Annotated in this window: 47 protein-coding genes and 4 pseudogenes (1 of these 51 only partly in view); 27 read left to right on the top strand and 24 right to left on the bottom strand. The window is 69.4% G+C overall.

The genetic code is table 11. The features are described from left to right. Positions 1-88: 88 nt before the first annotated feature. From DSC45_RS21140 to DSC45_RS21130, 3 genes are all read right to left on the bottom strand, one after another. Positions 89-340: a winged helix-turn-helix transcriptional regulator gene (locus tag DSC45_RS21140; RefSeq protein WP_240434762.1), complete on the bottom strand. Its 252-nt coding sequence runs from the start codon at positions 338-340 to the stop codon at positions 89-91. 912 nt (positions 341-1,252) lie between these two features. Further along, positions 1,253-1,735: a hypothetical protein gene (locus tag DSC45_RS21135; protein WP_119293255.1), complete on the bottom strand. Its 483-nt coding sequence runs from the start codon at positions 1,733-1,735 to the stop codon at positions 1,253-1,255. Positions 1,736-1,944: 209 nt separating this feature from the next. Further along, positions 1,945-3,411: a hypothetical protein gene (locus tag DSC45_RS21130; protein WP_162929289.1), complete on the bottom strand. Its 1,467-nt coding sequence runs from the start codon at positions 3,409-3,411 to the stop codon at positions 1,945-1,947. Between the two features lie 695 nt (positions 3,412-4,106). On the opposite strand from DSC45_RS21130, the pseudogene DSC45_RS21125 reads away from it, so the two are divergent. The 3 genes and pseudogenes from DSC45_RS21125 to DSC45_RS21115 form a co-directional block, all read left to right on the top strand. Further along, positions 4,107-4,358 (top strand): annotated as a pseudogene (locus DSC45_RS21125) (cytochrome P450); the annotation flags it as partial. Positions 4,359-5,628: 1,270 nt separating this feature from the next. Beyond that, positions 5,629-6,123, top strand: a complete 495-nt coding sequence (locus DSC45_RS21120) for a transglycosylase SLT domain-containing protein (protein WP_119293251.1) — start codon at positions 5,629-5,631, stop codon at positions 6,121-6,123. 26 nt (positions 6,124-6,149) lie between these two features. Beyond that, entirely contained in the window at positions 6,150-7,280 is a 1,131-nt protein-coding gene (locus DSC45_RS21115; RefSeq protein WP_119293249.1) for an LCP family protein, read from the top strand. Positions 7,281-8,101: 821 nt separating this feature from the next. On the opposite strand, the gene DSC45_RS21110 is transcribed toward DSC45_RS21115, so the two are convergent. Both DSC45_RS21110 and DSC45_RS21105 read right to left on the bottom strand, forming a co-directional pair. Continuing rightward, positions 8,102-8,641 carry a hypothetical protein gene (locus tag DSC45_RS21110; protein ID WP_119293247.1) on the bottom strand — a complete coding sequence of 180 codons (540 nt, stop codon included), beginning with the start codon at positions 8,639-8,641 and terminating at the stop codon, positions 8,102-8,104. A gap of 54 nt (positions 8,642-8,695) precedes the next feature. Continuing rightward, positions 8,696-9,524, bottom strand: a pseudogene (locus DSC45_RS21105) (IS5 family transposase). Between the two features lie 129 nt (positions 9,525-9,653). On the opposite strand from DSC45_RS21105, the gene DSC45_RS21100 reads away from it, so the two are divergent. Further along, positions 9,654-10,529, top strand: coding sequence for a glycosyltransferase family 2 protein (locus DSC45_RS21100; RefSeq protein ID WP_119293245.1), 876 nt, complete (start codon positions 9,654-9,656; stop codon positions 10,527-10,529). A 401-nt stretch (positions 10,530-10,930) separates the two neighbouring features. Then, positions 10,931-11,386 (top strand): SRPBCC family protein, encoded by a 456-nt coding sequence (locus DSC45_RS21095; protein ID WP_119293243.1) that lies wholly within the window; start codon positions 10,931-10,933, stop codon positions 11,384-11,386. A 243-nt stretch (positions 11,387-11,629) separates the two neighbouring features. On the opposite strand, the gene DSC45_RS21090 is transcribed toward DSC45_RS21095, so the two are convergent. Together DSC45_RS21090 and DSC45_RS21085 are read right to left on the bottom strand one after the other, a co-directional pair. Then, positions 11,630-12,643, bottom strand: a complete 1,014-nt coding sequence (locus tag DSC45_RS21090; protein WP_119293241.1) for a ketopantoate reductase family protein — start codon at positions 12,641-12,643, stop codon at positions 11,630-11,632. A 316-nt stretch (positions 12,644-12,959) separates the two neighbouring features. Next, complete coding sequence (locus DSC45_RS21085) at positions 12,960-13,724, bottom strand: HAD family hydrolase (RefSeq protein ID WP_240434761.1); 765 nt, start codon at positions 13,722-13,724, stop codon at positions 12,960-12,962. Between the two features lie 681 nt (positions 13,725-14,405). Here DSC45_RS21085 and DSC45_RS36120 point away from each other — a divergent pair. Continuing rightward, complete coding sequence (locus tag DSC45_RS36120; protein ID WP_205571384.1) at positions 14,406-14,603, top strand: phosphoglycerate mutase family protein; 198 nt, start codon at positions 14,406-14,408, stop codon at positions 14,601-14,603. 366 nt (positions 14,604-14,969) lie between these two features. On the opposite strand, the gene DSC45_RS21075 is transcribed toward DSC45_RS36120, so the two are convergent. Together DSC45_RS21075 and DSC45_RS21070 are read right to left on the bottom strand one after the other, a co-directional pair. Further along, positions 14,970-15,347, bottom strand: a complete 378-nt coding sequence (locus DSC45_RS21075; protein ID WP_119293240.1) for a VOC family protein — start codon at positions 15,345-15,347, stop codon at positions 14,970-14,972. 131 nt (positions 15,348-15,478) lie between these two features. Next, positions 15,479-15,685, bottom strand: a pseudogene (locus tag DSC45_RS21070) (hypothetical protein); the annotation flags it as partial. 908 nt (positions 15,686-16,593) lie between these two features. Here DSC45_RS21070 and DSC45_RS21060 point away from each other — a divergent pair. After that, on the top strand, positions 16,594-17,268 hold the full coding sequence (locus DSC45_RS21060; RefSeq protein ID WP_162929288.1) for a TetR/AcrR family transcriptional regulator: 675 nt from the start codon (positions 16,594-16,596) through the stop codon (positions 17,266-17,268). A gap of 15 nt (positions 17,269-17,283) precedes the next feature. Here DSC45_RS21060 and DSC45_RS21055 read toward each other — a convergent pair whose 3' ends face one another. Beyond that, positions 17,284-18,684: an aminopeptidase P family protein gene (locus tag DSC45_RS21055; protein ID WP_119293232.1), complete on the bottom strand. Its 1,401-nt coding sequence runs from the start codon at positions 18,682-18,684 to the stop codon at positions 17,284-17,286. A gap of 115 nt (positions 18,685-18,799) precedes the next feature. On the opposite strand from DSC45_RS21055, the gene DSC45_RS21050 reads away from it, so the two are divergent. The 3 genes from DSC45_RS21050 (at position 18,800) to DSC45_RS21040 (ending at position 22,901) form a co-directional block, all read left to right on the top strand. Then, positions 18,800-19,939, top strand: coding sequence for a serine hydrolase domain-containing protein (locus DSC45_RS21050; protein ID WP_119293231.1), 1,140 nt, complete (start codon positions 18,800-18,802; stop codon positions 19,937-19,939). 173 nt (positions 19,940-20,112) lie between these two features. Beyond that, the gene (locus tag DSC45_RS21045; protein WP_240434760.1) at positions 20,113-22,110 is read left to right on the top strand and encodes a S9 family peptidase; all 1,998 of its coding nucleotides are present in this window, start codon (positions 20,113-20,115) and stop codon (positions 22,108-22,110) included. Positions 22,111-22,241: 131 nt separating this feature from the next. Then, the gene (locus tag DSC45_RS21040) at positions 22,242-22,901 is read left to right on the top strand and encodes a DUF7691 family protein (protein ID WP_119293229.1); all 660 of its coding nucleotides are present in this window, start codon (positions 22,242-22,244) and stop codon (positions 22,899-22,901) included. A gap of 88 nt (positions 22,902-22,989) precedes the next feature. Here the strand turns inward: DSC45_RS21040 and DSC45_RS21035 are convergent, their stop codons facing one another. Further along, complete coding sequence (locus DSC45_RS21035) at positions 22,990-24,480, bottom strand: UDP-N-acetylmuramoyl-L-alanyl-D-glutamate--2,6-diaminopimelate ligase (protein ID WP_119293227.1); 1,491 nt, start codon at positions 24,478-24,480, stop codon at positions 22,990-22,992. A gap of 756 nt (positions 24,481-25,236) precedes the next feature. Continuing rightward, entirely contained in the window at positions 25,237-26,454 is a 1,218-nt protein-coding gene (locus DSC45_RS21030; RefSeq protein WP_119293225.1) for an ROK family transcriptional regulator, read from the bottom strand. Positions 26,455-26,731: 277 nt separating this feature from the next. Here DSC45_RS21030 and DSC45_RS21025 point away from each other — a divergent pair, with 277 nt between their 5' ends. The 7 genes from DSC45_RS21025 to DSC45_RS20995 all read left to right on the top strand — a co-directional run bounded on the left by DSC45_RS21025 (position 26,732) and on the right by DSC45_RS20995 (position 37,708). Then, the gene (locus DSC45_RS21025; protein ID WP_119293223.1) at positions 26,732-28,072 is read left to right on the top strand and encodes an ABC transporter substrate-binding protein; all 1,341 of its coding nucleotides are present in this window, start codon (positions 26,732-26,734) and stop codon (positions 28,070-28,072) included. Then, positions 28,069-28,980 carry a carbohydrate ABC transporter permease gene (locus tag DSC45_RS21020; RefSeq protein WP_119293221.1) on the top strand — a complete coding sequence of 304 codons (912 nt, stop codon included), beginning with the start codon at positions 28,069-28,071 and terminating at the stop codon, positions 28,978-28,980. Before DSC45_RS21025 ends, DSC45_RS21020 begins: the two co-directional genes overlap by 4 nt. Further along, positions 28,980-29,861: a carbohydrate ABC transporter permease gene (locus DSC45_RS21015; RefSeq protein WP_119293219.1), complete on the top strand. Its 882-nt coding sequence runs from the start codon at positions 28,980-28,982 to the stop codon at positions 29,859-29,861. Before DSC45_RS21020 ends, DSC45_RS21015 begins: the two co-directional genes overlap by 1 nt. Positions 29,862-30,001: 140 nt before the next feature. Next, entirely contained in the window at positions 30,002-32,974 is a 2,973-nt protein-coding gene (locus DSC45_RS21010) for an alpha-mannosidase (protein ID WP_162929290.1), read from the top strand. Positions 32,975-33,044: 70 nt separating this feature from the next. Beyond that, positions 33,045-34,895, top strand: coding sequence for a glycoside hydrolase family 2 protein (locus DSC45_RS21005; protein ID WP_119293215.1), 1,851 nt, complete (start codon positions 33,045-33,047; stop codon positions 34,893-34,895). Further along, positions 34,892-36,697, top strand: coding sequence for a sulfatase (locus tag DSC45_RS21000; RefSeq protein WP_119293213.1), 1,806 nt, complete (start codon positions 34,892-34,894; stop codon positions 36,695-36,697). The genes DSC45_RS21005 and DSC45_RS21000 overlap by 4 nt, the downstream gene beginning before the upstream one ends. A 174-nt stretch (positions 36,698-36,871) precedes the next feature. Then, positions 36,872-37,708 carry a hypothetical protein gene (locus DSC45_RS20995; protein WP_162929287.1) on the top strand — a complete coding sequence of 279 codons (837 nt, stop codon included), beginning with the start codon at positions 36,872-36,874 and terminating at the stop codon, positions 37,706-37,708. Positions 37,709-37,778: 70 nt separating this feature from the next. On the opposite strand, the gene DSC45_RS20990 is transcribed toward DSC45_RS20995, so the two are convergent. Beyond that, positions 37,779-38,114, bottom strand: coding sequence for a hypothetical protein (locus tag DSC45_RS20990; protein ID WP_119293209.1), 336 nt, complete (start codon positions 38,112-38,114; stop codon positions 37,779-37,781). A gap of 72 nt (positions 38,115-38,186) precedes the next feature. Further along, a complete protein-coding gene (locus DSC45_RS20985) occupies positions 38,187-39,167 on the bottom strand; it encodes a helix-turn-helix transcriptional regulator (RefSeq protein WP_119293208.1) in 981 nt (326 codons plus the stop codon). Between the two features lie 118 nt (positions 39,168-39,285). On the opposite strand from DSC45_RS20985, the gene DSC45_RS20980 reads away from it, so the two are divergent. From DSC45_RS20980 to DSC45_RS20970, 3 genes are all read left to right on the top strand, one after another. Then, a complete protein-coding gene (locus DSC45_RS20980) occupies positions 39,286-40,338 on the top strand; it encodes an NAD(P)-dependent alcohol dehydrogenase (RefSeq protein ID WP_119293311.1) in 1,053 nt (350 codons plus the stop codon). A 118-nt stretch (positions 40,339-40,456) separates the two neighbouring features. Further along, positions 40,457-41,299, top strand: coding sequence for a class I SAM-dependent methyltransferase (locus DSC45_RS20975; protein WP_119293206.1), 843 nt, complete (start codon positions 40,457-40,459; stop codon positions 41,297-41,299). A 164-nt stretch (positions 41,300-41,463) separates the two neighbouring features. Continuing rightward, positions 41,464-42,189, top strand: a complete 726-nt coding sequence (locus DSC45_RS20970; protein WP_119293204.1) for a DUF2625 family protein — start codon at positions 41,464-41,466, stop codon at positions 42,187-42,189. 65 nt (positions 42,190-42,254) lie between these two features. On the opposite strand, the gene DSC45_RS20965 is transcribed toward DSC45_RS20970, so the two are convergent. Both DSC45_RS20965 and DSC45_RS20960 read right to left on the bottom strand, forming a co-directional pair. Continuing rightward, a complete protein-coding gene (locus DSC45_RS20965; protein WP_119293202.1) occupies positions 42,255-42,857 on the bottom strand; it encodes a TetR/AcrR family transcriptional regulator in 603 nt (200 codons plus the stop codon). 114 nt (positions 42,858-42,971) lie between these two features. Then, positions 42,972-43,433 carry a nuclear transport factor 2 family protein gene (locus DSC45_RS20960; RefSeq protein WP_119293200.1) on the bottom strand — a complete coding sequence of 154 codons (462 nt, stop codon included), beginning with the start codon at positions 43,431-43,433 and terminating at the stop codon, positions 42,972-42,974. Between the two features lie 257 nt (positions 43,434-43,690). On the opposite strand from DSC45_RS20960, the gene DSC45_RS20955 reads away from it, so the two are divergent. After that, positions 43,691-44,083: a hypothetical protein gene (locus tag DSC45_RS20955; RefSeq protein ID WP_240434759.1), complete on the top strand. Its 393-nt coding sequence runs from the start codon at positions 43,691-43,693 to the stop codon at positions 44,081-44,083. Positions 44,084-44,096: 13 nt separating this feature from the next. Here DSC45_RS20955 and DSC45_RS20950 read toward each other — a convergent pair whose 3' ends face one another. After that, positions 44,097-44,588, bottom strand: a complete 492-nt coding sequence (locus tag DSC45_RS20950; RefSeq protein WP_119293198.1) for a carboxymuconolactone decarboxylase family protein — start codon at positions 44,586-44,588, stop codon at positions 44,097-44,099. Then, complete coding sequence (locus DSC45_RS20945; RefSeq protein ID WP_119293196.1) at positions 44,585-45,664, bottom strand: NAD(P)H-dependent amine dehydrogenase family protein; 1,080 nt, start codon at positions 45,662-45,664, stop codon at positions 44,585-44,587. Before DSC45_RS20945 ends, DSC45_RS20950 begins: the two co-directional genes overlap by 4 nt. Between DSC45_RS20945 and DSC45_RS36935 the strand changes: the two are divergent. Then, positions 45,596-46,978, top strand: a pseudogene (locus tag DSC45_RS36935) (DUF418 domain-containing protein); the annotation flags it as partial. The gene DSC45_RS20945 and the pseudogene DSC45_RS36935 sit on opposite strands and share 69 nt — an antisense overlap. 60 nt (positions 46,979-47,038) lie before the next feature. Here the strand turns inward: DSC45_RS36935 and DSC45_RS20935 are convergent. Continuing rightward, positions 47,039-47,521 carry a hypothetical protein gene (locus DSC45_RS20935; RefSeq protein ID WP_119293194.1) on the bottom strand — a complete coding sequence of 161 codons (483 nt, stop codon included), beginning with the start codon at positions 47,519-47,521 and terminating at the stop codon, positions 47,039-47,041. A 150-nt stretch (positions 47,522-47,671) separates the two neighbouring features. Between DSC45_RS20935 and DSC45_RS20930 the strand changes: the two genes are divergently transcribed. Both DSC45_RS20930 and DSC45_RS20925 read left to right on the top strand, forming a co-directional pair. Further along, positions 47,672-48,013, top strand: a complete 342-nt coding sequence (locus DSC45_RS20930) for a PadR family transcriptional regulator (protein WP_119293192.1) — start codon at positions 47,672-47,674, stop codon at positions 48,011-48,013. Further along, positions 48,010-48,702 (top strand): permease prefix domain 1-containing protein, encoded by a 693-nt coding sequence (locus DSC45_RS20925; protein ID WP_240434758.1) that lies wholly within the window; start codon positions 48,010-48,012, stop codon positions 48,700-48,702. Before DSC45_RS20930 ends, DSC45_RS20925 begins: the two co-directional genes overlap by 4 nt. A 121-nt stretch (positions 48,703-48,823) precedes the next feature. Here the strand turns inward: DSC45_RS20925 and DSC45_RS20920 are convergent, their stop codons facing one another. From DSC45_RS20920 to DSC45_RS20910, 3 genes are all read right to left on the bottom strand, one after another. Then, complete coding sequence (locus DSC45_RS20920; RefSeq protein ID WP_119293190.1) at positions 48,824-50,368, bottom strand: MDR family MFS transporter; 1,545 nt, start codon at positions 50,366-50,368, stop codon at positions 48,824-48,826. 107 nt (positions 50,369-50,475) lie between these two features. Next, on the bottom strand, positions 50,476-51,108 hold the full coding sequence (locus DSC45_RS20915) for a TetR/AcrR family transcriptional regulator (RefSeq protein ID WP_119293188.1): 633 nt from the start codon (positions 51,106-51,108) through the stop codon (positions 50,476-50,478). Positions 51,109-51,275: 167 nt separating this feature from the next. Then, positions 51,276-52,610: a hypothetical protein gene (locus DSC45_RS20910; RefSeq protein WP_346426668.1), complete on the bottom strand. Its 1,335-nt coding sequence runs from the start codon at positions 52,608-52,610 to the stop codon at positions 51,276-51,278. A gap of 182 nt (positions 52,611-52,792) precedes the next feature. On the opposite strand from DSC45_RS20910, the gene DSC45_RS20905 reads away from it, so the two are divergent. Next, on the top strand, positions 52,793-53,443 hold the full coding sequence (locus DSC45_RS20905) for a hypothetical protein (protein ID WP_119293186.1): 651 nt from the start codon (positions 52,793-52,795) through the stop codon (positions 53,441-53,443). Between the two features lie 27 nt (positions 53,444-53,470). On the opposite strand, the gene DSC45_RS20900 is transcribed toward DSC45_RS20905, so the two are convergent. Beyond that, positions 53,471-53,836 carry a cupin domain-containing protein gene (locus tag DSC45_RS20900; RefSeq protein WP_119293184.1) on the bottom strand — a complete coding sequence of 122 codons (366 nt, stop codon included), beginning with the start codon at positions 53,834-53,836 and terminating at the stop codon, positions 53,471-53,473. A gap of 95 nt (positions 53,837-53,931) precedes the next feature. After that, entirely contained in the window at positions 53,932-54,933 is a 1,002-nt protein-coding gene (locus tag DSC45_RS20895) for a Ppx/GppA family phosphatase (protein ID WP_119293182.1), read from the bottom strand. Between the two features lie 273 nt (positions 54,934-55,206). Between DSC45_RS20895 and DSC45_RS20890 the strand changes: the two genes are divergently transcribed. Beyond that, entirely contained in the window at positions 55,207-56,283 is a 1,077-nt protein-coding gene (locus DSC45_RS20890) for an aminopeptidase P family protein (RefSeq protein WP_119293180.1), read from the top strand. Between the two features lie 177 nt (positions 56,284-56,460). Further along, on the top strand, positions 56,461-57,317 hold the 5' portion of the coding sequence (locus DSC45_RS20885; RefSeq protein ID WP_119293178.1) for a hypothetical protein. It continues 19 nt past the right edge of the window; 857 of the gene's 876 nt are visible here — the first part of the coding sequence; the start codon lies at positions 56,461-56,463; the stop codon falls past the right edge of the window.

Genomic DNA, 57,317 nt, shown 5'->3' with positions numbered 1-57,317 from the left:
CCCCTATCGGGTGCTGCGGACCGCTACTTCCTCGGTGTGCACCTCGCGCTCACACTCGCCGCGGCGCAGCTGCGCATGGACCAGCCCCTCACAGCCGATGTACTGCACCAGGCGCGGCGGGCCGTCCCCGTAGGACAGATTCCGGTCCCCCCCATTGCATAAGGGCGATGACGGCACGCGCGAGATCGCGCCCCTTGGGAGTGAGGAGGTACTCGAAGCGCACCGGCTTCTCCTGATACGGGACCTTCTCCATCGGTCCGTTCTCAACCAACCGGGCAAGCCTCGGGGTGAGGAGGACGGAGGAGGACCCCGGAGACTCGTGGACTACCGGGCTTCCCACGAGGTGCGTAGGCGATCGCCGTGCGATGTACGGCCTTGGGGTGGCCCAGGCGCTGCGGTCTTGCCCGGCAGTGCGGGTTCGGCGGCGAGGAGGTCGGCGATGCGCCCGCCTCGTGGTCGAGACAGGGTGCAGGTGGCGGTGACGTAGGAGAGGCCGAACTCTGCCATGACGGTCTTCCAGGTGACCTCAGCGTCCTCGTCGAGCAAACGCCGATCTCGTAGGGAGAATGCATCGCGCGCCACCACGTCACCGCTGTCGGGCAGACGCCCCGGCCTGCCCGACAGCGGTGGCACCAGCCTGCCGTATCGATCTGAATCGGATCACGATGTGGCGCGGCCAGCGATGAAGACGCGGCACTCACAGGCGACTGCCCCAGGAGCTGGACGAGCTGTAGCGCTCGAAGGGGCGATGAGGACCACGAAGGCGGTCAGCGGGTTCGTCCTGGGTTGCCGATTGCGCGCCCCTCGAAGGAACAATGACGACCCGTGGTCGGCCGGCCCGAGCGCGTCATAGGCACCACGTTGCTCACCTTCCGCCCGGCTGAGTTGCAACCCCCCGCAAGGACGATGAGGACTCACGCGCCTGTATTCGGTCCCCACCACGTCCGCACCATAGCGGCCATCACTGACATTCCTGTCGCTCCGAAAGCGCCGGCTGGACTGTCCAAGGTCGTTCCAAACTCCCGTCAGCGGCCAGCAGTTCCCCCCCCTGCTGGCGGTCGTCGAGAAGTCCCCGCTGGCAGCCAGATACTGCCCCACTCGCATGCCGGCCTTGATCAGCTGAGGGGGTTCACTACTCTGAGGAGTCGGGGCAGCCTTGCCTCGTTGTGGCCCTCGACGGGGCGATCAGGATGCGCACGTCCAGGAGGTCCGGCCGCGGCGCACCTGGCCCATCCGGCGGCGGCCCGCTCATCTAGGCAGGCGGATCCGCGAGGAGCACGACTCGATCAGCCTCGACGTCGAAGCCGAGCACCGGATGGCCACGGTCGCCCTCCGGATCCATCAGCACCCGCTTGCCCACCCGGCGCCCGATCTCCCCAAGGAAGTCGCAGGACACATCGAGTCGATCCTGGCCCTGCAACTCCCGCAGATCGACATCGAAGTCGAGTTCATCGACGGCATGGAAACGGAAGATCGCCAACACATCCGCAGCCGGCCAGACCCGCAGGGCCGGGCACTCTGTATCCGCTGGGCGGGACAGCACGGCCTCCGCCCGAGGCACGGCGAGCACCCTCTCCCCTTCGGAGTACCGGCACTTCCAGCCCTTCTCCACGACAAGATCGAGGACCGCCTGCCAGTCCTCCACCGAGGCACCCGGGACACGCACGTCCGGCAACGACCCCAACAAGTCCGGGTCGAAGAAGCACTTCACGTCACTCCACAGAAGATCAGCCACCCCGCCATGCTCCTCGGCTCACCGACCCCAATGCACCCCGTATCCCTAGGCCAACGACACAGAGACACCCCCGCCCGACTGACTCACCGACTCACTGGCTCACTGACTCACTGACTCACTGACTCACTGACTGCGAAGGCGTGAGATCCCCACGCTCATTCCCTGCCGGCGGGCCCGGACTCGCCCGGTGAGCCCGACGACGATCCCCGCTACCGGCGCGCCACGCGCTTGAGCGGTTTCAACCAGTGGCGTCGTGTCAGTGCCAGCGCGCCGGCAATCACGACCACCCCCAAGGTGGCGGACAGCGCCGTATGGAGCGGCCCCGCAGGGGTGGCCACTGCTGCCGTGTCATTGGCCGGCCTGGGGTCCCGTCGGGGGAACCGTTCGGAGTCCGTGATCTCGACCTTGGTCTGCCCCCACCAGCCGGGGCGCACAACGAAGTCGAAAGTATTCGTCTCTCCGCTGCGAGGGGACACTTCGCACCGATACTCGGTGCCGCTGACCTTCTGGCACAACTCCGCGTCCTCCTCAAGGCTCTCGTCACGCGGGGTCTTCACGACGGTGCTGCCCATCGGGAACGTCACCTTCGCGTAGTACAGCCCTCCGAGACCGGGGACACTGCTGGGCCCGTTGTTCCTTACGCCCACACGGGCCCGGACGCGACGGTCCGACTCTTTCGACAGGTGCAGGCCGGTCACCTCGTAGTCGGCGCGAGTGGGCCGCTGCAAGTACATGAGGGTTTCCCCTCCCGGCTCGTCAGGTTCGCGCAGTGCGCCCCTCGCCGGTGACGCATCAACGAGCCGCAGAGGGCTTCCCGAACCCAGTTCGCCGTATCCGGGATCACCGGACGGTTCCAGGGGGCGGACGGAGAAGGAGACCGACTCGTACATCGCAGGCTCTGCATTGAGCACCCGCGGTGTGGGGCTCAGGGTCATCGTCTGTCCCGGACGGACGACGGCGTCGGGGAAATCGCACGTCATGGACGCCTCGATATAGCGGCAGTTACGGTGCTTCATGCCGAGAGTCCGCCCCGGGCTGATGTCCGCGGTGATGCCGTGCACAGGGATCTCGCCCACGTTCTTGAATGTGACCGGCACCCGCACCGATTCGGTGCGCTTGACGCCCTTACGCATCGGGGGCTGGACGACTGCCAACCGCGGCCGGCCGATCACCACCTTCGTGGACGCTGTGAGTGTCTTGCCCTTGTGCGGTGTGAACGTGTAGCGCAGCACCCCGGACTCGCCGTTCCGGCCGGACTCGAGTGCGCGCAGATACGTCGTGAACACGGGCCGGTCACTGTCGACAGGGCAGTGGATCTTCGTGGTCCCGTAGCCCTTGCACTCGCCCGAGCCATCCTGGCCGAACGCCACCTTCCCCGAGAGACCGCTCACGTCCAGCGTGATCCGGCCGAACGGCCGGCCCCCAGGCTCGTTGGCGAGGTTGTCGATCTCGACGTCCAGGTCCATCTGGCGGCGGCGCGGATCACCGCTCTTTCCCCGCTCATCGGCGGGGACGAGGAAGTACGTCAACGGCACCCGCAAACGCGGTTCACGTCCCTTGGCTTCCGTGGCCTGCTCGGCCGCACCCACCGTATGTGCGGTGCTACCAGCCCGATAACCGGCAGGACCGCCCCCGGCACCGGCCACCATCCCCCACACCAACAGCAACACGGTCATGAACGCGGCAACGACTCCCGCGCTACGCCCGACCGATCCTGGCCGACGAGGAAGAAGCCTGAGTACCTCCCTGCGCCGCATACTGCCTCTCCCACCCACAAGTCCCGAAAGTCTCCAACAGTCCTGACGCCCGGCCGATACGGCCCGGCCACCGCTGCCCGGGTGAAGACCGCCGTCGCCCACCCTGCCCGACTCCGCACCTCAGGCATCATCGCCCGGTCAACCCGATGAGCAAACGAAACCACCCGGTTGCCCCGACGTGACGAAACCTGCGCGTTCAAGCGCCCTGGGCCCGCCAGTCGCCCGCCTCGGCTCGGCTCGGCTCGGCTCGGCTCGGCTACATCGAACGGAGAAGCCGGCACGGCGGTCGGGCCGTCGGCAAGTTCCCGGGGCTGGGCAGGGTGCAGGTTCGCGGGGTCGGGGGCTTCGTGTGCCTGCGTGCCCGCATCTGCGGCGGTGTCGGCTGCCTTGTCGACGTGGGTCGATGCCGAACCAGCCGCATCACGGGCCGAACGTGCGGCGGCCACAGCGGAGTTGGCCAGGGTCTGCGCAGGTCGGGCGGCGTCGGCGTACAGGCTGGCGTGCCCCGCGCCGGACCTGATACATCGGGCGTACACCGAGGCGCTGAATGGCACGGAAACGCCCGTACCCGCAGCCAGGCGACCTGGGCCCGCAAACTTCCCCCGGACGGGCACCACGGGCCGAACGCCGATGCCTTCGACATCACCCGGCAGACCCCGATCCGCCACATGACCTTCGGTCACGGACCACACATCTGTCCTGGGGCGGCCCTGTCCAGACTCGAGGCGTCGATCGCTCTGCCGGCGCTCTTCGCTCGCTTCCCCGGGCTTCACCTCGGCGTGCCCGCCGAAGAGATCCACAATCTGCCGGTACTGACCCAGAACGAGCTGGAGTCCTTCCCCGTACTGCTCGAACGACCCGATTGATCGTTCCTCGCACGGCATCAACGGTGTTGGGCATACGCCCGGGACGCCCTGGTCCAGCCTCCCTCCGTGAACGGGACTGTCCAACACATACCCGCACTCGCTGCATACCTGGCTCCCGCAGCCCTCACGACACTCGGCTGGGCGGCCGCCCGTGTCGCCGAGACAGACCGGCCACCCCGGTCTACGCAGCAGGCCACGGTCACCGCCGTGACGGCCGAGGCCAGGGCCCCGGAATGCCCAGGCAGCAGGCAGCAGGCAGCAGGCAGCAGGCAGCAGGCAGTCGACAAGTACCAGTCGCTGAAAGGTACTTCGGGCCCCTGGAGCCTCAAGAAGCGGCGGCCGCGAAGCGTGGCAACTAGATATCCAGCACCGCCAAGAACTCTCGTGTCGTCCGCCCTTCTAGAGCGGGAGACAGAGGACAAGCGGACTCGACGGACACCGCGGCCACAGCCGTGACGGCAGCAGGCGCGCCGTCCGCCGACACCTCAGCGACCCAGCGGTGTCTACAGCCGCTTCAAGGGCCCGGTGGCGCTGTCGACGATGCGCGCCAGCACGTGTCGACCTCGGCGGGAGGCACTCGCCGCGGGGCGCTGTCGTGGTCGGCGAAGGCGCAGTGACCGACGGGCACGCCCTCGGCCGCCGGCGGTCGCCGACGGCCGGGCTCCCACCGTGATCTGCCGGCAGCGGCCGGCGTTCTTGCCCCCGCGCCCTGAACGGCCGGTGGGCAGCGCCGCTGACGCGACTGCGAGCGGCCGTCCGCAGTCGTCAACGGTCGACACGGGGGCAGCCTCGCGAACTGTCCGAGACGCGCCGCTGCGCGTCGTCGGCTGAGCAAGGCCGAGTCCGACGCCACGGAGAGAGGTGGCTGTTCACCACTGCCGGTCGGTTGTGGACGCGACTGTCGCCGCGACCCGCTGCTCACGCCCCGAATCCGCTCGGGACGGGTGTTGTGTGTCGCACGCAGGCTGCGGCGTGTGTCGCCGTCCGACGTGCTCCGCTGTGACCCCGCCCATGCGAGTCACGTCACATACGAAGGGGCTTAGTAGGTCCGCTCGCCCTGTCGAGGCCCCACGATTGAGCGGCGGGGGAGGTTTTGACCGTTTCTGCGTAGTGGCTTAGTACGTGGGGGTTTTGCGCCTGGATCGACGCATCGCCAAGCATGGCGGCACTCCGGAAGCGGGGCTCCCGCCTCACTGCCTTCGGCGGTGGACGGCGCCCCGTCCCCTTCCGGCTCGATCCGCTCCACTCCCCAAGAACGAGGTACTTCCCCATGACTGCGACCAGCCAGGCCCGCCCCGCCCGAATCCGTAAGTTCTCCATAGCCGGTGTCGCCGGCATCGGTGCCATAGCCGCAGCGCTGACGGTCGCCCCCTCCCCCGCTCACGCCGCCGAGCCGACGTCCGCCGCTGCTTCCGCCGCCCAGGCGCCTGCGGCTGCTTCCGGGAACGACCAGCTCGACGGCTGGATCAAGGAGGCTTTGTCGGTCATGAAGGACAAGGGCATCCCCGGCACGTACGAGGGTCTGCACCGCAACATCATGCGCGAGTCCGCCGGTGACCCGAACGCCCAGAACGGCTGGGACGTCAACGCGCAGAACGGCACACCTTCCAAGGGCCTGCTCCAGGTCATCCAGCCGACGTTCGACGCGTACCACGTCGCCGGAACTCCCAACGACCTGACCGACCCCGTCGCGAACATCTCGGCCGCGGCCAACTACGCAGCCGACCGGTACGGCTCCATCGACAACGTCGACTCCGCTTACTGATCCCTCGTCGACGAAGGAGGCTGCCCATGTCCCATGAGCGCGACAACGAGGAACCCGAACCTGCTGCGTACGGCCCTCCGGCCCGTGGCGTCGGCCGTGGTCGGGGACAGCGGGTCCGCTCCCACCGCCGTGCGCTGAAAATCGGCGGCTGGGTGACACTCGGCGTCGTCGCCCTCGGAGGCGCGGGGCTCGCCGCGCTCTGGTCACAACTCGACGGCAACATCCAGGGCACGGACATCAACACCGCCCTGGGGCAGGACCGACCCGACAAGCGGGACAACGGCGCAATGAACATTCTGCTGCTCGGTTCCGATTCACGCGCCGGCACGCACGGCAAGTACGGAAGCGGCGTCAGCGGCGCCCGTTCAGACACCGCGATGGTCCTGCACATTGACAAGTCACATCGGAAGGCGGACGTGGTCAGTGTCCCGCGGGACACTCTGGTGAACCGGCCCGCGTGCCCGAAGCCCGGAGGTGGCTCGGCACCGGCCGCTCAGAAGTCGATGTTCAACGCGTCGTACCAGGCGGGCGGCCCGGCCTGCACGGTGAAGACCGTCGAGAAGATGTCCGGTGTCCGTATGGACCACTATCTGGAAGTCGACTTCAAGGGATTCCGCACCCTGATCGACGAGCTCGGCGGTGTGGACATCCAGACCGAACGGGCCATCGCCGACAAGGACAGTCAACTGTCCCTGAGCGCCGGCCACCACACGTTGCGGGGGGAGCAGGCCTTGGAGCTCGTACGTACCCGGCACGGCGTCGGTGACGGCAGCGACCTCGGGCGGATCCAACTCCAGCAGTCCTTCATCAAGGCGCTGATGCACCGCGTCAGGTCTCTCGGACTCACCGACAACCCGGCAAAGCTCTACGACCTCGCCGACACCGCCACCCGGTCCGTCAGCACCGACTCAGAACTCGCCTCTGCTCGTGAACTCCTGGACCTCGCCGATGAGTTGCAGGGCATCAAACCCGGCAACATGAATATGACGACCCTGCCGGTCACCTACGACCCCCAGCACAAGCAGCGAGTCATCCCCCTCACCAAGGACGCCCAGCAGGTGTGGGAGGCGCTGCGGCAGGACCGTGCGATTCCGAAGTCCGCGACCAGCAAGTCTGCGGGAGACCAGTCCGACTCCCCCGTGAGCAGCGGCGCCTGAGTCATCCGGCGGCCTCCCACCCGTCGCGACGACGCGGGGAGGCCGCCGCCACCGGCAGGGGGGCACGTCGGCCGAGCACGGTGCCGGTCACGTCGGGCATGCGGAGCGCCGCGACACTGCCATGTGCCCGCGGCGGACCTGTGCAGGTAGATGTCCGGCCTGCCCCACAGGGACGCCCAGCGGACCGAGCGGTTGCAGCCAAACATGGCCGCAGTCGGTCCCGCCCTGGCCATACGCGCCTGGGCTCGACTGGCAGCCATTCCCCTGCAGGCGGCGTGCGGACGTGGACACGCGGATAGGGCTCGCCACCGCGTCGCCGGTGATCTGACACTGCATCCGGGCCGTCGTCGACGAGGGCGTGGTGTCGTGACACGCGCCTGGTCCCGCAGCCGGGCGCTTGGGGGCTACACCTCGTCCGGGTCTCGCTATGCAGGCCCTCGGTCAGGTGCGCAGACCACCACCTCGCGTACAAATCCGGGGCGGGAGTCGAGGACGTGCCGCGCGCGCCCGAGTGGCGCGGGAGATGCAGAATCGGCAATCCGTGCTCGGCCGGCCGCATCGCTGGCAGGCGTACGGAAGCGGACTGCCTGGCTGGCCGCAGACGCCTCGGGCCCGGAGCAGCAGCTCCACCGTGCAGTTTCAGCCGTGGCCGGGGCCACCAGGCAGCGTCGCTCTCCTCGTGCGTGAAGTAGAAATCCGCCGGCCCGGTGCCTGTCGACGCCGGCACCTCCCCTGCCTAAGAGGTCGTCTCATTTGGTAGATCTGCAATAGCAGGTGAGGGTGCAGGTTCTGCAAACGAAGGCCAGGGAGGGGCGAGAGCGCTACGCTCCCTCGCGCCCCGGGCGAGTCTGCCACCGGCCCGAGTGCCCCGCTGGGAGGCTGACATCCCGACGGGCCGCAGCGTAGAACCCCTCACGTCCGACGCGTTGCTTCTCGACCAGCGCCTTCCATCCCTCCCGATCGTGCGCCTCAGTCCGCATCGCCTGCTCCATCTCGGCGACAGCCACGGCCCATTCTCTGGCCGCTTCCACAACCTCCGCTGCCCCGAACAGCAACACTGACTCCCACGCGAGATCACGAGCTTCGGCCGCCTCCCCCAGCCGCGCAGCCGCCTCTTCCAGGGGGAGCGGATGAGGATGCGGATCACTGCCAAGCTGGGCAGCAGCTCTGAACATCACGCTGACGGACGCCCTCAGGGACCTGGCGAACTCTGAGTAGGCAGCCAGTCGACGATCCTCCCGCCGCGACGCTTGCTCACGACGGAATCGCGCATCGTCACCCAGCATGACCACCATGTACGAGCCGAGAGCGCCGATCACTACGCCGAGCAGTGCCGGGAGTTGTTGTATTAAAGCGGACATCGAAGCACCGTATGCCACTCGATGAACGTCCACCACAAGGCCATCGAGGCGTTCTCAACTGGCGCGTCGGCAGTAGCAGTTGAGGGTGTAGGCGATGCTGGTGAAGGCGAGGAAGTGGTCGGCTTTGCGCTCGTAATGTCGGTGGAGTCTGCGGCAGCCAGCGAGCCAGGACATCGTCCGTTCTACGGTCCAGCGGTGACGGCCAAGGCGCCTGAATGTCTCGATGTTCTTGCGGGCGATGCAGTGAGTGATGCTGCGGCGGCGTATCCATCGTCGTCGGTGGTCGTAGTCGTATCCCTGGTCTGCGTGCAGCTTGGCTGGTCGGCGCCGTCGTGGTCCGCGCCGGGCGCGGATGGGCGGAATGCCCGCACGCGCAGCTCGAGTGCCTGGCTGTCATGCAGGTTCGCCCCCGAGATGCCGACAGGCGGGGGCGAACCAGTCCGCTCGGTGACCATGTGGATCTTTGAGCCCTTCTTGCCCCGGTCCACAGGATTCGGACCTGTCAGATCCGCCCTTTCAGAGCCCGCATGTTCACCGAGTCGATCGCACACCGAGACCAGTCCAGCTCCTCACGAGAGCCCAGCTCGTCCAGCTCCTCACGAGAGCCCAGCTCGTCCAGGACCGGCCGGTGGAGCTCGGACCACACCAGAACCGTGCTCCATTCGGTGAACCGCCGGTGAGTGGTCGGGCCAGACGGGCCGAAGGACGGGGCCAGTTGCCGCCAGGTGCGGCCCGACGTGGCGACGAACACGATCGCTGCCAGGACCTCACGGTCTCCGTATCTCCGTCGGCCTCCGCCCTGCGGTCGCGTCGGAGATGGCGGAACCGCCCGCTGAAACAGCTCCCACAGCCCGTCCGGGGCCAGACGCGCCACGAACCCCACCGCACCGGTTTATCGAACTGCCCGGATGAGACGACGTCTCAGGCGTGCCCGCCGCCGGGGAATGCGGTCGGACGACCACGCTGAGCGGCGCTAGCATCGTCACCGCGCCGACCACAGGAGTTTGCTTCCATGCCGATGCCGCGTATCGGAGTTGTCATCGTGACCATGGGCACGCGCCCGCGGGAACTGGAGGCTCTGCTCGCTTCGGTGGCGAAGCAGGACTTCCCTGCAGCGCGGGTGGTGCTGGTCGGTAATGCCACGCCCCTCACCGAGGTCACGACAGACGCGACGAAGGTCCCGCTCGAGGAGAACCGAGGCTGCCCCGGAGGCCGCAACGTCGGACTGAGCATGTTGCGAGACGCGGGCGATATCGATGTCGCCTTCGAACTGGACGACGACGGCCTACTCATCGCGGATGATGTGTTCCGCAGAGTCCAGCAACTGTTCGCGGCAGACTCGAAGTTGGGGGTCATCGGGTTCAGAGTCGCTGACGAGCACGGGCATACCGAGCGGAGGTGGATTCCCCGGCTGCGGGCTGACGACCCGATGCGCCGCGGCCTGGTGACCGCCTTCCTCGGCGGTGGTCACGCCTTCTCGATGCCCATGCTCCGCCAGACCGGCCTGTGGCCCGCAGAGTTCTTCTTCGGACACGAAGAATCCGACCTGGCGTGGCGTGCCCTCAATGCGGGCTGGAAGATCCTTTACGAACCCGAGATCGTCCTCCAGCACCCGAGGACGTCCCCCGCCCGGCACGCCGTCCACTACCGTTACACCGCACGCAACCGCGTCTGGCTGGCCCGTCGCCGCCTGCCGGCGCCTTTGATCCCTGCCTATCTCGCCGTGTGGATCCTGCTCACCATGGTGCGGATGCGGTCCCTGACAGGGTTGAAAGCTTGGTGGGGCGGCTTCATCGACGGCATGCGGTCCCCCTGCGGTTCGCGTGAGCCGATGAAATGGCGGACGGTACGGCTCATGACCCGACTGGGGCGTCCGCCGATCCTGTGATCGACCTGGGCCAGGCATCACCGTGTTCCGCACTTCCTCACGCACCCACGGCGGCTGGATGTGGCCCACTCCGGCGCGCCTCGGCATGCCGGCCTTCGGAACCGATCCGGAGCGGGCGTGTGGCGCGGTGGCTGCGAGATGGTCGTCCATCAGCCCCGCGCTTCCTGTCAACTCGCCCGCGCTCACTCCGGGTTGCTCCTCGCGCCGCATATCCGGGCGCACACGATCAGTTCACACCACGCACGCACGTCGTTCGTGCGCCCCCGACCTTGCCGCAACTAGGCGGGTCAGCCCGGGTACAAGGCTCGCGGCAGGCGCATCACCGGCCGGGAGCGTGATCCCGGACATCCGGTACTGCACGCCGGCCGCGTTCCCCGCGCGACCGAAGAGGAGGCCATCGCGTGGAAACCATGACCGCGGAGAAGGTTGTATCCGCCCCCATCGGGGACGTGTTCGACTGGCTCACCACGACCACCAACTACACGAGATCGCCGCTCGTGATGCGATGCCGCCTTGCCCACAAGGGCGCACACGCGCCGTACGGAGTCGGCGCGGTGCGCATTCACCTCTGGCTGATCGGTTGGTTCAGGGAGCGCATCACCCACTACGACCCGCCGTACTCCACCGAGTACGTCGTCGAGCGCAGCCTGCCGCCGGCCAGACACGAACTCGGGCGGATGACGTTCACCGAAGTCGACGGTGGCACGCATGTGCGCTGGACCACCCGCGCCGAGATCCCTGTCCCCCTGCTCGGCCCTCTACTCACCCGGCGTCTCGCCCGACCGGTCATCACCTACACCTTCGGCAAGATCCTCGACGCCGCCGACACCGCATTGGTCGACCGGACAGCGAACTGACCGGACGGCGGCCTCGGATCTGCCGGCGCGTCGAGCCGGCAGGGCAAGGACGGCACAACAGGGCGCCGCTCGCCGCCGGTTCGTAGGACGCCGGGTGGCTGCGGCGATCCCCGCCACCCGCGCGTGCCGCGACTGGTGCGCTGCTCGCTTGCCGCCTCATCGGGATTCCCGCAGCACGCGGTCCGCTACGGGCCGTGGAACGCCGCATGGCAGCGCAGTTCTGCCGGGTGCCGGGGCGCGGGCCTATTCCTGAGGGGTCATCTGGTCTGCCAGTGCGGTCAGTTCGCTCACGGGCATCGATCCCGGCCGCCGCTGTTCTCTCGCGAACGCGTTGGCGGCGTGCTGCAGGGCCTCGTTCACCGGCGTCCGCACGCCGTGCATGCGGCCGAGGAGCACGATCTCGCCGTTCAGGTAGTCGGCTTCGATTCTGCCGGTCCCGCGGGCCAGGCTCTGCCACGACGAACTGCCGCCCTGCGGGGCACCCTCGACCGGCTCGAGACGCATGAGGTCACCGCGGGCCTCCTGTTGTTCCTGACTGCCGACGGCCGCGATCCCGGCCGCCGCGAGTACGGCCTCGCCCTCGGCCCTGGCCCGCTGAACCAGTGCGGCGCCCGCGCTGCCGGTGGCCTGGCCGCCGACCGCCTCTACGGCATTGGCCAGGTTCGCGAGGAGCTTGCCGTACTTCCAGCGCATCACGTCCGGCACCACCGGCGCGCGCAACTTCGCCGTCTCCAGTCCCGCCGCGATCCGATGGGCTGTGCCGTCGACGCCCTGCGGATAACGGCCGAGGTGCAGAATCCCCGTGTACGGGGCGCCCGCCGCGGACACAACTCCCGGCTCGACAAACGTCGCAGGCAACCAGACGCACATCCCGTAGACCTGGCGAAATCGGCGCAGAGCGATACGTTCACTCTCCACACCGTTCTGCGCACATACCAAGGGGAGCCGCTCGGCAGCCGTCCCACCGCCCACCACCCGGCACGAACCCCAGGCTTCGACGGCAGCCTCACTGTCCTGCGTCTTCACCGCGAGGAACAGCACATCGTCCGCCCTCAACTCCCCCAGTTCATCCGGATGCTGAACAACGGGGAGCCGATGGGTGCGAACCCCGTCCGGAGTCGACAGGCGCAAACCCTGTGCGCGCAGCGCCTCATAGTGCGCACCACGAGCAACCAGCACCACCTCCTGCCCTGCCTCGGCAAGCCGACCGCCCACGGCGGCACCCACCGCGCCCGCTCCGATCATGACGTAACGCATCAAGTCAAACCCTTCCCGCACCGCCCCGTGAGGCGGCGAAAGCCCGGACAACAGCACCCAAGGTCAAGTCGATACGGATCCGATCATCTCAAATCCCCTGCTGGGCTTGCGGGCAGTGGGCGTGACAACTCCCCTGCAGACGATATGAGTTCGGCACCGAGGCGTCAGGTAGCAGGAGTGACCCGGACCCGCCACCGCGCGTACCGCGACGAGCAGGCCGACGCCCACCGTGCCCCCACCAGAGCCGGGCCTGTGGTCGACGGCCGCCATCTCGACCGAAGCCCGTGCCCGACGCGTCGACCGGTCGGTGAGCCGTTCAGTCCTGCCTTCGGACCGCGCCTGGGGCCGCACTCGCTGCATTCGCCGTACTCGCCGTACTGATGACGTAGTCGATCGCGGTAGCGACGTCGGCGGCGACATGGGTGGGTCGGCAGGAGGCGGCCCCGGTCCACGGCTTCCCGTTCGACACCCACACGCTGCCGAGGCCCAGTGACTGCGCACCGGCGATGTCGGCATGAGGGGAATCGCCGACGACCCAGGCCCCGTCGAGCGGCATTCCGACCTCGCCTGCCGCAGCTTGGAAGATGGTCGGCGCGGGCTTCTTGCAGCCGACTGCCTCAGAGATCACCCAGCCCTGGACCAGCAGGTCAAGGCCTGCGCGGCGGATCTTGGTCTCCTGCTGGGCGACGCGGCCATTGGTGACGATCACGCATGCCCAACCACAAGCCACAGCTCTACGAAGAGCCCCGCGTGACAGCTCTGCCGGCACCACATGATCGGCGCCGCCCTTGTCCAGCAGAGCATGTACGGCTCCGGCCGACACCAACCCCCGGTACCGGTCCGCCATCGCAGCGGCCACATCGTCACGCGAGGCGTAGCCACCGGCGTCGAGAGTCATCACCCACGCGAGATCGGCGCCGGGCAGATCATGCCCGGCCAGGAACGCGGTGACCGCCTCGGCGAAGGCGGCATCGCGGTCGACCAGAGTGTTATCGAGATCCACCATCAGCAACGGCACAACCGGCAGTACACCACGCGCGAGCAGCTCTGCGGGCCGGCCGGCATCCAGGACCGTACGCACCACCGCCGCCCCTCGCCGTGCGTCGGACCGTCAGCGGGGAAGACCTCGCACAGACCCCACTGATCAGCATCATCGGACAGCAGCCTCGCACCTTGACTACCCCGCTCGGCGCGCGCCGCGCATCACTACCCCCGCCCCGACATCGCCCGCATCCCCTTCCACGGCGCCGCGTCTGCGGGTTACGGGCCCTTGTGGTGGCCGCGTGCCTGACCCGCCGCGCGGGATTGTCATTGCAACTCCACGTACACGGGGGGCCGTCGGCCGTCGCCCTGAGTCTGCGTGTGGATCAGCGCTACGTTGCGGTGGGTCAGCGCGCAGTGGTGGCCAGGCTTCGGGTTACGAATCGCGGGCTGTGCGTGCTCCGTGCGGAAGGAGGGTTCACGACGGTTCGAGCGCGGCGCCGCATCCCCCCGTCCGCCCGCCGGAGGCTGCGCCCCCGGGGTGTCAACGTCGCCTCAGAGAGTGCTATTTCGGATCTCCGCGATGCGAAGAAGAATGGTCGCGCAGCGAAGCAGGCGTATGAGTGCGCAGGCCGGTCCGTTGCGCGGGCCCATGTGTGCGAGGGGGCTGCCCGCGGTGCCCGTCGCGCCTTCTATTGATGTGTTCGAGCGGAGTGCCCTTCCCTCCCCCAACGCGTTGGGCTCGCTCTGAGCAACGCGTCACGGGCAGAGCACCGCCAACGTGGCGTTCAGCGCAGCCGAGGCGGCGGGCCCGCTCGCCGGGCCGGTGCCGGGCCGCGACAGAGACGTGCCGCTGTCCGCTCTGGGGGTGGCACAAGCTTCGGCCTTGGGCGCCTGGTTGGCCGGACTGCCTCTCGGTACGTGTCCGGACGTCGTGGTCAGTTCTCCGTTCCGACGTACCGGCAGACCTGGGACGTGATGTCGGAGAGGGCTGCCGGGCGGGACTCAGGCCGCCGGCTCGAGGTGTTGGTCGACGAACGGCTGCGGGACCGGGAGATGGGCGTCTTCGAGGTTCATCCTCCGGCTGCGGCCCTACGATCTGTTGAGGTCAGCGCGCTGAACTCCCCTGCATCCAAAGGGCGTTGAGGCGGCGCGACGCCAGGAAGATCTCCACCCCGGACGGCGGGCCTCGGATTCGCGCATGTCTCGGGTCACTCGCAGTCAAGATTGGCTATGGAGGTCCGAACGGGAGTCGTTTCGAGGCGTGCGGGGGGCACTGGCCCTGCCCGGTCCGCTCGCAGTTCGGCGGCCCGGCCAGAGGTGGGGACTCGGCCTCGCCTCGCAACTACCGCGCAGTGTCGGTGCTGTCCGGGGGATCGAATACGCAGAACTCGTTGCCCTCCGGGTCGGCTACGACGATCCAGCGAAAGCCGTGTTCGCTGAGTTCTGCAGAGAGTCTCGTAGCGCCCAGCTGTTCGAGGCGATTGACCTCGGGCATCAGGTCTGCGGTGCCAAAGTCGAGATCAAGGTGCATGCGGTTCTTGCCCTGTTTGGCTTCTGGGACGTGTTGCAGGAGAAGAGTCGGTGCAGGAGCGGGCCCGACCAGGCTCAGGTAGGGAGGTCCGTGGAAGCCTCGCTGATAGTCCAGCGGAGCGAGCGCGGCAATCCAGAAATCGGCTTGCGCCTCGGTGTCGACACAGTCCAGCGTCACGACGATCTGCATGGCGGAACCGTAGAAGGCTCATCCCTCCCTGACGATCCATTTTCGGCAGCCCTGAGGGGGCTGTCACTCTTCAGGCTCGGGCGTCGTCCTGTGCGAGCCCCGTCGTCTGTGAGTCCCTTTTCAACCAGTCCTCAAGCGCTTACTCCGTTGGCCTCGGCCTGCTCGGCCTGGGCTTTGGTGTGGACGAGGCGGTATGAGTCGTCTGCCTCGGTCTGGATGATGGCGCCGTTGGAGGGGAGCTGGTCGACGATGGCCGGGCAGAGCCGGGGGGGGAGAGATCTGGTCAGTTGCTTCTCGTCGGCGGCCTCAACCAGTTCGTTGACGAGCTCGGCGGCCAGCACGCAGTGGGCCCGGAGGCCCCGTCGGCGCGATCACCGAACTGCTGGCGGAGGTAGTTGAGCCCCTTTCGTCTTCGCCATCCCGCGCGGTGCTCTCGCGGCCTTCATGTTCACGTGCATGCTCGCGCATGATCAGGGGTGCGACCGTCGTCGGCGGGGACCGCATCGTTGTGCGTGACGTGGTCCGGAGTCTGCCTGGCGCGATGTCATCGCCCTCCAGGGGAAGACGGTGGAACCGTCGGCGGAAGCGAGCCCGTGGAACTCGTCGTGGTCTGCGCCCGCGCCCGCGATGGACGCAGCCTCGCTCCCGCCCATGCCCCCTCCCCCCCCCCAACACCCCTATGTTGTCCATGTATTGGGAGTCCGGGCCATCCATGAGGTGTGGGAGCGGCAGCGCGGTGCGGACGGCACGCCCGCAGTCGACGACCGTCCAGAGCACGGCGGCGAGGCACGCGGCACGAGAGCGGGGCGGCGAGACGATCCTGGGTGCGACGCGTTCGAGATGTTCGGCGATACGGCTGCTGACGTGCACCGTCCCCGTCGTCACGGCGATCGCGCTGCGCACGGGCACGGGCACGGGCACAGGCACAGGCACAGGCACAGGCACAGGCACAGGCACAGCAGGCAGCGTGCCTGGTGTCCCCGGGTGGGTCGTCGCCGTCGTGTTCGTGGGCGTCCGCCGCCTGGCCCCGCTCGTCTTCGTTGTACCGGCCGCGCCCACCGGCGAGCGAAGAAGCCGCCGCGACGGGTGAGCCCCCGCCCGATGGGTGAACCAGCGTGACAACAGGCGTCGGCCGACGGATTGGCGACAGGTGCCTGCCACCCCGTCCGACCAGAGGCTGCGGAGTCGTCAGCCAGGCGCATAAACTCGGGGCGGGATCCGCACCAGGCGGCTAAGAAGGAGCACTGTGAACGCGTCGGCACGCCGTTCGAGGGGCGAGCAAGCAGGGCTCACGCGCGAGGCCGTGGTAGCCGCCGCCGAGGCCGTCGCCGAACGGACCGGATTGGCCGGTCTGTCACTGCGGGCGGTGGCCACCGAGCTCGGAGTCAGTGCGACGGCGATCTACCATCACGTCCGGGACAGGGACGAACTGCTCGATGCCGTCGCGGACGCTTTCGTGGCCCGGGAGGTACTGCAGCAACTCCCGGACGGGGACGGCCCATTGGAGCGGATCCGCCTGATCGGGCACCGGCTGTTCTCCGCCGGAGTCGAGCACCCCGGTCTCCTCACCTCGATCATCGGCTACCTGCCCGAGCAGTCGCCTTCCGCGCAGTTGGACTGCGCCCAGATCATGCTCGCCGACCTGCAGGAGGCCGGCGCGACGCCCGAGCGTGCCGTCGTCCTCTATCGCGCGATCCTGACGCTGTGCGTCGGTGAGGCCATCGCCTACGCGAACCACCACCGCCCGCGTGCCACCTCCGTCACCGAGCGATTCGAGCGGCACGCGAGCGTCGAGAAGTACGCGCTCCTCGGCACTTACCTGCGCAATGCCGTGGCGCCCGACTGGGACCGCAGTTTCGGGCAGCAACTCGACCTTGTCCTGCGCGAGTTGGAACCCGATACTGCGAAGCCCGGCCGGTAGTTGGCGCAGGCGGCCTCACGACAGGGTCCCCAGCCAGTCCTCGAATCCGGTCGCCGAGGTCGGCAGGCCCGCCGAGAGCACCTCGTAGCCGTTCGCGGTGACGGCGACGTCGTCCTCGATACGCACCCCGAGGCCGCGCAGGTGACCCGGGACGAGGTCGTCGTGCGGTGAGAAGTAGAGGCCCGGCTCGATGGTGAGGACGTGGCCCTCGACCAGTGGTCGGTTCATGTACTCGGTGACGACGGGATTGCAGTCGTGCACGTCGATGCCGAGCATGTGACCGATGCCGTGCAGGGTCCAGCGGCGTGCGAGGAGGTCGTCGTCGAAGACTTCGAGGGTCCGGTTCGGCAGCACGCCGAGTGACTTGAGGCCATCGAGGAGCACGTGCGCCGCCGTTGCGCCCAGTTCCTGGAATGTCGTGCCCGGCCGCACCATGTCGAGTGCGGCGCGGTGCGCTGCGGACACGATGTCGTGCACGTCGCGCTGCACGGCGGAGAATCGGCCGGAGACAGGGAACACCCGGGCGACGTCCGAGCTGTAGAGCTCGGCGCCCTCGACACCGGCGTCGATGAGCAGGATGTCGCCGCGTCCGATCGGGGCGTGGTTTCCGAACCAGTGCGGGATGGTCGACCGAGGCCCGCCGCCGCACACGGGGGTGAACGACACACCGCGGCCGTGTGTCCGGGCAACCTGCGTGAACAGGCCCTCGACGAACGGCTCGCCGCGTTCGATCACTTCGGGCAGAGCCCGGCCGACGGCCCGGAAGCCCTCCACGGCCGCGCCCGCCGCCGCACGCAGTCGGCCGATTTCGTGATCGTCCTTGATCAGGCGCCGTCGAGCGAGCTGCTTCTCGAGTTCGCTCCCGTCCTCGGGAACGAGGGAGTCGACGACCGGGTCGAGGCCGCGGACGGTGCGGGTGTTGTCCGCACGCCGAAGGGCGTTCTCCAGATCGGCGATCGGACGTACGGCGAGGCCCAGGCGGGACCGTAGCGCGGACAGCGACTCGGGCCGGCCGTTCCAGACCGCTCCGCGGGCGGCGTCGAGGAAGGCGAGCGGGTGGCCGAGCGGCGGGTTCTCGTCCACGTACAGGGTCGGTTCTCCGTCACCGTCGATCACGAGCACCGAGCCCGGGTCGGCCTCCCCCACGAGCCACATGAAGTCCGTCGCAGGACGGAACGGATAGGTCAGATCGCTGGTGCGCCACGGGGCTCGCCCGTTGGGGATCACCAGCCAGTCACCGGGGAAGTCGCCGGTGACGGCGGCCCTGCGGAACCGGCGTGGGGGCACGCCACTCCATTCGTCCGTCTCTGCGGCCGGCACCTGCCAGCCGGCGGTCATCATCCGCACCTGTTCCAACGGGGCGCGACGGCCGGCCTTCGTCACCAAGTTCTGCAGTTCTTCATCGGTCCACGTCATACCCTTGCCCTCCAAATTAACACTGTTAATATGGCCAAGGGTTGCCCCGGCCGGGCCGTACGTCAAGCCCCGGACCGTCGGCACCCGTTCTCCGATCGCCACCCGAGGAGCCCAGATGACGTTCGACGTCGAGAAGGTCCGGGACACCGCCGCCGCGCAGCTGGCCGGCGACCCGGAAGCCGGGGCCGCACTCTGTGTCTTCGTCGACGGCACCGAGGTACTCAACGGGACCTGGGGGTTCGCCGACGCCCGGACCGGGGCGCCGTACACCGCGGACACACTCCAGATCGTCCAGAGCATGGGCAAGGGAGTCGTCGGAGCGGTCGCGGCGCTCCTCATCGACCGCGGCCAACTCGATCCGGATGCACGGGTGGCGTCCTACTGGCCCGAGTTCGGGACGGCCGACAAGCGCGACATCACCGTGGCCCAACTGCTGTCGCACCGCACGGGCTTGGTCCACCTGGACGACACGATGCCGCTCGCCCTCACCACCGACCGCGAGAAGCTGGCTGCCGCGCTGGTGGCACAGGCCCCGGCATGGGAGCCGGGAACGAGGACGGGCTACAGCCCGCAGACCTTCGGGAACTACGCCGACTTCCTCTTCGAGCGCGCCTCGGGGCTCGGCTTCGCCGAACTGCTCCAGCAGATCAACGACGCCATCGGGACCGAGATGTACGTCGGTCTGCCCGCCGGGCAGCGCCACCGTGCCGCCCGCGTCCTCGCCGCAAGGGCCGGCTCCCCCACGTCGTCGCCCGAGATGACGGCCGCCCTCGCCGACCCGGACAGCCTGGCGTCGCGCGTCATGCGCAACATCCCCGAGGCGGTGGCCGATCCGATCGCCTGTGTCAACGGCCCGGCGGGACAGAGCGCCTTCATGCCCGCCGCGAACATGTTCGCGGGCGCACGGGACTTCGCGCGCCTCTACGGCGAGTTGAACCGTGTCCTGCGAGGAGGCGTCTCCCCGCTCTGGACCCGGGACACCCTCCACTGCGTGACGACCGAGTACACACGCGGCACCGACGCGGTGATGGGCGGGGAGGCCGCATTCGCGCTGGCCTTCCAGAAGCCCAGCAGCACTTTCCCGCTGGGCCGCAGCCCTCGTGCCTTCGGGCACGGCGGGGCCGGCGGCTCACTCGCCATGGCAGACCCCGATGCCGGTTTCGCCCTGTGCTGGACCGCCACCCGCTACGGCTCGGTGCCCTTCGACGCTCGCCAGACAGCGGTCCTCGATGCCGTGTACTCGGCACTCGGATAACCGCATGCGAGCCGGTGCGCGCGATCCCGACATGTGTCGTCCCGACGAGGCCGTAGTCCCGACACGCGATGGTGGAACGGAGGCGGAAGGGTTGCCACGCTCGCTGGGGGACGGCCGTACGAGACACCGCGGGACGTCCTGTGAAACAGCCCCGACAACCGAGAGAGGCACCCATGGCGGAGAGTTCCGAGAGGACCACGCAGTACGAGCGGGTTCTACGGCATCTGAGGTCGGTCCACGAACCCGGATTCGGCCTGCCCTCGGGCGGCCTGCGGGAGCTTCATGTGACGCGCGACGGAGCCCGCACCGTGGTGACGGCGGATGTCCTGGACGACCTGGACGGACTGCCGCGGACCGCGCTGTGCACCGCGCAGGACAGCCGGCTGCGGCAGGTGTCGGCTTCGGGCGGCTCGGCGCGGTCCGGGCGCTTCTCGCCTGACGGCCGCACCCTGGCGTTTCTGTCCGACCGTGCCGGGCCGGGGGTGTTCCAGCTCCACCTGCTGGTGGACGAACAGCTCGGTGAGGCAGAGCCTGCGCCCGCGGTGCCCGGCACGATCGAGTACCTGCACTGGTCTCCGGACGGCACTCGCATCCTGCTGGGTGTCGCCGGCCTCGGCGCCGAACTGTCCGGCGGGCAGGGTTCGGGCAGCAACCGACGCGAGGGCGGCGACGAGGCCCCGTCGTGGGCTCCGCGCGTCGACGGCGAGACCGCCGGGGAGGCCTGGCGCAGCCTGTGGGTGTACACCCCGGGAACCGGCGTCCTGGACCGCCTGACCCCTGAGGGCCTCAACTGCTGGGAGGCGGGCTGGTGCGGACCGGAGAGGGTCGCGGCCATCACGTCCGACGCCCCGGGCGAGGACGACTGGTACGGCGCGGACCTCAGCCTGGTCGAGCCGGACGGCTCGGTGCGCAAGGTCCTCGGCAGCGAGGTCCAGCTCGGCCTGCCGGTCGGCTCTCCGGACGGAAGGTGGCTCGCGGTCGCGGAGGCCGTGTGCAGTGACCGCTGGGTGCTGGCCGGTGACCTGCTTCTCGTCGATCCCGGTTCCGGTGCGGTGCGGCGTCTCGATACCCGTGGGACCGATGTGACCCGGCTCGAGTGGATCGACGGCGAACGGCTCGGCTACCTCGGGCAGCGCCACCTGAATTCGGTCGCGGGGACCGTCCGGGTCGCCGACGGCGAGGTGACGGAGGTCCTGTCCACCGCGCGGGCCTGTGGCGGCAGTACGTTCCACCCCGACGGGGCGTTCACCGCGGACGGCCGCGTGTGCACGATCCAGGAGTCGTACCGGCTGCCCCAGCAGCTGGTGCTGTCCGGACCCGACGGCGACCGGGTGCTCGGCTCCGTCACACATCCGGGCACCGACTATCTGCGCTCGGTGGCCGGGACCGCCGAGCCGGTGGCCTGGCACGCGCCCGACGGCACGGAGATCGAGGGCATCCTGTGCACGCCGGACGGTGAAGGGCCCTTCCCGCTGGTGGTGAACATCCACGGCGGTCCGGTCTGGGCGTTCCGTGAGACCTGGTCGATGCGGTCGCAGTGGGTGCCGCTGCTCGTGTCGCGCGGGTACGCGGTGCTCAACCCCAACCCCCGGGGCAGCAGCGGTCGCGGGCAGGCCTTCGCGGGTCTCGTCGTCGGGGACATGGGTGGCGCCGACACCCAGGACTATCTGTCCGGGATCGACGCTCTCGTGGAGCGCGGCGTCGTCGACGGCGACCGGGTCGGCCTGATCGGCGCGAGCTACGGGGGCTTCATGTCGTCGTGGCTGGTGACCCAGGACCGACGGTTCGCGGCGTCCGTGCCGGTCTCTCCGGTGACCAATTGGTACAGCCAGGGCTTCACGAGCAACATCGCCGCGTGGGGCAACCGGTTCCTCGACGCCGATCCGGAGCAGCACGGGACGCGCGCCCACACCCGTAGTCCGGTGCTGCACGCCAGCAAGGCCCGCACACCGTGTCTGAACGTCGCCGGGGCACTGGACAATTGCACGCCTCCGGGGCAGGCCCAGGAGTTCCATCAGGCGCTGCGTGCGCACGGGGTGCCGTCGGCGCTGGTGATCTATCCGCAGGAAGGGCACGGGGTACGGGCGTACCCGGCCCAGATCGACTTCCTGGCGCGGGTGATGGACTGGTTCGAGCAGTACATGCCGGCCGCGCCGGAATCGGCGACATAGCCGGACGTCTGTCACGCACGTGAGGCACCGGCGCAGGCGCCTGCGGGCCACAGGGCCCGAAGGCCTCGCGGCCTATGCAGGACCGAAGTGCCAAGGGCCGTCCTGTCAGAGGCCTTTGGCACGGTGGCCGCATGAGCAAAATCATCAACTTCAGCACCGGCACGAGAGCCGATGTCGTGGGATTCCTCGGCGCGGCCGGGAAGTTCACCGCTGAGCAGGAGCGTGTGGTCCGCTTCATCCGGGAGCGCGCCGAGGCCGACCAGCGCAGTCTCGACCGGCAGGGTGTGGACTGGGGCCTGCCGGTGCCGGAGGCGCTCGAGCACCTGCTGGCCGGCCGGGCCGATTCGGACGCCGAGTACGCGGGCAACGCCTACTACACGGCGCTGCAGCACATCATCGACTGCAACACCTCCGCTCCGGGCACGCTGGCCGGCTACTCCAGTCCCTCGACGTTCTTCGAACTGCTCGAGCATCAGCTGCGCCGTGCCGGTGTGCCCAGGGGGCTACTGCCCGGGGACTTTCTGTACTCCGGGCCGCCGGACGAGATCCCGTTCGCCATTCCAGCACCCGAGGACGGGTCACCGGAGATCGGCTGCTGGCCACTCGCCCAAGCCAAGCCCGCAGCCGACGCCTACCGGGCTGCCCGCGAAGGCGTCGACCCCGACTTCCGGACCGAGCTGGACGAGCTCATCCAGCAGCTCGATGTCCAGGCAGGCGAGTGGGCAGCACACCAAGGGCCACAGGACGACTGGTACACCCAGGACACCATCTTCTTCTCCATCGTCGGCTGACCGCCCCTCACTGCGGCGGCCAGGACGTGACAGTGCGGTTCGCGGTGCCCTCGACGAGGTTTTTGCGAACGGCACTTGCTCGGAGCGCCTAGTCCCTCGGGGCTGACAGTTCGCGCACCGTCGCCATGTCGCTGAACGGGATGAGCCGGTCGCCGACGGTCTGGTACGGCTCGCTGCCCTTTCCCGCGACCAGCACGATGTCCGACGGCCCTGCGGCGGTGAGCGCGAAGGAGATGGCGTCCCGGCGGTCGGCGATCCGCTCGAAGGGAGTGCCGGTGGTCGCCAGGCCCGGGACGATCTGGTCCATGATGGCGTCGGGGTCCTCGTGGCGGGGATTGTCCGAGGTGAGTACGCACAGGTCGGAGTGGGTCCCGGCGATCTCACCCATCTCGGTCCGCTTGGTGACGTCACGGTCGCCTCCGCAGCCGAAGACCGTGATGACGCGTGCGGTGGCGAAGTCCCTGATGGCGGCCAGTACCTTGTCCAACGAGTCGGGCGAATGCGCGTAGTCGACGATCACGGAGGCGCCCGAGGGTGCCTCGAAGCGTTCCAGTCGACCGGGGACCGGGGGCATCCGGTCGAGCGCCGCGACCAGTCCGGCCAGGTCGTGACCGAGGACATGGCATGCGGCGAGGGTGGCCAGGGCGTTGGAGACCGAGAATCTGCCGGGGACGGGGATCGCGGCCGGATACTTGCGCCCGTCGTGGTGGAGGGTGAATCGCGTGCCGAAGGCGTCCATGTCCAGGTCGGTCGCCCGGTAGTCCGCTGCCGAGTCGAGGGCGTAGGTGCGGACCAGTCCCGGCATCATCGCCGGAATCAGTGCACCGACGGGGTCGTCCGCGTTGACCACGGCGCGACGGCAGAGCCCGCTGAAGAGCCGGAGTTTGGCGTCCCGGTAGTGCTGCATCGTGCCGTGGTCGTCCAGATGGTCCTGGGTGAGGTTGGTGAAGATGCCGACGTCGAGGAAGGAGTGGTCGATCCGGTGGTTGAGCAGACCCATCGAGGTGGCTTCCAGGACCACGGTGTTCACCTCGTGGTCGCGCATGTGCCCCAGCAGGTACTGGAAGTCCGGTGACTCGGGGGTGGTCAGTACTGAGCGCGGCATCGGGATCAGTTGGTCCCCGATGCGGTTCCCGCCCGTGCCGATCACTCCCACCTTCGTGCCCTCGGCGATCCTCAGCACCGACTCGACCATGTACGAGACGGACGTCTTCCCGTTGGTGCCGGTGACGGCCACCATGTCCATCGCGGCGCCGGGCTCCCCGTAGTAGCGCGAGGTGATGAGCGCTGCCGCCTTGCGGGTGTCGGCCACCCGCACGACGCAGGCGCCTTCCGCCGACGCCCGTACCGATGCGGGGAGGGTGGATGCGGGCCCCTCGATGAGCACCGCCACGGCGCCCCGCGCCAGTGCGGAACCGACGGCCTCGGGGCCGCCCTCGCGGTGCCCGGGTACGGCGAGGAAGAGTGACCCGGGCGAGACACGGTGGGCGTCCAGGCAGGCTCCCGCGGTGATCCTCGTCTGCGGATCGCCCAGCAGTGGTTCGTGGTCGTGCCCGGCCAGCAGGTCACTCAGCTTCACAGGGGGTCCTCTCGAGGTGCGGCCGGTCCGCCGGGTCGCGGGAAGCGACGCCGGCGGTACGCAAGGGCGCGGGCGCAGGGGGATGGTGCGGGAGCGGTGATGTGCGGTCGACGGGTGCGCGCGGCGGCCGCGATACGCCGGGTTCGCCGTGGAGGTGCTTCTCGCGGACGTACGGGCATCGCAAGAAGGGGAACGCGGAGAGGCCGAACGCGCGGGCCTGGCGGGAAAGTTGCTAGCCGTGGCCGTGCAGTGCGCGGCAGCGCGCCCGTCGCTCGACGGGACCCGACGGATGCGGGGCCCGTGACGGGCTCTCCGTCACCGTATGCGTATGTCCCATACGGAGAGTGTACGCGCCCGCCCGCGCGGGGAGAACGGCGTCCTCGCGGCCGACCGACGCCGCCTGCGGTGTGGTGGGGGGCGCATCCGGGGCAGCCCGCGCGTGCTGCATGGCTCGCGGCGCCCGCGCCCGACCCCGGGCAGGCCCTGACGGACCGGGCCGAGCCCCCGGAGTCCGCGGCCACCGGGGCGCAACGGGCGGCGGTTCAAGCCCAGTTGCCGCTGACGGAGACCGCCGAGGTGCTTCGCCTGCTGCTGAGCCGTGCGCGACTGCGCCGCATCCTGGCCGACCCGCAGGACGGCGGGGCGGGCCCCGAGTGCTGCCGGCCTTGTCTCTGCCGGCGCATGCACGAACTTCGTGATGGTCGGCGACCCAGGACATGACGCGCGGGAGTGCTGTCCCAGGCGCTTCGCGCGGCTTCAGCCCACCATCAGCGCGGACGGACGCGGCGCGAGGAAATGGTCCATCACCAGTTCGGCAGCGCCCAGTGCGGCCACGCGGTCGCCGACGGCGGATCCCTGGACCTCGACCCTGTCCCGCGCCGCCACGAGTTCGTCAGCGACCAGGTCGCCGACGACGGGAAGGAACGCCGGGCTCAGTCGGTCCCACAGCGGTCCTCCGATCACCACCCGTGGTACGTCGAGCAGGTTCACCAGCACGCCCAGACCGACGGCCACCCGTCGTGCCGCACGATCGAGGATCCGGCCGGCCACGGCGTCGCCCTCGGATGCGCGGGCACACAGTGCAGAGCAGGCGTCGTCCACCGCGACGTAGTCGTTCAGGTTCGGCAGGGGCATCAGGCCCACCCGGGCGGCCTGCAGGACGAGGGCCTCCGGCACGCAGGCGGCTGCCAGGCCCCCGCGGCGGCCGCTCCACTCGAGCTGTTCGGCGTCGGAGTCGACGAGCAGGTCGCCGACTTCCCCGATGTTGTTCGTGGTGCCGCGGAGAACCTGGTTGTCCAGCACGACCGAGGCGCCCACGCCGGAGCCCAGGTAGAGGAAGACGAAGGTGTTCGAGGTCTCCTGGGCAGCACGGAGTTCCGCTGTCGCGGCGGCGGTGACGTCCTTGTCGAGGAGGACGGGCAGCCCGGTCGCCTCGCGGAGGTCGGCGCCCAGCCGAACGTCGCGCCAGTTGGGCAGCTGGGGCGGGTCGAGCAGGACTCCGGCATCGACGTCGAGCGGTCCCGGTGCGGCGATGCCCAGCCCGAGCACCTGCGCCCGAGCGATGCCGGCTTCGCTGATCAGGCCGTGGACGGTGTCGGCGATGAAGGCGGTCACATCGGACGGGTTCGTGGCCTGCGGTGTGCGTTCCTGGCGCCCGAGGCGCACCTTGCCCGCGAGGTCGAGGAGTACGACGGTCAGCCGTGCCGGGTCGATGTGCACGCCGACCGAGTACGCGCCGTCGGGGTCGGTGACGAGCGGGATGCTCGGCCGGCCGCGCGCGGTGCCGCCCGGCGCGCTCTCGCGGATCAGCTGCTCGTCTATCAGGCGGCGGGTGATGTTGGAGATGGTCTGGGAGCTCAGACCGGACTTGCGCTGGAGGCCGGCGCGGCTGACACCGTGCGACCTGCGGACCAGTTCCAGGACGACCGCCTGGTTGTAGTCGGCCAGCCGGAGCTGGTTACTGCCGCGGCGCATGCAAGTCCCCCTTGTGCCTGTCGAGTTCAGCATCTCCCGGTGACCGGCGATCGTCGAGGGCTGAGGTCAGTTGGAGTCGGCTGGAGCCATCGACCCATTTGTCAATCGGTTGGGAGATTGACGCCGACCTGATTGTGCCCTCCGGTTGTCACGACCCCATAGCATCCCGTGCGCAAAGCCTTGACGGGGCGCAAACGGCCTCCTTACGATCGCTGAACTTTATCCGATCCGCTGGATAAAAGCATCGGGCGGACCACAGTCGGGGAGAGGTGACGCGATGAGCCGCAAGCGTGTCCGTGCAGTTGTCGCCGCCGGAGTACTGCTCGCGGGCGCACTCACGGCCTGCTCGGACTCCCGCGACGACGACGGTGCAGTGACGATCAAGTTGCTCGAGTACCAGAAGGCCCGCGCCGACGTGATCAAGCCCCTCATTCCGGAGTTCGAGAGGGCGATGGCCCGCCAAGGGCGGGACGTCGACGTCGAGTTGATCGCCGACACTCTCACCGATGACCAGTTCCGCACCAAGATCACGCAGCAGCTCCACTCCGGGTCCGCACCGGACGTCATCGACATGGGCGGCACCAACGTCACCGGCCTGGCCGGCGCCGGATACCTGCTGAAGCTCGACAAGTACCTGGACGGCTGGGACGGCTGGGACCAGTACTACGCGTCGGCCAAGGACGGTGCGCGACAGCCCGACGGGGGGTTCTACTCCCTCCCCCACGAGGCGAGCGTGCAGAGCCTCTTCTACCGCAAGGACGTGCTGAAACGCCTGGGCATCGACACCTCCCAGCCGCGCACCTGGGACGAGCTGATCGGCCGGATGAAGAAGGTCAAGGCGAAGACCGGCGAGGCTCCGATGGTCATCCCGGCGGGAACCGCCTGGGGCGCCGGTTCATGGTCGGAGGGCCTGCTCCCCCTCGCCGCCGGCACCGGCAGCCCGCTCTTCGACCCCGAGTCCCGGAAGTGGACGCTGAAGAGCGAGGGGCTCGATGCCGCCTTCGGTCTCTACGACGACCTCATCGAGGAAGGTCTGCTCCCGGTCCAGGATCTGCAGAACCCGAATCCGTGGGAGCCCACGAAGTACGAGAAGTTCCCCGAGGGAACGATCGCCGTGGCGGCGCAGGGAAGTTGGGGATGGAAGTACGACTGGGGCCCGGAAGGTGCGGCGCCGATCAAGAACGTACGCGAGAAGGTCGGCATCTGGGACTACCCGGCTCTGGTGCCGGGCACGAAGCCGTACTCGGTCAGCGGCGGCGGCTACGGGTTCAGCGTCAGTGCGGAATCCGACCACCCCGACGTCGCGGCCGCGCTGGCGAAGTGGCTGAGCTCCGGAAAGCCCCTGGCGAAGCAACTGACCGCGGTGGGTGCGGTATCACCGCGCAAGGACCTTTCCGACACCGCACCGTACAAGGACGAGCCCACGCTGCTCGAGGCGGAACGCAAGCTGAAGTCCACCGTGCAGCCGCCGCTGGGCGACGGCGAGGACCAGGTGTCCCAGGCGGTTCAGGGAGCGACGGCGAAACTGGTGTCCGGCGACGCGGACGGCGGTGAGGCCGCCGACGACTTCGCGGAAGAGGCCGAGGAACTGCTGGGCCGGCCCCGGGTGGCGAAGTGACCACGACGACCAAGACCCCGGCCCGGCTGAGCCCGCGATGGCGGGAGCGCGGCGCCCTGTCACTGCTGCTCGGACCGTCCGTCCTCCTGATCGCGGTCTTCGTGATCGCTCCTGCCTGCTACGGCATCTATCTCGCGCTGACCGACACGCAGTTGACCGGCTGGGCCGCACGCGACCCGCAGTTCGTCGGCCTGGAGAACTTCAGGCATCTGCTCGGCTCCGAGGACTTCCTCGCCTCCCTCGGGCGCACCGGCGAGTTCGTGTTCTGGTCGGCGATCGTCGGGCAGACGGTGCTCGGCATGCTCGCCGCATTGCTGCTGCGTGCGAAGTGGCTGCGCGGCAAGGGCCTGTTCGGGGCGCTGGTGCTGCTGCCGATGGTGGTCCCCGAGGTCGTCGCATCACTGACCTGGGCCAGCGTGCTCTCCTCCGACGACGGCGGCACCCTCAACCGGCTGCTTGCCCTGTTCGGCTCCGGGGCCGCGGCTCCGCTGCAGGACTCGCCGATGCTGTCGGTGATCATCATCAACGTCTGGCGGGGTATCGCGCTCGCCATGATCATGTTCCAGGCGGCGCTCGAGGACGTTCCCGACGAACTGATCGAGGCGTCGCGGATGGACGGCGCGAATGCCTTCCAGGTGTTCCGGTACGTCACGCTCCCGCTGATCCGCGGGCCGGTCTTCCTCTACCTGCTGCTCACCACGATCACCACGGTCGGTGTGTTCGGGCTGGTCTACTTCCTGACCCAGGGTGGCCCCGGACAGGACACGGAGCTGTCCTCCATCTACATCTTCCAGCGCGCTTTCCAGTACTCGCAGATCGGCCTGGGCAGCGCGGCATCGGTGGTCCTGCTCGTCGTACTGATGGTCCTGGGCCTGACGTACGCCCGACTGGCGAAGGTGAAGGTCTGATGACAAGCACGACCACGGCACCCGTCGAACCTCAGGCTCCCGCCGCCCCGCGTCGGCGCACGCCCAGGTGGAAGCTCGTGCAACGAGGGCTGCAGTACGTCCTGATGGTTCTGCTCGCGCTGTTCTGCGTCGCACCGTTCGCCTGGGTGGTGTTGACGGCGGTGGACGGAGACGGCGGGCCCGCGGTCAGCGTCCCGGCGTTCACGCTGGACAACTTCGTGCGCTTCTTCACCGACGGCGGCACTCCCAGGCTGCTCCTGAACAGCATCATCGTGTCGTTCTCCGCCACTGCCCTGAACCTGGCCTGCGGCATCTTCGGCGCCTACGGCCTGTCCCGCTACCGGTTCCGCGGCCGGACGACCTTCATGTTCGCGATCCTGCTGATCCGCGTGATCCCGCCGCCCGCGACGATCGTGGCCCTCTACCTGCTGATGGTGAAGATGCACCTGGACGACGGGTACGTGGGCCTGATCCTGGTCGAGGCCGCGGCGGCGCTGCCCATCACGCTGTGGCTGCTGAAGGGGACCATCGACGCCGTCCCCTTCGATCTCGAGGAGGCTGCCTGGCTCGACGGGAACACCCGGTTCGGGGCGATCCGGCGGATCGTCCTGCCCCTGGTCGGCCCAGGTCTCGGTGCCGCCGCGATGCTGACGTTCATGGCGGTGTGGGGAGACTTCCTCACCCCGTTGGTGCTGCTCCAGTCACCTGACCTCTACCCGCTCTCGATCGGCCTGTTCCGCTCGTTCACCGCCTTCAACCAGGTCGACTGGGGCGTACTCGCGGCCAGTGCCGTCGTCTACATGGCGCCACCGGCCGTGCTGTACCTCTTCCTGCGCCGGCATCTGATGCGCTCCAGTCTCGGCGGCGCTCTGAAGGGCTGACGCGCCGTCCATCCGTACCGCTTGTCGGCCAGACGCCGATGTGCTCTGCCAGAACCACCCTGCAGCGAGTAAGAGGAGACCTTCTCTTGGTTGACGACAATCCCCATGGGCGGGTGCAGCTCGACGCCACCGCACTGACGATGCTCCGGGTCCGCCGGTTCACGAAGTTCCGGATCGCGCCCGCCGTCTACCGGGACAGCCGTCCGACACAGATCTCCGCCTGGACCGTCGGCGGAGAGCCGGTTCCGTTCGCCGACGCCGTGACGCGGCAGTACGAGCCGTTCGCACTCGGCGACCCCTGGGGGCGCCCCTGGGACACGACCTGGTTCGACGTACGCGGCGAGGTGCCGGCCGGCTGGGCCGAGGCGGGAGAGGCCGAGCTCGTCGTGGACCTGGGGTTCACCGGAGACCAGCCGGGCTTTCAGGCCGAAGCGTTGGTGTACCGGCCGGACGGGGAGGTCGTCAAAGCGATCGAGCCGTACAACTCCTGGGTGCCGCTCGCCGAACCCGGCCCGTTTCGCCTGCTGATCGAGGCGGCCGCGAATCCCATCGTGCAGGTGCCCTACGAGTACGAGCCGACCGCGATGGGCGACAAGGCGACCGCAGGCGATCAGCCGCTGTACCGGCTCACCGATCTGTCGGTCGCTCTGCGCGACGGTGAGGTGTGGGAACTCCTGCAGGATGTGGCCGCCCTCGACGGGCTGACGGACGCCCTGCCCGAGCAGGGAGCGCGACGCGCGGAGATCGTGCACGCCCTGGAGCGCATGATCGATGTCATGGACCCGGACGACGTGGCCGGTACGGCCGCACGCGGTCGGGAGGTCCTCGCACCGGTGCTGGCCGGCCGCGCGGCGGACAGCTCCCTGATCGTCTCGGCGGCCGGTCACGCCCACATCGACTGCGCCTGGCTGTGGCCGACCCGGGAGACCGTACGGAAGGTGGCCCGGACGTTCGCCAATGTGCTGGAACTCAGCGACCGTCACCCGGAGTTCGTGTTCGCCGCTTCGTCGGCACAGCAGTACGCCTGGCTCAAGGAGACTCAGCCGGGCCTGTTCGAGCGGGTCCGCGCCGCCGTGGCCGACGGTGCGATCCGCCCGGTCGGCGGCATGTGGGTCGAGTCCGACACCAACATGCCCGGCGGCGAGGCCCTGGCACGCCAGTTCGTGCTGGGCAAGCGCTTCTTCCTCGAGGAGTTCGGGGTGGACAGCGACGAGGTGTGGCTGCCCGACTCCTTCGGCTACACGGCGGCGATGCCGCAGATCGCCCGTGCGGCGGGCACCCGCTACTTCCTCACCCAGAAGCCGTCCTGGAACGAGACCAATCCGATGCCGCACTCCACCTTCGAGTGGGAAGGCATCGACGGCTCCCGGGTATTCACGCACTTCCCGCCGGCCGAGACGTACAACTCCGACCTGGGGGCCGCGGATCTCGCGCGCACCGAGCGGTCGTTCCGCCAGAAGGGCAAGGCGCGGAACGTCCTCGGCCTGTACGGCTGGGGTGACGGCGGTGGCGGCCCCACCCGGGAGATGCTGGCCGCGGCCGAACGCAAGCGGGATCTGGACGGATCGCCGCGGGTGCGGCTGACGGACCCGGACAGCTTCTTCCGCGCCGCCGAGGCGGAGTTGGAGTCTCCGCCGGTGTGGGTCGGCGAGATGTATCTCGAACTGCACCGCGGCACTCTGACGTCCCAGCACCGCGGCAAGCAGGGCAACCGGCGCAGCGAGGCCCTGCTCCGGGAGGCCGAGTTGTGGGCGGCCACGGCGGCCGTTCGGCACGGAACCCCGTATCCGTACGACGCGTTGCGCCGGATCTGGGAGACGGTGCTGCTGCTGCAGTTCCACGACATCCTGCCGGGCACGTCGATCGCTTGGGTCCACGACGACGCCGAGCGGGACTACGACCGGGTGGCGCAGGAGCTGACGGAGCTGGTCACCGGCTCGTTGGGGGCACTCGGTGGGGATGGTGACGGGCCCCTTCTCGCTGCCAACGCCGGCCCCTATCCGCAGCACGGAGTGCCGGCGATGGGGGTCGGGGCGGTGACCGCTCCCCCGGCTGCGGTACCGCGGTGGGAGGGCGAGCGGATCATGCTCGACGACGGGAAGCTGCACGTCGAGATCGACCGCCGTGGCACGCTCGTCTCGGTCGTGGACCTTGCCGCAGAAAGGGAGTTGCTGCCGCGTGGCGTCGCAGGCGGTGTACTCCAGCTCTTCCGCGACACGCCGCGGGAGTGGGACGCGTGGGACATCAACGAGGAGGACAAGCGAAGCTGCCGGGAGCTCGTCGAACCCGTGTCGATCGACCTCGTCGACGATGCGGTGGTGGTACGGCACGAGCGCGGGCAGACCGTCGTCGTGATGACCGTCCGGCTGGCCGACGGCCGGGTCGACTACGCCTTCGACATCGACTGGCACGAGTCGCAGAAGCTGCTCAAGCTCGCCTTCCCCCTGGACATCCGGGCGGACCGGTCCACCTCCGAGATCCAGTTCGGCCATCTGCACCGGCCCCTCCACGAGAACACCTCCTGGGACGCCGCCCGCTTCGAGACGGTCGCGCACCGATGGATCCATGTCGGCGAGCCCGGCTACGGAGTCGCGGTCGCCAACGACGTGGTCTACGGCCACGACATCCGCAACGGGCAGGCGCCCGACGGCCGGCCGATGACCACCGCACGCCTGTCACTGCTGCGCGCGCCGCGCTATCCGGACCCGCACGCGGACCAGGGGCGGCACGACTTCACCGTGAGCCTGCGCCCCGGCGGGATTCCCGACGCCGTCGTGGACGGGTACGCCCAGCACCTGCCTCTGCGTGCCGTACCGGGAGCGGCGACGGAGCCGCTGCTCGAGGTCACCGACGCAGCCGTCGTGGTGGAGAGCGTGAAGCTGGCCGAGGACCGGTCCGGAGATCTCGTCGTGCGGCTGTACGAGGCACATGGCAGTCGCTCCCGCGCTGCCGTGCGGACCCGCTTCTCCTGGAGTGCGGCCGACGCCACCGACCTTCTGGAGCGTGCCACGGACAGCTCTGCGGTCCGCGCGGTGGCGCCCGGGGACGAGGTCGAGGTGGAACTGCGCCCGTTCGAACTACTCACCCTGCGATTCCGCGACCCCGCGGCCTGAGCGATTCCCCCCTGCCTGAACAAGCCCGATGAACCCGGTGGCCTGAGCGGGTCCAACGAAAGGTGACTCCATGTCGGTTGACCACGAGGACCTCCCCCGGCCGGAGTATCCGCGCCCGCAATTCCGACGCGAGCGCTGGCAGAACCTCAACGGGCGGTGGGGGTTCGAGATCGACCGGTCCGACACCGGCCTCGAGCGCGGGCTCGCCGAGCGGGAGCTGGCCGGCGAGATCACGGTGCCGTTCGCTCCCGAGGCCAGGCTGTCGGGGATCGGGGAGCAGGACTTCCTGCGGGCGGTCTGGTATCGCCGCACGATCACGGTCCCGCAGGAGTGGGACGGTGACCGGCTGCTGCTGCACTTCGGTGCGGTCGACCACGACACCACGGTGTGGGTGAACGGCATCGAAGTCGGGCGGCACCGGGGCGGGTTCTCCAGCTTCACCTTCGACATCACCGATGCGGCACCCGCCGGGGTGCCGGTGCCGCTGGTGGTACGGGCCCGCGATGAACCGGAGGCGCCGCAGGCCAGGGGGAAGCAGTCGGTCGCGTACACGCCCAGTGCGGCCAAGTACGCGCGAACGACCGGCATTTGGCAGACCGTCTGGATGGAGCCGGTGCCTGCGGTCGCCCTGCGCCGCCCCCGCATCACACCGAACGTCGCGGCCGGGTCGTTCGATGCGCAGGTGCCGCTGTCCGCGAACCTGCCGGGCGCCACCGTGCGGCTCCACGTCCGCGACGCATCCGGCGCCGTGGCCGGGGCGACCGTACGCGCCGACCTCGACCTCACCCCGCGGTTGAGCGTGGTGCTGCCACCGGAACGGATCCGGCCGTGGTCGCCGCAGGACCCGCATCTCTACGACATCGACATCGAGTTGCGCGACTCGGGCGGACAGGTCGTCGACGCGCTGACGTCGTACGCCGGTCTCCGGAGCGTCTCGATCACCGGCAAGCAGATCCGCATCAACGGCGATGTGGTCTTCCAGCGTCTGGTCCTCGACCAGGGCTACTACCCCGACGGGCTGATGACCGCGCCCAGCGATGCCGACCTGGTCCGGGACATCGAGCTCGGTCTCGAGGCCGGGTTCAACGGCGCGCGGCTGCACCAGAAGGTCTTCGAGGAGCGCTACCTGTACCACGCCGACCGCCTCGGCTATCTGGTGTGGGGCGAGTTCGGCGACTGGGGCTGCAACACCGAGCAGGGCCAGTCCACCAATCAGCAGCCGGACGCCTCGTACGTACAGGAATGGCTGGAGGTGCTGGAGCGGGACCACTCGCATCCGTCGATCGTCGGCTGGTGCCCGATGAACGAGACCTGGCAGGACCACGGCGACCGGATCACCGCACTCGACGACGTGATGCGCGCGATGTTCCTGGCCACGAAGGCGCACGACACCTCACGGCCGGTGCTCGACACATCCGGCTACGCGCACCGGGTTCCCGAGTCCGACGTGTTCGACAGTCACGACTACGAGCAGGATCCGGAAACCTTCGCGGCGAACCAGCGTCCGCTCAGCGACGGCACCCCGTATGTCAACCGGTCCGACACCACCGGCCTGTCCTGGTCCATCGGCTATCGCGGACAGCCCTTCTTCGTCAGCGAGTTCGGCGGCATCTGGTGGAATCCCGCGGAGGCGGGCCGGCCCCAGTCGGCCACCGGATCCTGGGGGTACGGCGAACGGGTGCGCAGCATCGAGGAGTTCCACGCCCGGTTCGAAGGGCTCGTCGACGCGCTGCTCGACCACCCGGACATGTTCGGCTACTGCTACACGCAGTTGACGGACGTCTTTCAGGAGCAGAACGGGATCTTCGGGTTCGACCGGTCCCACAAGTTCGACATCGAGCCGATCCGTCGAGCACAACACCGTTTGGCAGCAATGGAGTTGATTGCACGTCAGCGGGACGCGGAGGAGCCGGGCGCATGAAGGCCATCATGGTCATGTTCGACAGTCTGAACCGGCGCATGCTGCCTCCCTACGGTGCCGACCGGGTGCACGCACCGAACTTCGAACGCCTCGCGGCCCGCTCCACCCGCTACGACAACTGCTACGTCGGCTCGATGCCCTGCATGCCTGCCCGTCGGGAGATGCACACGGGCCGGTACAACTTCCTGCACCGAAGCTGGGGCCCGCTCGAGCCGTTCGACGACTCCATGCCCGAACTCCTCAAGCAGCACGGGGTGTACACCCACCTGGTCAGCGACCACCAGCACTACTGGGAGGACGGCGGCGCCACCTACCACGGGCGCTACAACACCTGGGAGTTCTTCCGCGGGCAGGAGGGTGACGCCTGGAAAGGGCAGGTCGCCGACCCGGACCCTCCCGAGGACCTGCGCAGCAACCGCAACGACCTCTGGCGCCAGGACTGGGTGAACCGCGCCCACATGGAAACCGAGGACAAGCACCCGCAGACGCTCACCTTCGACGCCGGCATCGAGTTCCTGCGCACCAACAGATCGGCGGACAACTGGTTCGTACAGATCGAGACCTTCGATCCGCACGAGCCCTTCTTCTCGCACAAGCAGTACAAGGATCTGTATCCGCACGACTACGACGGCCCGCACTTCGACTGGCCGGACTACGGGAAGGTGACCGAGACCGACGCGCAGGCCTGCCATGCCCGCCGCGAATACGCCGCTCTGGTGTCGATGTGCGACCACTCGCTCGGCCGGGTCCTCGACGCGATGGACGAGTACGGCCTGTGGGACGACACGCTGCTGTACGTCTGCACCGACCATGGCCTGCTGCTGGGTGAGAAGGGCTGGTGGGGCAAGCTCGTCCAGCCCTGGTTCAACGAACTCGCGCACATCCCGCTGTTCGTCCACGACCCGCGGCGGCCCGCGCACGCGGGCCGGCGCCACGGCGGCCTCGTGCAGACGATCGACGTCGCCCCGACGCTGCTCGAGTTCTTCGGCGTCGACCGCACTCCCGACATGCAGGGCCGCCCTCTGAGCGATGCGTTCGACGACGTGCTCGGTGAGGTGCCGATCCGCGACACCGCGCTCTTCGGCATGTTCGGCGGCCATGTCAACATCACCGACGGCCGATGGGTGTACATGCGCTCCAGCCACGACGGGACGAATGAGCCGCTGTACGAACACACACTGATGCCCACCCACGGTCGCGGACGCTTCGCGCCGCACGAACTGATCGACGCCGACCTCGCCGGCCCCTTCAGCTTCACCAAGGGGGTACGCACGCTGCGAGCCCCCGCCAGAACCGGTCCCGGCTTCGACCCCGCACGCTTCGGCGCCCTGCTGTACGACCTGCGCGAGGACCCGGCCCAGGAGCGGCCGGTCCGGGACGACGAAGTCGAACTGCGCATGATCCGCCTGCTGGTGGGGCAGTTGCGGGACAACGATGCTCCGCCCGACCAGTACGAGCGGCTCGGCCTCCCCCGGACGCCGGAGCAGGTCGACGCCTCCCATCTTCAGGTGGCCGCACACCGCGAGCAGTCGGCACAGGCGGTGGCGCTCGGTCCGGCCCCGCGGTCCGACGAGTTTCCCGAGGGCAGGATGGGACTTCGTATGCCGTTGGCAGTGCTGCTGGCCGACCCGGTAGCCGTCGAAGTCGTACGACGTTTCGTGCCGGGTCTCACCGACTCCGAGCTTCTGACGGTGCGCGGCACCGTGTCACTTCTCCAGCTGTCCGCCGCCACGGGGCAACCCGACCGCGCGCAACTGACCCGTCTCGCACACGAGTTGGCTCGCCTCTTCCCCAAGCGCTGAGCCGCTCCCCCACCGGCCGCCGCATCATCGCGGCCAAGCACCGGCCGCCCTGATGCGAGGGCCCCTGGAGCCAGGTGTGCCAGGGGTGACAACCCCCTGTAGTCGAACAGCGGTGCCGCGTGAAAAGGTGACGCCACCGCACCGGGATGAGGTGCTGACCAGGCAAGGATGATCATGAGCAGTGGCCAGATCCGCAAGATGCTGACCGCGATGGCGCACGGGCAACCGGCAGAGGTCACCAGTTACTGGGGGTCCGTGAACAAGCTCTCGCGGATCGCGCACCTCGCCGAGCAGTTCGGCTACCAGTATGTGGATGTGGCCTGGCCGAATCTCGGACAGAGCGGTGTGAGGATGCTGCTCGTCCCGGACCAGAGCCCGCAGGCGCGCCAGCGTGCTCAGCAGGCCTGGGCGCAGTACCCGCTCACCGGCAACAGCCCCCTGCCGCCGCTGCCGGACCAGGCACCCGAGCTGCTCAAGACCTGGATCAAGTGTGGTCTGTACGCCCGGCACAACGAGAAGCGCCGGCTGCTGATCACCGTCCCGCTGCTGACCGTCATCGTCGCGTCCCAGATCCTGCTGCGGGGCGCCGAGGCGGCCCCGTACTGGGGTGCGTTCTGGGCCCTCGCCATGGTCGCGGCCGGCGGCGAGACGCTGCGGCGGCGCAGGCAGCACGTCGCCTGCGCGCAGCAGCTGCAGGCGGCCGGGTTCACGCAGGTCAACGACTCCTGGGGGCGCCTGCACTACGCACCGCCCGGCAGTCGGCTCGCCGGCCAGGGGCAGCAGCCGTTCCCGCAGCAAACACCTCATCCGCCACAGCAGCAGCCGTACGGTGCGCCTCAGCAGCAGCCTCACCCGCAGCACTTCCAGCACCAGCCCTACGGCCAGCCGCAACAGCAGCCGTACGGCCAGCAGGCGTACGCCCCACAACAGCCGCCCTACGGCCAGCCGCAGCAGCCGTACCAGGGACCGCCGGCGGAGGGCGGGCCCTCCTCGTACCAGCCTCCGCGGTAACGCGCTTCGCGCCGTCCGCGCGCTGTAGTCGACAGGCGTCCGACGGAGCGGCGGGGACCCACGACCGGCCTCACCGGGGGCCGCGGCTCCAGGGCCATCGCCGTCGTCCGGGCGGCGGGCCCAGTTCGCTGTCCAGGCGGTCCGGCCAGTCCCGGTCGGCGAGTCGGGCCGCGACCAGCAGGTCGCGCCAGTCCTCACGGGCGAGCTGCACCGCCTGCACGAACCCGCGGACGCTGCCCCGCGCGGACAGGACCACCGCCGCCTGCACCCGCTCGCTCGCGAGCATGTGCGGGTCGTATCCGGCGACCCTCGGCAGCGCATCGAGCAGCCTGAGGAGTTGGTCCGCGAAACCCGGGTCGGGAAAATCGTGTCGGATGCGTCGCTCGACGCGCGCGCTGACCTCCATGCCGGCGTCCCCCTCTCGCGGCCGGATCCTGCAAGTGTCACGGGAATTCAGTGAGCGCCGAGCCCGGCGGCGTTACGTCCGGGGATTGACCGATGCCGCGTCGCGCCCCCAGCTGGCGAGCAGGCGCAGTCCCTGCGCCGCCGCCGAGTCGGGTTCCGCGTGATACATGACCAGCGACTGGTCGCAGTCGTCCGGCAGCTTCAACGTCTCGTAGGACAGGGCCAGTTCACCGACGAGCGAGTGGCGCAGGCGTTTGACGCCGTGCCCCTTCTCCTTCACATCGTGCGTGGCCCACAGAGTCCTGAACTCCTCGCTCTTCACGGAGAGTTCGCCGACGAGGCCGGTCAGCTGCGGGTCGTTGGGATAGCAGCCCGCGTCCATGCGCAGGTAGCTGACGATGTCCGACGCCTTCTGCTCCCAGTCGATGAAGAGATCACGTGCATGGGGGTCGAGGAAGCAGATGCGGGCCCAGTTCCGGTCGGCGGGCGCCAGTGCGCTCCAGTCACCGAAGAGTGCCGCGGCGAGCGCGTTCCAGCCGAGGATGTCGGAGCGCCTCCCGATCACATAGGCCGGCACGCCCTCGATGGAGTCGAGCAGCTGCTGCACTCGGGGCCGCATGTGCTGCTGGCGCACAGACTTCTTCTTCTTGTGTGCCGTGGGCTTCGCCAGGTGGATGAGGTGCGCGCGCTCGGCGTCGGTGAGGCGCAGGGCACGGGCGATGGCGTCGAGTACGTCGCCGGAGACGTTACGGCCGTTGCCCTGCTCGAGGCGTGTGTAGTACGCCACGGAGACACCGGCGAGCTGTGCCAGCTCCTCACGGCGCAGACCGGGCACTCTGCGGTGCCGTCCGAAGTTCGGCAGGCCCACGTCCTGGGGCTGCAGCCGCGCCCTGCGGGTCCGCAGGAACTCGCTCAGCTCGGCCCGGCCGTCCAGCGGCCGCCCCTCGGGGCCCGCCGAGGGCGGGGGCCCGGCGGGGACCACCGAAGACTCCCGGTCCGCGGTGTCTGCGGGGTTCTGCGGGTGGTCGGCCGCGGCTTCGGGGTGGATGTCCATGTCTTCCAGTATCCAGGACCCGCCGGTGCTGAGGCTGTCCCCGCCAGTGGTACGCACGACGGTCGTAGGCAGAACGGGTGTCTGGGTAGCCCTGGATTCCGCTGGCACCGTGGTGGACATGACTGAGCAGATCACCACCGTTTCCGCATACGCCGCTCCCGCCCCCGAGGCGCCCCTGGAGCGCACCACCGTGCCGCGCCGGCCCGTCGGCGAGTTCGACGTCCTGATCGACATCAAGTACGCCGGGATCTGCCACTCGGACATTCACCAGGCTCGAGACGGCTGGGGCGAGGGCATCTACCCGATGGTGCCCGGCCACGAGATCGCGGGCATCGTCACCGAGGTGGGCCCCGGCGTCACCAAGGTCACTGCGGGTGACCGGGTGGGTGTCGGGTGCATGGTCGACTCCTGCCGCGAGTGCGAGAACTGCAAGGCCGGTCTCGAGCAGTACTGCCTCGAGGGCAACACCCCCACGTACAACGGCCTCGGCAGGGACGGCGAGCCCACCTACGGCGGCTACTCCACGCACGTCGTGGTCGACCAGGCGTTCACCCTCCGCATCCCCGAGGGCATCTCCCTCGACGAGGCGGCGCCCCTGCTGTGCGCCGGCATCACCACCTACTCGCCGCTCGCACACTGGAACGCGGGCCCCGGCAAGAAGGTCGCCGTCGTGGGCCTCGGCGGCCTCGGCCACCTCGGCGTCAAGATTGCTCACGCCATGGGTGCCGAGGTGACCGTCCTGTCCCAGTCCCTCCGCAAGAAGGACGACGGTCTGAAGCTGGGTGCCGATCACTACTACGCGACCAGTGACGAGGCGACCTTCCAGGAACTGGCCGGAACGTTCGACCTGATCGTGTCGACCGTGTCGGCGCCGCTGCCGCTGGACAAGTATCTCGGGCTGCTGCGTGCCGACGGCGTCTTCGCGAACGTCGGCGCCCCCGAGGAGCCGGTTTCGCTCAACCTGTTCTCCGTGATCGCGGGCCGCAAGACCCTCGCCGGGTCCATGATCGGCGGCATCCAGGAGACCCAGGAGATGCTGGACTTCTGCGCCGCGCACGGCATCGGCTCCGAGATCGAGCTCATCGGTGCCGACCAGATCAACGAGGCGTACGAGCGGGTCCTCGCGAGCGACGTCCGCTACCGCTTCGTCATCGACGCGGCGACCATCTGAGTTCCGGCGCCGGGCAGCACCACGGCCAGCCCCTTCGATCGCCGGCCGGGACCATGTGTCCCGGCCGGCGATCGGCGCTCCCGGGCCACGTGTACGTCCACCGTCCTAGCCTGCTGTCATGCGCGACGACACACCTGAGGAAGATCACCGTGTCCGCCTGAGCCGGACCTTCGACGAGGACGCGGAGCTGTACGACCGCGCCCGGCCCGGCTATCCGCCCCGGATGTTCGACGATCTCGGCGAAGTGGCGGGCACCGGTCCCGGGTGTCGCGTCCTCGAGGTGGGGGCCGGCACCGGCAAGGCGACCGTGCCGCTCGCCGCGCGCGGCTGCCGGATCACCGCGGTCGAACCGGGTACGGGCATGGCCGCCGTCGCCCGCCGTAACCTGGCCCGCTTCCCTGCGGTGGACATCGTGAGGGCGGATTTCGAGTCCTGGCCGCTGCCCGGGGAACCGTTCGACGTCGTCCTCGCGGCGACCGCGTTCCACTGGATCGATCCGGCCGTGCGGATGACGAAGGCCGCTGACGCGCTACGTCCCGGCGGCACCCTGGCCGTGGTCGCCACACAGCATGTGGCAGGCGGCAGCGACGCGTTCTTCATCGAGGTCCAGGACTGTTACGAGCGCTTCGACCCGGCCACTCCGCCCGGACTGCGCCTCCCGGCCGAGGACGACGTCGACGCCTCGGAACACGAGGCCGAGACCGCACGAAGCGGCCGGTACGGGCCCGTCGACTGTCGGCGCTACGCATGGGACCTCACCTACACGACAGCGCAATACCTCGACGTGCTGCAGACCTACTCCGGCCACCGGGCACTTCCCGCCTCCGCCAGGCGCCGACTGCTGGAGTCCATCGCCGAGTTGATCGACGGCAGGTACGGAGGCCGGATCACCAAGCGGTACCTCACCGAACTCCGCACGGCGCACACGCGCCGCGACAACACGCGCAGCAGCAGGAGTTGAACCGGGTACGCGGCGATGCGCCCGTACCCGACGACGGCGCCCGCGCCCCCTCCGCGACTGTCCGATCAGTTGCGCAGTCGGGGTTGTCGAGCTTCCTGAATGCACGACGATCCGGCCACCGAAGGTGATGCCGACGGCGCCGAGGCGGGTGGGATCATCTTCGGATGCGGCAGATCGACGAATTGGTGCACGTGGAGGATCCGGCATGGCCGGGCCTTCGGGAGACGGTTTCGGCAGGCCCCGTACCCGTGCGGGTACTGCCCGCCGACAGCGGGGAGAGCCGCCGCAGTCTGGTGCAGTTGCAGGTGACTGCGCGATCGGTGCTGGGGGCTCTGGCGTGGAACTGCGGCGGGCTGCTCGTCGACGACGGGTGGGTGCGCGTGTACGGCGGGGGTTCGCGCGCGGGTGCCGGGCTGGCAAGTCTGGCGCAGGTCAACGGCTTCCCGGCCGACTTCGATCCGCACTGGCGGCCTGCGGCGGGGCTCGTCGTCGGTCACGACGTGGTCGGCGGAGTCTTCGCGCTCAACGGCCCGGATCCGGCGGCCGCCGGCCGGCCCGGGGCACCCGGACAGATGACGTACTTCGCTCCCGAGACGCTCGCTTGGGAGGCGATGGGCCTGAGCCACTCCCAGTGGGTCACGTGGTTGCTCTCGGGCCGACTCGACACTTTCTACGACGGGCTGCGGTGGCCCGGCTGGCGCCGGGATGCCGGTGCGCTGGGCTTGTCCCAGGGCATCTCGGTGTATCCGTTCCTGTGGTCCGATGAGGCTCACGCCGATCTCGCGGCCACCAGCCGGCGGCCTGTGCCGATGAGTGAAGTCATCGCCGTGGCCGAGGAGTTCGCGCGCCAGACAGGAACCCCCGACCCGGGATTCCTCGGCGGCATGTGACGAGACCCGCGACCGAGCACCTCCGCGGCCCCGCACCCGCACCCGCACGTCAGGATCCGACGCGGTCAGCGCGCCAGCGAGGCGAGGAGGATCGACTGCGTCGCGCGGACCGTGGCGGCGAAGGTGGCCGGGTCCCGGCCGATGCGTTCGGTACCGGCGCGCATGACGCCGGACAGCAGTTCCACGGTGAGGTGCACGTCGTCGATGTCGCGGAATTCCCCGCGGGCCGCACCGTCCCGTACGACGTTCTCCACCTCGATCACGATGGCCCGGAACGGGCTCTCGGGCCCCATCGGCACCTCGCTGGCGGGGAGATTGGCGCCCGGCCGGAAGATGAGCTGCATGGACTGGTCGGCAGCCAGTTCCAGGACTGCCTCGATGATCTCCCGGAGGCGTTCCGCGGCCGGATCCTGGGACCGGGCCGCGATCGCGGCCACGCGTTCGACCGCGGGGCGGCCGGCCCGTCGCGTCAGCGCGAGGACCAGGGTCGCCTTGTCGCGGGCGTAGTTGTACAGCGTGTTGCGGGCCAGTCCGGCCCGGGCCGCGATGTGGCCCATGTTGATCGCGTCGTAGTCGCGCTCGAGCAGTAGCTGACGCATCGCCTCGGCGAGGTCGGCCCACACCAGCTCGTGGTGCTCCTCGATGCTGGCTCCCCGGATCCGCGGCATCCGCACATCCTCCTCTCCCGCACCACTTCCCCGTCGACCGGGTCTGCTCCCCCGCCCGTACGGCCTGCGTGCGGGCAGAACGTACGGGGCTCGGGGCAGCGGCCTCCGGCGCGGCTATTCCGAGGGCATGACGGCACGAACCAGGTGGGCGTTCTCCTGGTACGTCGAGGTGAGCTTGACGCGGCTCAGGCGCCAGCCGTCCGCCGTGCGGACCGCCTCGTTGTCGTAGAAGCCGACCACCAGCCACCGGTTGGGCCCGCCGTCGGTGAGCTCGTCGGGGAGCCAGTGTTCGGCGCGTACGTGTGCGTGGATCTTCGCGTGGTCGCCGTCGATGTGCACGACGTGTCCGGTGATGACGTGGTGGGTCGCGGCGAACGGGGCGAACACCCCGCGGAGGATCTCGACGTAGTCGCCGAGGGGCGTGTCCATGGGCGGGATGCCGGCGACCGACTCGAAGTCGAGGGTGAGCGGGTCGGTGTGGACGAGGCCGGGCAACTCGGTGAACTCCTTCATGTCCACGATGTCGGCGTACCTGCCGAAGAGCTCGATGATTTCGGCGCGATCGGTGGCGCTCATGAGGAGGACCCCTTTCCTGCGCTGCGGCTGTGCCGGAGCGTCCGTTCTGGCGTGCTCGGGTGGCGCTCTTCGCCGCCCCGGACTCGCTTATGCGACAGTCCGTCGTAAAGATTACGACAGACTGTCCATAAATTCTTGTCAGGGGCACGCGCAGAGCAGTTCACCCCGTGCGGCGCGGCGACGAAAGGAGAAAAGAGCGATGCCGATGCAGCCCCGTTCGTGCACCATGTGGGGCATGACGACGATCCGAAGGGGCCATGGCGCGTAGCCGGCCACGCCGCATCCGTGCCGGCGCACCCGATCACCGGACGGGCCCTCCGGGGCCGGTCATCGACGGTCTGTCCGCACGTGCCACGAACGAGATCACGCGTCTCGAGCACGACCGCAACTACCTGCGGCCGGGCGATGTCCGCGCAGCGGCGCGCCTGTGGAAGGACTACGTACGCAGGCCCGAGCGACAGTTGTGGCAGGACCACGAGCGGGGCGATGTGCACTGGTACTGCTGCGGCGATCCCTTCGAAGCGCGCGCCCTCCTGGACGTCGTGCTGCAAGCCCTGTCGCCTCGCAGCGCCCGAGAGCTCCGGAGCGTCGTGAGTCGCTCCGACGCCGTGTGGGACGTCCCGTCCCCGCCCTGCGGCAGGGGCAGTTGAGCAACGGGTTCGGTCAAGCCGGCCGGCTGTGGCCGGGCAGGACGCAGGCCGTGTCCAGGCCGAGGACGCGGTTGAGGCGGCCGAAGGTGAGCCAGGAGCCGATGCTCATGGTGAGTTCGACGATCTCCGCTTCGCTGTAGTGCTCCTTCATCGTGGTCCAGAAGGCGTCGTCCAAGGCGTGGTGATCGAGGGCGTAGCGCTCCGCGTATTCGGCTGCCAGACGGGTGCGGTCGTCGAAGGCGTCGGTGGTGCGCCACTCGGTGACCGCGTCGGAGAAGGTGTCCTCCACGCGTTCTCCGTCGCGGTCGGTGCGCCAGTCCAGGCAGAACTGGCAGCCGTTGATCTGGGCGATCCGCAGGCGTGCGGCCTCGAACTCCCGCAGCCCCAGGGTGGTGTGTGCGTACACGGCCAGCGAGAACTCCGCGGCGGCGGTCCCGATTCCGGGAACCATGTCGCCCCACACGTGGGCGATCGGGTCTGTGCCCTCGGGCACACTGACGATCATTTCTGACTCCTTCCGAGTCGGCCCGCGGCCGGGCTCAGGGGGATGTCCAGGGCGTCGTAGAGGCCGGGCTCGGCCGCCACCAGCCAGTCGATCGCGTTGACGAGCCGGCCCACCGCGGTGGCGTTGCCTCCCGCTGCCCGGTTCTCGCCCTCGTCGGTCGCCTCGACGGTCACCTCGATACGTGGCCTGCCCTCGACGACGACTCGATGGGCGCTGTCGCCGGCGGGAGGCGTCGGCCAGTGCGGTGCACAGGAGGGGTGGATGCGGGTCACGTGCTCGATGACGATCCGCGGCTCGCCACCGACGATCCCCTGGACCTCGAACCGCACCGCGCCCTGTGTCCCGGCCTCGAAGACGCCCATCGTGCCGGTGCTGACCGTGGCTTCGAGGGGATGGCGCTCCACGACTTCCCGGATCTCGTCGAGGGTGGCGCCGAGTGCGCGGGCCATCAGGCGTATCTGCCCACCCCAGACCATGGTCGGTACCGTCGGCGCCAGCATCAGCGGGCTGTGGTCCAGCGGGTGCCCCATGCCGATCAGGTCGCGCACCGCCTGGGCCTGGTCGTACGTGGAGTAGTCGAAGATCTCCTGGCAGCGGATCGCGTCGATGGTCGAGCCGAGGCCGCTGACCAGGAGCGGAAGTATGTCGTTTCCCCAGCCCGGGTCGATTCCGGAGACGAAGAGCGAACCGCCGCCCTCAGCGATCGCGGCGTTCACCGGATCGGTGATCTCGGTCGGCGCGCTGACGGGATCGTAGAGGGCGTACAGCGCGGGAGTGACGACGACCGCGCCCGCTCGGAGGGCTCGCACGATGTCGGCGAGCGCGCCGTCGGGCCGGACGTCGCCCGATGCCGCGTACACCACGGCTCCCGGTCGAGCGTCGAGGACGGCGGCGACATCGTCCGTCGCCGCCAGACCGAGTGGATCGTCGAGACCCGCGAGCTTGCCCGCGTCCTGGCCCACCTTCGCCGGGTCGTGCACCACGACCGCTGCGAGCTCCAGCGCAGGATGCGCCGTCACCGCACGGATCGCTGCACGCCCGACATTTCCGGTACCCCACACCACTGTCGGAATCATCCGCGGAGAGTAGCCAATACGGCTTGCACTTCCCATAGGCGTGCGCCACGGATTGTGCCTGGCGCCGGACCCACTCGGTTCCCCCGCGGCCGCCCGAAGTCCTGGCGGCTCGACCGGCTCCTAGACGAAGGTCGGGTGCGTCTCGACCTTCGGCCGATGCAGGGCCGGTGGGGCGCGGCGTTTGCTGAGGGCATGACGACTGAGCTGTCCGGACCGACGACACTGACGAAGCGGTCCCTCGCGCCGGACCTGGCGCGTGGGTCCATGCTGCTGTTCATCGCCCTCGCCAACTCCCATTATTTCCTTCGGGGTTCACATGTTCTCGGGGGGTTTCCGCAGGGCGGATCGGTGGTGGACTCGGCCACCGCGTGGCTGATCGCCACCTTCGTGGACGGCCGGGCGTTCCCGATGTTCGGGCTGCTCTTCGGATACGGGGTGGCGCACATCGTGCGCCGGCAGGCCGCGTCCCGGCCACGAGCCGTGCGGCGGCTGCTTTGGCGGCGCGGCCTGGTGCTGGTGGTGGTCGGCTCGCTGCACGCGATGCTGCTGTACGTCGGCGACATCCTGGCCGCCTACGGTGTACTGCTGCTCGTGGGTGCCTGGATGGTGCGGTGGAAGGACCGCTGGCTGCTGGTGACCGCGCTGCTGTTCTTCGTGATGATGGCGATGCCGAGCGACGGTTCGCTGGCCGTGAGCGCCGATGCGCCGGATCGCTCGATGCTGCCCCCGGATGTGGGCACGATGTTCACCGAGCGCCTGAAGGTGGCACCGCTGGTGGCACTCCTCGGCCCCCTCGGGTTTCTGTGCCCGTTCGCGATGGGGTTGTGGGCCGGGCGGCGTCGCGTGCTGGAGGAGGCCGAGCGGTATCGGACGCTGCTGCGTGTCACTGCCGTGGTGGGCATCGGCGCCGCCGTTCTCGGTGCGCAGCCCGCGTCCGTCATGACCGCGGGCATCGTCGATGTGCCCGGTCGGCAGGTACTGGAGACGATCGGCCCGCTGCACGATGCGACGGGTGTGCTCGGCGGGTTCGGGTACGCGGCGCTGGTCGCGCTGGTGGCGTCGCGTCCTGCCGAACGGCGTGGGCGTGTGGTGGGTGCGGTCGCCGCGGCCGGACAGCGGTCGATGACCTGCTATCTCGCGCAGTCCGTGGTCTGGGCGGTGGTCTTCACTCCGTTCCTGCTGGATCTTTCGGGGGTCCTCAGCGTGTCCGGCACCGCGCTCCTGGCCGTAGGCGTGTGGCTCGGGACGGTGCTGTTGGCCGAGCGGATGCGGCGGTCGGGGCAGCGGGGGCCGTTCGAGGTTCTGGTCCGGCGGGTGACGTACGGCAGTGCCGTCTCAACGGCACGCATACCCAAGGGAGTTGCCGATGCGCGGTCATGCCCCCGTGGTGGATCCGGGTCGGACGATCATCAGGACGACGACGATCGCCCACAGCAGGTTGAAGATGCCCGTGAGCATGGTGATGCGACCGGCGACGGAACGGGCGGCATCGCGGCCCGCCGGAGCCGTGCGCTCGGCGGCGAGGTCCAGCAGGCGGCGCTGGGCGGGCAGGACGCCGAGCCCGAGGAGCGCGGCGGCGGCCAGGGTCAGGATCAGTGAGGCGATGAGCCAGGCGTCGGTGAGTACGCCGAGCTGAGCTCCGGTGGCGATGCCGAAGACGGGAACGGCGACGCCGGCCACCGCGTACCCGCTGCACACCCGGTGCAGGACCGCGGCGACGCCCGCGGGTCTGCCGCGCTCGCTGTCGTCGGCGCAGGCCTGGAGTGCGAAGCGCGGAAACATGGAGGCGGCCACGGTGATCGCGCCGACGGTGACGATCGCGACGAGTACATGGAGGGACAGGAGCAGTTCGGTCACGTGGGCCTCCGGGCCGGGCGCTGCGAGCAGGGCATGCCGTAGGCGCACCGGCCCCGGATGCCGACCGGCGCACCTATTGGCAGCCAACGTAAATAAGTCGGCTGCCAATACATACACTGCCGACACCTTCCTTGGGTAGGCTGTCTACCTATGAAGACGGATGCGGTGCGTGGGCACCTCGACGGACTCCTCCTGGCCGTGCTCGAGCCGGGACCTCTGCACGGGTACGCGATCATCACGGCGGTCAAGGGCCGCAGCGACGGCGCGATCGAACTGCGTACGGGCACCATCTATCCCGCTCTGAACCGCCTCGAGCGCCTCGGCCTGCTCCGCAGCAGCTGGCAGACGACGGGCGAGCGCCGCCGCCGCTGTTACGAACTGACGGATGCCGGGCGCACGTCGCTCGATGGCGAGCGCGCCGCGTGGCGCGAGTTCACGGCGGTGATCGGCTCGGTGCTCGATCCGGCGACACCGCCCGGGAGCCCGGCGTGAGACGTCTGCGTGATGCTCGACGGGCGGAGTCCGCCGCCGAGTCGGCCAACCCGGTGGAGCAGCATCTCGCTTCGCTCGCGGACGCGCTGCACGGGCCGGACGGGGCCAAGCAACGGATGCTCGACGACATGCGTCAGGGCCTGCTGGACACGGTTGCCGCGCATGCCGCATCAGGTGTGCCGTACGCGACGGCGGAGGCGCGGGCGGTCCGTGAGTTCGGCAGCGTGACAGAGCTCGCGCCTGCCTGCCAGCAGGAGTTGACGATCGCGCAGGCCCGTCACACGGCGCGGGCCGTGACACTGACGGCTCCGCTGCTCGCCGTCTGCTGGCTGCTCATGCGGGCGGCGGCCGGTCCGGGGACGTTCCTGCCGCAGGTCGTGCAGTTCTTCGCGGTCGCGGCGGCCGCGATCGTGCTGCTCGCTGCTGGAGTGCTGGCGGCGACCGGGGCTCTCGCGCGGTGGCTCCCCACTCCCGACCGGCTCCCACGTGCCGTCGCCCTCGGCGGTACTACGGCGAGCACGGTCATGGCCGTGACGGCACTGACCCTCGCGGCGACGGCCGGACTTGCCGCTCAATGGCCGCTGCTGCTGTGTGCCGGGGCGCTCGCGGCCGCCGTGCACGCGTCCGTCGCATCCGCGGCCCGCGCCTGCCGGCGGTGCGCCCGCCTCGCCGATCGACAGGTGGCGTGACCGGCACCGACCCACGGGCGTACCTGACACGAGCAGCAGCTCCCCGTCACCGATGACGGGGAGCTGCTGCTCGGCGGACACCGGGCGCGACCTCCACGGCTGCCTCCGATGGGTACGTACGTCAGTCGGTCGCGGACACCGACACCGGCGTCCGCTCCTGCGCCCCCTCTTCCTCGGCGCGGCGCTCGACGGACGTCGTGGTCTTCAGCGGCTTCTCGCGGATGAACAGGACCGCGATCAGGGCGAGTACGGCGAACGGCAGGGACATCAGGAAGAGGTCGCCGGTGGCCGTTCCGTAGGCGTTCTCGACGACAGCCTTGACCGGGCCCGGCACCGCGCTCATGTCCGGCACCGCACCATGCCCGCCGCCGCTGCCCTCCCCCACGGCACCAGCGCCCGGGAGGTCGGCCAGCCCCTTGGTCATCTCGGTCGCGACCCGGTTGGCGAGTACGGCACCGAGCACGCTGGTGCCGATCGTGCCGCCGAGGCTACGGAAGAACGACAACGTGGAGGTGGCCGCGCCCAGTTGATGGGCAGGCACATCGTTCTGCGCGACCAGGACCAGGTTCTGCATCAGCATGCCGATGCCGATGCCGAACACCGCCATGTACGCGCTGAGCAGCCCGAAGCCGGTGCTCGAGTCGAGGGTGGACAGCAGACCGAGGCCCGCGACCATGATCACGGCGCCGGCGACCAGGAAGGCCTTCCAGCGGCCGGTCCGGCTGATGACCTGGCCCGCGACGGTGGAGGAGACCAGCAGGCCGCCGATCATCGGCAGGCTCATGAGGCCCGCCACCGTGGGTGACTTGCCGAGGGCGACCTGGAAGTACTGGGCGAGGAAGACGGTGCCGGCGAACATCGCGACGCCGACGAAGAAGCTCGCCAGGGTGGTCAGCGACACGGTGCGGTTGCGGAACACGGTGAGCGGGACGACGGGCTCCGGCACCCTCGACTCCACGTAGACCGCCGCGCCGAGCAGGACGGCTGCGGTGGTGGTGAGCGCGGCGGTCTGCCAGGAGGCCCAGTCGAAGTTGTTGCCGGCCAGCGACGTCCAGACCAGGACGGCGCAGACGCCGGCGACGATGAGGAACGCACCGAGCCAGTCGATCCGCACCTCACGCCGCGTGGTCGGCAGCTTCAGAGTGCGCTGCAGGATGGCGATCGCGGCGAGGGCGAACGGCACGCCGACGAAGAAGCACCAGCGCCAGCCGAGCCATTCGGTGTCGACGAGCAGTCCGCCGACCAGCGGACCGGCCACCGTGCCCACGGCGAACACCGCGCCGAACACGCCGCCGTACCGCCCCAGGTCACGCGGCGGGATGATCGCGGCCATGACGACCTGGGCGAGGGCGGTCAGACCGCCCGCTCCGATGCCCTGGATCACGCGGCTGAGGATGAGCATCCCGATGCCCTGGGAGAACCCGGCGACCAGCGATCCGACGACGAAGAGGCCGAGCGACAGCTGCAGCAGCAGTTTCTGGTTGAAGAGGTCGGAGAGCTTGCCCCACAGCGGCACGGTCGCCGTCATGGCGAGCAGCTCCGAGGTGACCACCCAGGTGTACGAGGACTGGCTCGCACCGAGGTCGACGATGATCCGGGGCAGGGCGTTCGACACGATCGTGCCGGCCAGTACCGCCACGAACATGCCGGCCATGAGGCCCGACATCGCCAGGAGTATCTGTTGGGGTTTCTCCCGGGTGGGAGGCGCGTCAGCACTGACGGAATTCACTGGACTTCCTTGAACTGCCCGAAGGGATGGATGAGTTGAGTGGGTCACCGCGCGCCGAGCGGCCTGGTGAGGCCGGCGGCGAGCTGGTCGAAGACGCGGTGGAAGACGTCGAGCAGCGGCTCGTCGCGCGCCGTCTCGTGCCAGAGGGTCACAGCGACGCGCGCCGACAGGGCCGGCAGAGCAGCGATCATCCGCGAGTAGAGCTGCGCCTGCCGGTCGGGTTCGCCCTGGTCGCGCAGGCGCTGGAGGACCACGTCCGCGGTCGCCTTCTCGTCCTCGGCCTGCAGCGACAGCATCCGGGATGTCAGCTCCGGGGAGCGGGAGAGCACCAGCGCGACGAGGGACCACAGTTCCGGGTCGAAGTCGAGGCCCGACAGGTTCTCCGCCATGTAGTCGCGCAGGACGTCGAGCATGGACCCCTCGGGCGGGGCTTCGCGCATCACCTCGCGCAGGCGCTCGCCCGCTTCCGGGTCGGCCATGACGAAGGCCTCTTCCCGGCTCTTGAAGTAGTTGAAGAAGGTCCGCGGCGAGACGCCGGCGCGTTCGCTGATCGCCTCGACCGTGACGTTCTCCGCGCCCTGATCCGCGGCCAGACGTACCGCGGCCTCGAAGAGGGCGTGTCGTGTCGCCTGCCTCTTGCGTTGACGTAGCCCGTCGGGCTGCCCTCGTTCCACCATGTTTTGCACGGTAACGCAAAAGTGCAGAGCACTGCAAAAACTGGCCGCGAGCGCTCTGCGACCTGCTGGAATGCGGGCGCGCCGGCTGGTCTGCAGGCGAACACAGCGCAGGCCGCGCCGGTCGGGCCGGCGCGGCCTGGGTGCTCGGTGTGGTGCTGCGGGTCCGGTCAGTCCTCGGTCGAACTCGCCTTGCGCAGTGCGGAGATGCAGGAACCGATGGCCTGCTGCAGGTCCTCGAGCCGGCGGACCATGTCGTCCTCGTAGAAGTCGTCGGCGTCGTCGAGGGTCAGCTCCTCGAAGACCTTCGTCGCCTTGTCGAGGCTGGAGTAGAACTTGGTTCGGCGTTCCTGCACACGCAGTTCGGGGTCGGACTCGACGGCCCGCTCGACCGCCTCGGCCGCAAGCCCCTTCATCGTGTCGAACGCCTCCGCGGCCCACTCGCCGGCCTCTTCGGACTCGTCGAGCTCGTCGATCAGCGACAGATGACGCTCGGCCTCCTCGCGCAGTTCGGCCGGGGCGTCGACACGTTGGCCCGCGGGGGTCTTCAGTTCGCCCTCCTCGGCGATCCGGCGGACGTAGTCGATGCGGTCGGCGACCTTGGCCTCTCCGGCGACCGCCTTCTTGAGCACCTCGGTGCGGGCGACGTCGCGCGCCAGTTCCGTCTGCAGGGCCGGGTCGTCCTGCAGGCGGTCGAGGAGTGCGTGCCGGGCGGCCTCTGCGGTGGACGGGTCGGCGAGGATCGCGGCGCGCAGGGCGGTGGGGTTCTCCGCGACCTCGAGAGCCTTGGTGGGGCGGATGCCCTCGGCCTCGGCGGCCGCGGTGATCGCCGTGCCGCGTACGGACGTGGCGCTGCTGCGGGAGGTGTAGTACGAGAGCCAGACGTCGGCCTCGGGCAGTTCGATATCCTCACCCGGGGTCAGGGCCTCGAACTGCGGCACGAGACCGTCGTCCGCGGCCATGTCCCACGCCTTGTAGTAGCGCATGATCCGCTCCGGGGAGCAGCCGGCGAGCTTGCCGAACTGCTTCGCGGAGATCTTGACCGTCTCCCCCGCGGACTGTCCGCCGGGCCGGACGCTGCGGGCGACCTTGAGGGCGAAGGCCCAACCGCCGGTGCGGGCATAGACGCCGAACTCTCGGGCGTCCTCAGCCACGCGCTCGTCCACGTCGACGGCCGGGACCTCGTCGTCGGCGGTCAGGTCCGGTTCATCTGCCGCGTCCGTGACCTCGGCTCCGTCGGCGTGGAGATCCTGCTCCCCGTCGACACCCTGGTCCGAGTCGGTGCCCCGGTCGGCAGCGACGTTCCGGTCCGAGTCGGGCGGACCCGGATGGTCACCGAGGACGGGTGCGGACGGTTCGGGGACGACGAAGAAGCCGTCGTCCGGGTCGGCAGGAACGCCCCGGGCCGCGTCATCGGCCGTGGCCCGGCCCGAGTCACCGGCCGCACCGTCGTGGGCTTCGGTGGCAGTGCCGTCTACGGCTGCGGGGTCGAACGCTACGGTCACAGGTAACTCTCCCGGTTGGTCTGGTGCTTCGGCGCCGGTGGAACAAAGTGCACATGTTACGCCCGCGACAGCGAGGTGCCGTGCTGCAGGGCCCCTTCTGCGCGAGGACCTGCGACTGAGGTCAGGCGCTGCCGCGTAGCGCCTTGGCCTAAACTCGCAGAACCCGACGCAGGAGCCCGACGATGACACCCGCCGCGCAGATTCCGCCGGACCAGTGCGCGTTCGAGCACGGTCCGACGCGTGAGACCTGGCAGCGGATGCGGTTGCGTGCCGGGGCGGCCGTGCCACTGGTTGTCCTGCTGTTGCTGGCCACGGTGACGGTGATGGGTCTGCTCGGGAACCGGACGGGGTCGGAGCCGATGTGGATGCGGATCGCCGGGTTCGTCTGCTTGGTGGCGGCGCCGTTCATCTTCGCGCTCGCGCTGTACTCGCTGGGGCCGATTCTGCGGCTGTGGAGGATGCGACGGATTCTGCGGGTGTATCCGTGGCAGTACTGTGCCGCGGTCCGTCCGTCGCCCGGAGTCAGGGACGTGATGGCGCTGCCGGTGCACCTGCAGGTGGAGCCGGACGGGGAATGGTCGCCGCCGATGCGCGCGGTGAACCCGGTGCAGCGCAAGCGGTGGACGGGCGTCATGGAGCAGGGCGCCTGGTTCGCCGGCGATCCCGACTTCGGTGGGGTGATCGCGGAGCCGGGCGGTCGGGAGTTGATGACGGTCCAGCACGGCAGCAGTACGGCCGCGGAGCGCTACCGAAGCATCGCCCGTGACAAGGGCCGTCTCGCCCGTGCGAAACGGGCGGGGCTCTCCCATCCGACCACCGGACTGCGGGGCTGAGGCACCGCACATGCGGGCCGTGACGTGCTACTGCGGCACTCGGTAGCCGGCGACCGAGGGCCAGCGCACCGTGAGGACGACAGATTCCTCCTCGGCGTACCAGGAGTGGTCGACACCTCGGCCCCATACGACGTAGTCGCCGCGCTCGGCGAGAAGTACGCTGCGGCCCGGGAGTTCGACGCGGAAGCGGCCGTCGATGAGCACGAGGAGGGCCGTGCGCTCCTCCCCCTCCACCCATTGCGCGCGTTCGTCGCCGGGCGGGTGGACTCCCCATTTGATCTCGACGTCTTCGCTGTGACGGGGGTCGTCGTGGCCCTTGAAGTGGCCGAGCAGCCAGCCGCGGTCGAGTGCCGCGTCCTTGCCCGCATTGCCCACGTAGACGCTGTCGTTCATGGACGGAAGTTAGCAGGCGCTGCGACGCGTCGGTGCGGGCGGTGCGTGCCTGGCCGCCCGGGAGGGTGGCGGCCAGGCGCAGTGAGTGAGCCGGGTCAGCGTCCGGCAAGCTGGAGTTGGCGTCCGGTCAGCTGGACGGGCAGCGTGTGGTGCAGGTGAGGGGTCGGACGCCAGGAGTCCTGGTCCTCGATACGGCGCAGCAGAATGCCCTCGCGGATGGCCCACGGGCACAGGGTGAGGGTGTCGAGGCCCATGAGCTTCATCGCGGTGTGCCCGACGAGTGCTCCGGCGAGTGCCTGGGAGGCGCGCGGTGCGGAGATGCCGTGGAGTTCCGCGCGACGGGCGGCGGGCAGGGCACCCAGGCGGTCGATGGCCTCGCGCAACCCGCGGCGGCTCAACTGCCGGTCCACGAAGGGGCCGTGGCGCCCGGCGGGTGCCCCGCACAGCCGCCCGAGTTGACTGAAGGTGCGTGAGGTGGCGACTGCGGTGAGCGGGCCCTCCCACTGGATGCGGGCGGCCACGTCACGCAGTTCGTGACGGATGCGGCGGCGTACGTGTTTGAGGGTGTCCCTGGTGGGTGGGTCCTGGGCTTGCATGTGTTCACGGGTGAGGCGGTTGGCACCGAGGGGCAGGGACACAGCGAAGTCGGGCAGTCGGCCACGGCCGAAGGCGACCTCGAGGGATCCGCCGCCTATGTCCAGTACGGCGAGCGGGCCGGCTCTCCAGCCCATCCAGCGTCGTGCGGCGAGGAAGGTCAGTTCGGCCTCGACCTCGCCTGCCAGTACATGCAGAGGGACTTGGGTCTCCTCGCGGACGGTCCTGAGGATCTCGTCGCGGTTCGGGGCGTCTCTGACCACGGCGGTGGCGAAGGCGAAGGGTTCTTCGGAGCCCCATCTCGCAGCCTCGGACCACGCCGAGGCGACGGATTCGGACAGACGCTCCACGGCCTGCGGGCCCAGCCTTCGCTCCGGCCCTACCAGTTGGGACAGGCGCAGTCGCTGTTTGGAGGTGTGGACGGGGAGCGGCGCGCCGCCCCTGGCATCCGCGACCGCCAGCCGCACCGTGTTCGAGCCTACGTCAATCACGCTGATACGCATGGCCGTTGGGTACCCAGGGGCACGGGGTGTACGCACGCGGTGGGGGTTCGCGGGTGCCGCACCCAGGCGGGCGCCCGTCCTCGCGCCTGCGCCTCGCGCCTGCGCCGCGTGCCTGAGGAGCGTGCCTGAGGAGCGCCTGGATCGGCTGACCGGCACTATGGAACCGGTGGCCCTCGACAGGGGGCCTCTCGCCGCTCGACCCCTCTGGAGGTCTCTGTGACTCAGTCCGTTGCCGCTCCCACTCCCTTCACTGCCGACGATTACCGCGCGCGGATGGAGCGGGCCGCGCTGGCCGCCTCGTCAGCGGGCCTCGCCGGTCTGCTGGTCGCCCCGGGACCGGATCTGGTGTGGCTGACCGGATACCGGCCGTCGGCCATGACGGAACGGCTGACGCTTCTGGTGCTGCCGGTGGGCGGACAACCGGTCCTGGTGGTGCCGAAACTGGAGCGTGCAGACGCGGCGAAGGCGGCGGGTGCGCCGGCCCTTGAGTTGCGCGACTGGACGGACGGGACGGACCCGTACGGGATCGTGTCACCGCTGGTGAGTGCTGCGGGTACGTTCGCCGTCAGCGACAGCACGTGGGCGCTCCATCTCCTTGCTTTGCAGGGCGAGTTGTCGCGAGCCCGTTTCGAGGCGGTGACCACGGCGCTGCCGATGCTGCGGGCCGTCAAGGACGATGCGGAGTTGGCACGCGTGACCGCGGCGGGGGCTGCGGCCGATGCCGCGTACGAGGAGATCAAGAAGGTGGCGTTCGCGGGGCGGCGCGAGGTGGATGTGGCGGTGGATCTGGCCCGCCTGCTGCGGGAGTTCGGTCATGAGCAGGTGAACTTCACGGTGGTCGGCTCGGGTCCGAACGGTGCGGATCCGCACCACGAGGCGGACGACCGAGTGATCGAGCAGGGTGACACCGTGGTTCTTGACTTCGGTGGGCTGAAGTACGGTTACGGGTCGGACACTACGCGCACGGTGCACGTCGGCGTCCCGAGTGCCGAGGTGCAGCGGGTGCATGCGGTGGTGCGGGAGGCGCAGCAGGCCGGGTTCGACGCGGTCCGGCCGGGGGTCTCGTGCCAGGAGGTGGACCGGGCGGCGCGCAGGGTGATCGAGGCTGCGGGGCTCGGTGAGTACTTCATCCACCGGACCGGGCACGGGATCGGCACGACGACACATGAGCCGCCGTACATGGTCGAGGGCGAGGAGCAGCAGCTGGTGCCGGGGATGTGTTTCTCGGTCGAGCCAGGGGTGTACCTGCCGGGGCGGTTCGGGGTGCGGATCGAGGACATCGTGACGGTGACTCAGGAGGGTGGATTGCGGCTGAACAACAGCGACCACGGCCTGGCCGTGGTTGAGTGATGCCATCCCAGTAACCTTGAGTGGACACTCACCTCACTTGTCCCCGTGACGAGTTGAGCTGACGGCGGTTAGGCACATGACGAACACCCTTCGTGTGTGCGTGAGTTGGGAGCGGGGACACCATCCGCTCCCCCAGTTCGGCGCCCGTGGGGCGTGCGACGACGAAAGGCCAGTGTCATGTCCGAAGTTCAGTTGGAATCCACCGGAGTTCAGGCCCAGTACGCCGCCCAGGTGACGGCCGACCTCGAGGCGAACGTCAAGGAGCAGGAGCGGATCGGCGGTGAACTCGCCGCGCTTCAGGAGCAGTTGGCGACTCTTGAGCACGACCGTGCGGTGCTGGTGAGTGTGCGGGACGCCCTGGGGTCGTCCGCCGACGCGGCAGGCTCGAATGCGGCCGGGGCTCGGTCGCCCGCCGCGGAGCCCGCGTCCGACGAGGCGCAGGACGCGCCGGCGGAGGTTGCCGAGAAGGCGGTTCCGGCTCCGCGTCGCGGTGCGGGAAGGACCGGCTCGGGCCGCACCCGTGGTGCCGCTTCGTCGCGCGCCAAGGGCACGGCGAAGGCCCCGGCCAGGAAGGCGGTGGCCGAGAAGTCGACCGCCGGGGCGGGGAAGGCGGCCAAGGCGGAGAAGCCGGCCAAGACCCCGAAGGCTCCGAAGGCGGGCAAGACCGTGAAGGCGGTCAAGGCCAAGGCGACGCGGACCGCTCCGGCTGCGGACAAGTCGGCCGCTGCCTCAACCGGCAGTGCAGGCGGCGCAGTCGGGGCACCGAAGCGCGCGCGGGCGGCCAAGAAGCAGGGTTCCACGCAGTCGGGTCCTACGCTGGTGGAGCTCATCGGCGCTCACCTGACCGATCAGAGTGAGCCGCGTTCGGCCGCCGAGGTGACCACCGCGCTGACTCAGGCACACCCGGACCGCTCGATGAAGGTGACCGTGGTGCGTACCACCCTGGAGGGCCTGGTGGCCAAGGGCCGTGCGCAGCGCAGCAAGCAGGGCAGCTCGGTGTTCTACACCTCGGCCGGGACGCCCACCGACAAGGC

This window comes from Streptomyces sp. YIM 130001, assembly GCF_003574445.1.
Classification (GTDB): Bacteria; Actinomycetota; Actinomycetes; order Streptomycetales; family Streptomycetaceae; genus Streptomyces.
The sequence above is the reverse complement of the archived record's forward strand: the minus strand, read 5'-3'. Positions and strand labels throughout refer to the sequence as shown.

Bases quoted from the DNA above. Each gene is read 5' to 3' on its own strand.
- DSC45_RS21130 (WP_162929289.1), bottom strand. From the start codon at position 3,411: ATGACCGTGTTGCTGTTGGTGTGGGGGATGGTGGCCGGTGCCGGGGGC.
- DSC45_RS21120 (WP_119293251.1), top strand. From the start codon at position 5,629: ATGACTGCGACCAGCCAGGCCCGCCCCGCCCGAATCCGTAAGTTCTCC.
- DSC45_RS21115 (WP_119293249.1), top strand. From the start codon at position 6,150: ATGTCCCATGAGCGCGACAACGAGGAACCCGAACCTGCTGCGTACGGC.
- DSC45_RS21110 (WP_119293247.1), bottom strand. From the start codon at position 8,641: ATGTCCGCTTTAATACAACAACTCCCGGCACTGCTCGGCGTAGTGATC.
- DSC45_RS21100 (WP_119293245.1), top strand. From the start codon at position 9,654: ATGCCGATGCCGCGTATCGGAGTTGTCATCGTGACCATGGGCACGCGC.
- DSC45_RS21090 (WP_119293241.1), bottom strand. From the start codon at position 12,643: ATGCGTTACGTCATGATCGGAGCGGGCGCGGTGGGTGCCGCCGTGGGC.
- DSC45_RS21075 (WP_119293240.1), bottom strand. From the start codon at position 15,347: ATGCAGATCGTCGTGACGCTGGACTGTGTCGACACCGAGGCGCAAGCC.
- DSC45_RS21055 (WP_119293232.1), bottom strand. From the start codon at position 18,684: ATGACGTGGACCGATGAAGAACTGCAGAACTTGGTGACGAAGGCCGGC.
- DSC45_RS21050 (WP_119293231.1), top strand. From the start codon at position 18,800: ATGACGTTCGACGTCGAGAAGGTCCGGGACACCGCCGCCGCGCAGCTG.
- DSC45_RS21045 (WP_240434760.1), top strand. From the start codon at position 20,113: ATGGCGGAGAGTTCCGAGAGGACCACGCAGTACGAGCGGGTTCTACGG.
- DSC45_RS21040 (WP_119293229.1), top strand. From the start codon at position 22,242: ATGAGCAAAATCATCAACTTCAGCACCGGCACGAGAGCCGATGTCGTG.
- DSC45_RS21030 (WP_119293225.1), bottom strand. From the start codon at position 26,454: ATGCGCCGCGGCAGTAACCAGCTCCGGCTGGCCGACTACAACCAGGCG.
- DSC45_RS21025 (WP_119293223.1), top strand. From the start codon at position 26,732: ATGAGCCGCAAGCGTGTCCGTGCAGTTGTCGCCGCCGGAGTACTGCTC.
- DSC45_RS21015 (WP_119293219.1), top strand. From the start codon at position 28,980: ATGACAAGCACGACCACGGCACCCGTCGAACCTCAGGCTCCCGCCGCC.
- DSC45_RS21010 (WP_162929290.1), top strand. From the start codon at position 30,002: ATGCTCCGGGTCCGCCGGTTCACGAAGTTCCGGATCGCGCCCGCCGTC.
- DSC45_RS21005 (WP_119293215.1), top strand. From the start codon at position 33,045: ATGTCGGTTGACCACGAGGACCTCCCCCGGCCGGAGTATCCGCGCCCG.
- DSC45_RS21000 (WP_119293213.1), top strand. From the start codon at position 34,892: ATGAAGGCCATCATGGTCATGTTCGACAGTCTGAACCGGCGCATGCTG.
- DSC45_RS20995 (WP_162929287.1), top strand. From the start codon at position 36,872: ATGAGCAGTGGCCAGATCCGCAAGATGCTGACCGCGATGGCGCACGGG.
- DSC45_RS20990 (WP_119293209.1), bottom strand. From the start codon at position 38,114: ATGGAGGTCAGCGCGCGCGTCGAGCGACGCATCCGACACGATTTTCCC.
- DSC45_RS20985 (WP_119293208.1), bottom strand. From the start codon at position 39,167: ATGGACATCCACCCCGAAGCCGCGGCCGACCACCCGCAGAACCCCGCA.
- DSC45_RS20980 (WP_119293311.1), top strand. From the start codon at position 39,286: ATGACTGAGCAGATCACCACCGTTTCCGCATACGCCGCTCCCGCCCCC.
- DSC45_RS20975 (WP_119293206.1), top strand. From the start codon at position 40,457: ATGCGCGACGACACACCTGAGGAAGATCACCGTGTCCGCCTGAGCCGG.
- DSC45_RS20970 (WP_119293204.1), top strand. From the start codon at position 41,464: ATGCGGCAGATCGACGAATTGGTGCACGTGGAGGATCCGGCATGGCCG.
- DSC45_RS20965 (WP_119293202.1), bottom strand. From the start codon at position 42,857: ATGCCGCGGATCCGGGGAGCCAGCATCGAGGAGCACCACGAGCTGGTG.
- DSC45_RS20960 (WP_119293200.1), bottom strand. From the start codon at position 43,433: ATGAGCGCCACCGATCGCGCCGAAATCATCGAGCTCTTCGGCAGGTAC.
- DSC45_RS20955 (WP_240434759.1), top strand. From the start codon at position 43,691: ATGGCGCGTAGCCGGCCACGCCGCATCCGTGCCGGCGCACCCGATCAC.
- DSC45_RS20950 (WP_119293198.1), bottom strand. From the start codon at position 44,588: ATGATCGTCAGTGTGCCCGAGGGCACAGACCCGATCGCCCACGTGTGG.
- DSC45_RS20945 (WP_119293196.1), bottom strand. From the start codon at position 45,664: ATGATTCCGACAGTGGTGTGGGGTACCGGAAATGTCGGGCGTGCAGCG.
- DSC45_RS20930 (WP_119293192.1), top strand. From the start codon at position 47,672: ATGAAGACGGATGCGGTGCGTGGGCACCTCGACGGACTCCTCCTGGCC.
- DSC45_RS20920 (WP_119293190.1), bottom strand. From the start codon at position 50,368: ATGTCGGGCCTCATGGCCGGCATGTTCGTGGCGGTACTGGCCGGCACG.
- DSC45_RS20915 (WP_119293188.1), bottom strand. From the start codon at position 51,108: ATGGTGGAACGAGGGCAGCCCGACGGGCTACGTCAACGCAAGAGGCAG.
- DSC45_RS20905 (WP_119293186.1), top strand. From the start codon at position 52,793: ATGACACCCGCCGCGCAGATTCCGCCGGACCAGTGCGCGTTCGAGCAC.
- DSC45_RS20900 (WP_119293184.1), bottom strand. From the start codon at position 53,836: ATGAACGACAGCGTCTACGTGGGCAATGCGGGCAAGGACGCGGCACTC.
- DSC45_RS20895 (WP_119293182.1), bottom strand. From the start codon at position 54,933: ATGCGTATCAGCGTGATTGACGTAGGCTCGAACACGGTGCGGCTGGCG.
- DSC45_RS20890 (WP_119293180.1), top strand. From the start codon at position 55,207: ATGGAGCGGGCCGCGCTGGCCGCCTCGTCAGCGGGCCTCGCCGGTCTG.